This is a genomic window from Dyella soli (assembly GCF_054482295.1).
The window spans coordinates 1,302,700-1,360,370 of record NZ_JBTFFU010000001.1 but is presented as its reverse complement, the minus strand read 5'-3'; the positions used below and the strand labels follow the sequence as shown (position 1 = coordinate 1,360,370).

At 65.4% G+C, this 57,671-nt stretch carries 43 protein-coding genes and 2 tRNA genes (2 of these 45 only partly in view); 25 read left to right on the top strand and 20 right to left on the bottom strand.

Going from position 1 to position 57,671, the window contains the following annotated elements; genetic code table 11:
• From ACXU4B_RS06210 to cgtA, 4 genes are all read left to right on the top strand, one after another.
• A protein-coding gene (locus ACXU4B_RS06210; RefSeq protein ID WP_458910847.1) for a DUF2059 domain-containing protein crosses the window boundary here: on the top strand, positions 1 to 113 show its 3' end. The gene continues 592 nt to the left of window position 1, outside the view; 113 of the gene's 705 nt are visible here — the last part of the coding sequence; its start codon lies off the left edge, out of view; it ends in the stop codon at positions 111 to 113.
• Between the two features lie 97 nt (positions 114 to 210).
• Entirely contained in the window at positions 211 to 525 is a 315-nt protein-coding gene (rplU, locus tag ACXU4B_RS06205; protein WP_038616498.1) for a 50S ribosomal protein L21, read from the top strand.
• A 19-nt stretch (positions 526 to 544) separates the two neighbouring features.
• Positions 545 to 802 (top strand): 50S ribosomal protein L27, encoded by a 258-nt coding sequence (gene rpmA, locus ACXU4B_RS06200; protein WP_131408737.1) that lies wholly within the window; start codon positions 545 to 547, stop codon positions 800 to 802.
• A 155-nt stretch (positions 803 to 957) separates the two neighbouring features.
• Positions 958 to 2,037 carry an Obg family GTPase CgtA gene (gene cgtA / locus ACXU4B_RS06195; protein WP_131408735.1) on the top strand — a complete coding sequence of 360 codons (1,080 nt, stop codon included), beginning with the start codon at positions 958 to 960 and terminating at the stop codon, positions 2,035 to 2,037.
• 322 nt (positions 2,038 to 2,359) lie between these two features.
• Here the strand turns inward: cgtA and rpsT are convergent, their stop codons facing one another.
• Positions 2,360 to 2,623, bottom strand: coding sequence for a 30S ribosomal protein S20 (gene rpsT / locus ACXU4B_RS06190; RefSeq protein ID WP_017460878.1), 264 nt, complete (start codon positions 2,621 to 2,623; stop codon positions 2,360 to 2,362).
• Between the two features lie 268 nt (positions 2,624 to 2,891).
• Between rpsT and murJ the strand changes: the two genes are divergently transcribed.
• From murJ to ACXU4B_RS06140, 10 genes are all read left to right on the top strand, one after another.
• Entirely contained in the window at positions 2,892 to 4,499 is a 1,608-nt protein-coding gene (gene murJ / locus ACXU4B_RS06185; protein WP_131408733.1) for a murein biosynthesis integral membrane protein MurJ, read from the top strand.
• Positions 4,500 to 4,545: 46 nt separating this feature from the next.
• Complete coding sequence (locus tag ACXU4B_RS06180; RefSeq protein WP_131408731.1) at positions 4,546 to 5,499, top strand: bifunctional riboflavin kinase/FAD synthetase; 954 nt, start codon at positions 4,546 to 4,548, stop codon at positions 5,497 to 5,499.
• 111 nt (positions 5,500 to 5,610) lie between these two features.
• Entirely contained in the window at positions 5,611 to 8,478 is a 2,868-nt protein-coding gene (ileS, locus tag ACXU4B_RS06175) for an isoleucine--tRNA ligase (protein WP_131408729.1), read from the top strand.
• A gap of 181 nt (positions 8,479 to 8,659) precedes the next feature.
• On the top strand, positions 8,660 to 9,151 hold the full coding sequence (lspA, locus tag ACXU4B_RS06170) for a signal peptidase II (protein WP_131408727.1): 492 nt from the start codon (positions 8,660 to 8,662) through the stop codon (positions 9,149 to 9,151).
• Between the two features lie 76 nt (positions 9,152 to 9,227).
• A complete protein-coding gene (gene ispH, locus ACXU4B_RS06165) occupies positions 9,228 to 10,187 on the top strand; it encodes a 4-hydroxy-3-methylbut-2-enyl diphosphate reductase (protein WP_131408725.1) in 960 nt (319 codons plus the stop codon).
• A gap of 52 nt (positions 10,188 to 10,239) precedes the next feature.
• Positions 10,240 to 10,315: transfer RNA gene (locus ACXU4B_RS06160), tRNA-Thr, on the top strand.
• 847 nt (positions 10,316 to 11,162) lie between these two features.
• Entirely contained in the window at positions 11,163 to 11,534 is a 372-nt protein-coding gene (locus ACXU4B_RS06155) for a hypothetical protein (RefSeq protein WP_131408723.1), read from the top strand.
• 549 nt (positions 11,535 to 12,083) lie between these two features.
• On the top strand, positions 12,084 to 12,380 hold the full coding sequence (locus ACXU4B_RS06150; protein WP_131408721.1) for a hypothetical protein: 297 nt from the start codon (positions 12,084 to 12,086) through the stop codon (positions 12,378 to 12,380).
• 95 nt (positions 12,381 to 12,475) lie between these two features.
• Positions 12,476 to 12,871: a hypothetical protein gene (locus ACXU4B_RS06145; protein ID WP_131408719.1), complete on the top strand. Its 396-nt coding sequence runs from the start codon at positions 12,476 to 12,478 to the stop codon at positions 12,869 to 12,871.
• A 226-nt stretch (positions 12,872 to 13,097) separates the two neighbouring features.
• Positions 13,098 to 14,240, top strand: coding sequence for a hypothetical protein (locus tag ACXU4B_RS06140; RefSeq protein ID WP_131408717.1), 1,143 nt, complete (start codon positions 13,098 to 13,100; stop codon positions 14,238 to 14,240).
• A gap of 48 nt (positions 14,241 to 14,288) precedes the next feature.
• On the opposite strand, the gene ACXU4B_RS06135 is transcribed toward ACXU4B_RS06140, so the two are convergent.
• Genes ACXU4B_RS06135 through ACXU4B_RS06115 form a run of 5 tightly spaced genes read right to left on the bottom strand, consistent with a single transcriptional unit; the run spans position 14,289 to position 16,589 of the window.
• Positions 14,289 to 14,768, bottom strand: a complete 480-nt coding sequence (locus tag ACXU4B_RS06135) for a hypothetical protein (RefSeq protein ID WP_131408715.1) — start codon at positions 14,766 to 14,768, stop codon at positions 14,289 to 14,291.
• A gap of 2 nt (positions 14,769 to 14,770) precedes the next feature.
• The gene (locus tag ACXU4B_RS06130) at positions 14,771 to 15,268 is read right to left on the bottom strand and encodes a hypothetical protein (protein WP_131408713.1); all 498 of its coding nucleotides are present in this window, start codon (positions 15,266 to 15,268) and stop codon (positions 14,771 to 14,773) included.
• 15 nt (positions 15,269 to 15,283) lie between these two features.
• Positions 15,284 to 15,787 carry an HAD domain-containing protein gene (locus ACXU4B_RS06125; protein WP_131408711.1) on the bottom strand — a complete coding sequence of 168 codons (504 nt, stop codon included), beginning with the start codon at positions 15,785 to 15,787 and terminating at the stop codon, positions 15,284 to 15,286.
• 1 nt (position 15,788) lies between these two features.
• Entirely contained in the window at positions 15,789 to 16,094 is a 306-nt protein-coding gene (locus ACXU4B_RS06120) for a hypothetical protein (RefSeq protein ID WP_131408709.1), read from the bottom strand.
• Positions 16,095 to 16,124: 30 nt separating this feature from the next.
• Positions 16,125 to 16,589 (bottom strand): hypothetical protein, encoded by a 465-nt coding sequence (locus ACXU4B_RS06115; protein ID WP_131408707.1) that lies wholly within the window; start codon positions 16,587 to 16,589, stop codon positions 16,125 to 16,127.
• A gap of 343 nt (positions 16,590 to 16,932) precedes the next feature.
• On the opposite strand from ACXU4B_RS06115, the gene ACXU4B_RS06110 reads away from it, so the two are divergent.
• Complete coding sequence (locus ACXU4B_RS06110; protein WP_165583159.1) at positions 16,933 to 17,751, top strand: hypothetical protein; 819 nt, start codon at positions 16,933 to 16,935, stop codon at positions 17,749 to 17,751.
• Between the two features lie 436 nt (positions 17,752 to 18,187).
• On the opposite strand, the gene ACXU4B_RS06105 is transcribed toward ACXU4B_RS06110, so the two are convergent.
• The 4 genes from ACXU4B_RS06105 to recC are packed head-to-tail and all read right to left on the bottom strand — an operon-like array spanning position 18,188 to position 28,241.
• On the bottom strand, positions 18,188 to 19,147 hold the full coding sequence (locus ACXU4B_RS06105; protein WP_131408703.1) for a substrate binding domain-containing protein: 960 nt from the start codon (positions 19,145 to 19,147) through the stop codon (positions 18,188 to 18,190).
• A complete protein-coding gene (recD, locus tag ACXU4B_RS06100; RefSeq protein ID WP_131408701.1) occupies positions 19,122 to 21,101 on the bottom strand; it encodes an exodeoxyribonuclease V subunit alpha in 1,980 nt (659 codons plus the stop codon). The genes ACXU4B_RS06105 and recD overlap by 26 nt, the downstream gene beginning before the upstream one ends.
• The gene (gene recB / locus ACXU4B_RS06095) at positions 21,091 to 24,756 is read right to left on the bottom strand and encodes an exodeoxyribonuclease V subunit beta (RefSeq protein ID WP_131408699.1); all 3,666 of its coding nucleotides are present in this window, start codon (positions 24,754 to 24,756) and stop codon (positions 21,091 to 21,093) included. The genes recD and recB overlap by 11 nt, the downstream gene beginning before the upstream one ends.
• A complete protein-coding gene (gene recC, locus ACXU4B_RS06090) occupies positions 24,753 to 28,241 on the bottom strand; it encodes an exodeoxyribonuclease V subunit gamma (protein WP_131408697.1) in 3,489 nt (1,162 codons plus the stop codon). Before recC ends, recB begins: the two co-directional genes overlap by 4 nt.
• Positions 28,242 to 28,577: 336 nt before the next feature.
• Between recC and ACXU4B_RS06085 the strand changes: the two genes are divergently transcribed.
• Positions 28,578 to 30,191, top strand: a complete 1,614-nt coding sequence (locus ACXU4B_RS06085) for a SulP family inorganic anion transporter (RefSeq protein ID WP_131408695.1) — start codon at positions 28,578 to 28,580, stop codon at positions 30,189 to 30,191.
• Between the two features lie 96 nt (positions 30,192 to 30,287).
• Here ACXU4B_RS06085 and ACXU4B_RS06080 read toward each other — a convergent pair whose 3' ends face one another.
• The 3 genes from ACXU4B_RS06080 to ACXU4B_RS06070 all read right to left on the bottom strand — a co-directional run bounded on the left by ACXU4B_RS06080 (position 30,288) and on the right by ACXU4B_RS06070 (position 33,470).
• Positions 30,288 to 30,740 carry a hypothetical protein gene (locus ACXU4B_RS06080; RefSeq protein WP_131408692.1) on the bottom strand — a complete coding sequence of 151 codons (453 nt, stop codon included), beginning with the start codon at positions 30,738 to 30,740 and terminating at the stop codon, positions 30,288 to 30,290.
• 238 nt (positions 30,741 to 30,978) lie between these two features.
• The gene (locus tag ACXU4B_RS06075; RefSeq protein ID WP_131408690.1) at positions 30,979 to 33,090 is read right to left on the bottom strand and encodes a TonB-dependent siderophore receptor; all 2,112 of its coding nucleotides are present in this window, start codon (positions 33,088 to 33,090) and stop codon (positions 30,979 to 30,981) included.
• Between the two features lie 305 nt (positions 33,091 to 33,395).
• A tRNA-Val gene (locus tag ACXU4B_RS06070) sits at positions 33,396 to 33,470 on the bottom strand.
• A gap of 131 nt (positions 33,471 to 33,601) precedes the next feature.
• On the opposite strand from ACXU4B_RS06070, the gene ACXU4B_RS06065 reads away from it, so the two are divergent.
• Positions 33,602 to 33,943 (top strand): lipid-A-disaccharide synthase N-terminal domain-containing protein, encoded by a 342-nt coding sequence (locus tag ACXU4B_RS06065; protein WP_131408688.1) that lies wholly within the window; start codon positions 33,602 to 33,604, stop codon positions 33,941 to 33,943.
• A 25-nt stretch (positions 33,944 to 33,968) separates the two neighbouring features.
• On the opposite strand, the gene metH is transcribed toward ACXU4B_RS06065, so the two are convergent.
• From metH to ACXU4B_RS06050, 3 genes are all read right to left on the bottom strand, one after another.
• A complete protein-coding gene (gene metH, locus ACXU4B_RS06060) occupies positions 33,969 to 36,656 on the bottom strand; it encodes a methionine synthase (RefSeq protein WP_131408686.1) in 2,688 nt (895 codons plus the stop codon).
• A gap of 160 nt (positions 36,657 to 36,816) precedes the next feature.
• Positions 36,817 to 37,896, bottom strand: coding sequence for a homocysteine S-methyltransferase family protein (locus ACXU4B_RS06055; protein WP_131408684.1), 1,080 nt, complete (start codon positions 37,894 to 37,896; stop codon positions 36,817 to 36,819).
• Positions 37,897 to 37,910: 14 nt separating this feature from the next.
• Complete coding sequence (locus tag ACXU4B_RS06050) at positions 37,911 to 38,837, bottom strand: ArsR/SmtB family transcription factor (RefSeq protein WP_131408682.1); 927 nt, start codon at positions 38,835 to 38,837, stop codon at positions 37,911 to 37,913.
• Positions 38,838 to 39,066: 229 nt separating this feature from the next.
• Between ACXU4B_RS06050 and ACXU4B_RS06045 the strand changes: the two genes are divergently transcribed.
• Positions 39,067 to 40,227 (top strand): acyl-CoA dehydrogenase family protein, encoded by a 1,161-nt coding sequence (locus ACXU4B_RS06045; protein WP_131408680.1) that lies wholly within the window; start codon positions 39,067 to 39,069, stop codon positions 40,225 to 40,227.
• 133 nt (positions 40,228 to 40,360) lie between these two features.
• Here ACXU4B_RS06045 and ACXU4B_RS06040 read toward each other — a convergent pair whose 3' ends face one another.
• Together ACXU4B_RS06040 and ACXU4B_RS06035 are read right to left on the bottom strand one after the other, a co-directional pair.
• Complete coding sequence (locus tag ACXU4B_RS06040) at positions 40,361 to 43,618, bottom strand: efflux RND transporter permease subunit (RefSeq protein ID WP_131408678.1); 3,258 nt, start codon at positions 43,616 to 43,618, stop codon at positions 40,361 to 40,363.
• 14 nt (positions 43,619 to 43,632) lie between these two features.
• Complete coding sequence (locus tag ACXU4B_RS06035; RefSeq protein ID WP_131408676.1) at positions 43,633 to 44,853, bottom strand: efflux RND transporter periplasmic adaptor subunit; 1,221 nt, start codon at positions 44,851 to 44,853, stop codon at positions 43,633 to 43,635.
• An 815-nt stretch (positions 44,854 to 45,668) separates the two neighbouring features.
• Between ACXU4B_RS06035 and ACXU4B_RS06030 the strand changes: the two genes are divergently transcribed.
• The 3 genes from ACXU4B_RS06030 to ACXU4B_RS06020 all read left to right on the top strand — a co-directional run bounded on the left by ACXU4B_RS06030 (position 45,669) and on the right by ACXU4B_RS06020 (position 52,547).
• Entirely contained in the window at positions 45,669 to 50,603 is a 4,935-nt protein-coding gene (locus ACXU4B_RS06030) for an NAD-glutamate dehydrogenase (protein ID WP_131408674.1), read from the top strand.
• A gap of 135 nt (positions 50,604 to 50,738) precedes the next feature.
• Positions 50,739 to 51,500 carry an NAD kinase gene (locus ACXU4B_RS06025; protein WP_131408672.1) on the top strand — a complete coding sequence of 254 codons (762 nt, stop codon included), beginning with the start codon at positions 50,739 to 50,741 and terminating at the stop codon, positions 51,498 to 51,500.
• Positions 51,501 to 51,617: 117 nt separating this feature from the next.
• Entirely contained in the window at positions 51,618 to 52,547 is a 930-nt protein-coding gene (locus tag ACXU4B_RS06020) for a 5'-nucleotidase (RefSeq protein WP_131408670.1), read from the top strand.
• Positions 52,548 to 52,554: 7 nt separating this feature from the next.
• On the opposite strand, the gene ACXU4B_RS06015 is transcribed toward ACXU4B_RS06020, so the two are convergent.
• On the bottom strand, positions 52,555 to 53,448 hold the full coding sequence (locus tag ACXU4B_RS06015; protein WP_131408668.1) for an aldo/keto reductase: 894 nt from the start codon (positions 53,446 to 53,448) through the stop codon (positions 52,555 to 52,557).
• Between the two features lie 61 nt (positions 53,449 to 53,509).
• Positions 53,510 to 54,385: a DMT family transporter gene (locus ACXU4B_RS06010; RefSeq protein ID WP_131408666.1), complete on the bottom strand. Its 876-nt coding sequence runs from the start codon at positions 54,383 to 54,385 to the stop codon at positions 53,510 to 53,512.
• A 252-nt stretch (positions 54,386 to 54,637) separates the two neighbouring features.
• Here ACXU4B_RS06010 and ACXU4B_RS06005 point away from each other — a divergent pair, with 252 nt between their 5' ends.
• From ACXU4B_RS06005 to ACXU4B_RS05990, 4 genes are all read left to right on the top strand, one after another.
• The gene (locus tag ACXU4B_RS06005; RefSeq protein WP_131408665.1) at positions 54,638 to 55,807 is read left to right on the top strand and encodes an acyl-CoA dehydrogenase family protein; all 1,170 of its coding nucleotides are present in this window, start codon (positions 54,638 to 54,640) and stop codon (positions 55,805 to 55,807) included.
• 76 nt (positions 55,808 to 55,883) lie between these two features.
• Positions 55,884 to 56,426, top strand: coding sequence for a GNAT family N-acetyltransferase (locus ACXU4B_RS06000; RefSeq protein ID WP_131408663.1), 543 nt, complete (start codon positions 55,884 to 55,886; stop codon positions 56,424 to 56,426).
• On the top strand, positions 56,423 to 56,917 hold the full coding sequence (locus tag ACXU4B_RS05995) for a nucleotidyltransferase family protein (protein ID WP_131408661.1): 495 nt from the start codon (positions 56,423 to 56,425) through the stop codon (positions 56,915 to 56,917). Before ACXU4B_RS06000 ends, ACXU4B_RS05995 begins: the two co-directional genes overlap by 4 nt.
• 219 nt (positions 56,918 to 57,136) lie before the next feature.
• Positions 57,137 to 57,671, top strand: partial view of a thiamine pyrophosphate-dependent enzyme gene (locus tag ACXU4B_RS05990; RefSeq protein WP_131408659.1) — the start only. The gene runs 1,733 nt beyond the window's last position; the window shows 535 of its 2,268 coding nt (coding positions 1-535); the start codon lies at positions 57,137 to 57,139; its stop codon lies beyond the right edge, outside the window.

Here is a 57,671-nt window from a genome sequence, read left to right as displayed (position 1 = left end):
AGGCCGCCAGCAAGGCCCCGGCGAAGACCGAGGCCAAGACGGACGCCAAGGCCCCCGCCCAGCCGGCCGCGAACACCCCTGCCGGCGCCAAGCCGGCCCCGACTGGTCAGTAATTGACCAGCCGCCTGGAGGCTCGCTATAATCCGCAGTTCGCCGGTGCCGTTTTCGGTCTGGCGAACCCAAGAGAATAACGACAGAAGGGATATTCCCATGAGTTACGCAGTCATCAAGACCGGCGGCAAGCAGTACCGCGTTCAGCAGGGCGACGTCCTGCGCGTGGAGCTGCTGAACGCCGAAGAAGGCGCCGCCTTCACCTTCGACCAGGTCCTGCTGGTCGGCGCCGGTGAGTCGATCACCGTCGGTGCCCCGATCGTGGCCGGTGCCACCGTCAGCGCCACCGTGCGCAAGCACGGCCGTGCCGACAAGATCCGCATCATCAAGTTCCGTCGCCGCAAGCACCACAAGAAGCAGCAGGGACATCGTCAGCATTTCACCGAAGTCGAGATCACGGGCATCAACGCCTGAGCAACTGGAGCATTGAGTCATGGCACATAAAAAAGGCGTAGGTTCCAGCCGCAACGGTCGCGATTCGAACCCGAAGTACCTCGGCGTGAAGATCTACGGTGGCCAGGCCATCGAAGCCGGCAACATCATCGTGCGTCAGCGCGGCACCAAGTTCCATGCCGGTCAGGGCGTGGGTCTGGGTCGTGATCACACGCTGTTCGCGCTGGTCGACGGTACCGTCGAGTTCAAGGTTCGCGGCGAGAACAACCGTCGCTTCGTCAGCGTCATCAAGGGTTAATTCCCCGCCGATGCTGCAGCGAAGGCCCCGCCTTGGCGGGGCCTTTGTTTTTTTGCGAGAGGGTCAGGGAATGGAGCGGAAATAAGCCGCTCCGGCAATCCCTTATGATGCAGCGAGCTGCACCCGCTCCCCGTAGATCACCCCTGGAACCCCCCATGAAATTTGTCGACGAAGCCATCATCAAGGTCCAGGCCGGTGACGGCGGCAACGGTTGCATCAGCTTCCGTCGCGAAAAATTCATTCCCTTCGGCGGCCCGGACGGCGGTGACGGCGGCAGCGGCGGCTCCGTGTGGCTGGTGGCCGACGAAGGCCTCAATACCCTGATCGACTTCCGCCACCAGCGCATGTTCAAGGCCGAGCGCGGCCAGAACGGCATGGGCAGCCAGATGTACGGCAAGGGCGGTGAGGACACCTTCATCCGCGTGCCCGTGGGCACCGTGGTCACCAACGTCGATACCGACGAAACCATCGGTGACCTCACCCAGCACGGCCAGCGCCTGCTGGTGGCGCAGGGCGGCAAGGGTGGCCTGGGCAACATCCACTTCAAGAGCTCGGTGAACCGTGCGCCGCGCAAGTCCACGCCGGGTACGCCGGGCGACGTGCGCGAGCTGAAGATGGAGCTGAAGCTGCTGGCCGACGTGGGCCTGCTGGGCTTCCCGAATGCAGGCAAGTCCACCTTCATCCGCGCGGTTTCAGCGGCGACCCCGCGTGTGGCCGACTATCCGTTCACCACGCTGCATCCCAACCTGGGCGTGGTCAGCCTGGGCACCGATCAAAGCTTCGTGATTGCCGATATTCCCGGCCTGATCGAAGGCGCGGCGGACGGCGCCGGCCTGGGCATCCAGTTCCTGCGCCATGTGTCGCGCACGCGCCTGCTGCTGCACGTGGTCGATATCGCGCCGATCGACGAATCCGATCCGGTCGAGCAGGTCCATGCCATCGAGCAGGAGCTGGCCAAGTTCGATCCGGAGTTGCTGGAGCGTCCGCGCTGGCTGGTGCTGAACAAGGCCGACGTGTTGCCGGAAGACGAGCGCCAGTCCGTGGCGGCCGAGATCGTCGCGCGCCTGGGCTGGACGCAGCCGTGGTTCCTGGTTTCGGCGATCGCCCGCGAGAACACGCTGCCGGTGTGCCAGCAGGTGTGGCGCTTCCTGGCGGACGAGCACATGGCGCGCGAGGAACGCGACGACATGCTGCCGGGCGATGTGCGCCTGCGTGGGGATGGTGCAGCGGAATAACGCTGCCGTTGCGGCATCGAAATGTGAAAGAAGGCGGCCATGGGCCGCCTTCTTTTTTGCCGCGATCCGGCAGCCCGAAACGTCTGGATTTCCAATTTCGCTCGGGCGCTGGGCAATAAGCGATGTTCGCTCCTGTGCTCGTCATCCCCCCGAAAGAGGGGCAGCGCCTTGGTGGCGCCGTACTAGAGCAAGAGGCACTGGATTCCCGCTTTCGCGGGAATGACGGCTTGGGTGGGCTTGCGCCGGGCCGCCTTTCGTCAGACACAAAAAAGCCGGCTTGCGCCGGCTTTTTCGCCAACCCGATGGTCCCGCAGAAGCTGGCTTACGCCAGCTCGCGGATCTTCGCGTTGAGGCGGCTCTTGTGGCGAGCGGCCTTGTTCTTGTGGATCAGGCCGCGGGCGGCGTAGCGGTCCATGACCGGCTGCGCGGCGGCAAAAGCCTCGACGGCAGCAGCCTTGTCCTTGGCCTCGATGGCCTTGACGACCTTCTTGAGGGCGGTGCGCACCATGGAACGGGCGCTGACGTTGCGCAGGCGGCGCTGCTCGGACTGGCGCGCGCGCTTCTTCGCGGACTTGATGTTGGCCAAGGTAGAACTCCGGAATTGCTGGGTTGGAAAAAGACGGCAATTATGCGGCCAATGCGCCGCAGCGTCAACAGCTTAGCCGTTTGTCAAGGTGTCCCGTCCGCTGCGGCGCCGTCTGTGGGGGGCGTCAGGGGCGAGCGGGGAATCGGCATTATGCCATGTTTGAGCCGTGATCTCGCCCACAAGCGCTGTCACACTATGCGCCGTTCCGGGCAGGGAGTCGGTGTCGACGAGGCCTGGTGTTCACTCAAGCATAGGCGTCGCCAGAGGCATGAAGTCTCCCAGCATGTTCCGTGGGCTGCTGTCGTTCAGCAGCATGACCATGATTTCACGCGTACTCGGTCTGGTCCGGGACATGTCCATCAATGCGACGTTCGGCGCCAACGCGGCCACCGACGCATTCTGGGTGGCGTTCCGCATTCCCAATTTCATGCGTCGCCTGTTTGCCGAGGGTTCGTTCTCCACTGCCTTCGTGCCGGTCTTCACAGAAGTGAAGGAAAAGCGCAGCCACGAGGACCTCAAACAGCTGATGTCGCGGGTATCGGGCACGCTGGGCGGCGTGCTGCTGGTGATCACGGCGCTGGGAGTGATCCTGGCGCCGCAGGTGGCGTCGCTGTTCTCGCAGGGCGCGGCTGATACGCCGGAAAAATTCGCACTGACCACGCAACTGCTGCGGCTGACGTTTCCGTTCCTGCTGTTCGTGTCGTTGACGGCTCTGTCCGGCGGCGCGCTCAACAGTTTCCATCGCTTCGCGCTGCCGGCCCTCACGCCGGTGATTCTCAATCTGTGCATGATTGGCGGCGCGCTGTGGCTGTCGCGCCATCTGAATCCTCCGATCATGGCGATGGGCTGGGCCATCCTGCTCGCCGGCGTGTTGCAGCTGTTGTTCCAGCTGCCGTCGCTGCGCGGGCTGGATCTGCTTGCCATGCCGCGCTGGGGCTGGAGCCATCCCGATGTGCGCCGCATCCTCAAGCTGATGGTGCCGACGCTGTTCGGTTCCTCGGTGGCGCAGATCAACCTGCTGCTGGACACGGTGATCGCGGCCTACCTGATGACCGGATCGCAGAGCTGGCTGTCGCAGGCCGATCGCTTCCTTGAATTGCCGCTGGGCCTGTTCGGCGTCGCGCTGGGTACGGTGATCCTGCCGTCGCTGTCGCGTCATCACGTCACCACCGACCGGGACGGTTTTTCCAGTGCGCTGGACTGGGGTCTGCGCATCACTTTGCTGATCGCGGTGCCGGCCATGTTCGCCCTGATGCTGCTGGCCAAGCCGCTGGTGGCCACGCTGTTCCAGCACGGCCAGTTCACGCCGTTCGACACCCGCATGGCGACGCTGTCGATCACGGCACTGAGCTTCGGCCTGCCGGCGTTCGCCCTGGTCAAGGTGGCGCTGCCCGCTTTCTATGCGCGCCAGGACACCCGGACGCCGGTGCGCGCTGGCGTGGCGTCGCTGGTGGCGAACATGGTGCTCAACGTGGTGTTCGTGGCGCTGTTGTTCGGCCTGTGGGCCACGCCTGCGCAGAAACAGTTGCCTTGGCTGGACGGCCTGGCGGCCGTGCCGGGCCTGCACATGGCGCTGGGCATGGCCAGTGCGCTGGCCAGCTATATCAACCTGGGCTTGCTGTGGCGCTGGCTGCGGCAGGCGGGCGTGTATCAGCGCCAGCCGGGTTGGTCGCGCCACATGCTGCGGCTGGGTCTGGCCTGCGCGGTGATGATCGTCGTCCTGCTGCTGGGCATGTGGATCTGGCCGGACTGGACCGATGCGCCGAAGTGGACCCGCGTATGGCACCTGGCGGTGCTGGTGGCGGCCGGTGGCGGCGCCTATGTCGCGACCCTGTTCGCGGCGGGGTTCCGCCTGCGCGAACTGCACGGCGTGTGAGCCCGGGACGAGGCGGGGCGGGGCGCGCAGCCGCTATACTCGCTCGATGATGAGACTTTCCAGGGATGTCGCCGGCACCTGCCTGGCTCCCGGCGGCAGTGTGGTGGCCGTCGGTGCGTTCGATGGCCTGCATCGGGGTCACCAGGCCTTGCTGACGCAGGTGCGCGAACGAGCAGACGAACTCGGACTGACACCGGTGACGGTGAGCTTCGAGCCGTTGCCGCGGGCGTTCTTTTCCCCCGAGCCGGTGCCGCGCCTGTCCAGCGTGCGCGAGAAACTGCGTGGCTTTGACGCCGCCGGCATGCAGGAAGTGCTGCTGCTTCGGTTCAACGGCGCCTTGACGGCGATGTCGGCGGAGGATTTCGTGCGCCGCGTGCTGGTCGACCGGCTGGCCGCGCGCGAGGTCTGGGTGGGTGGCGATTTCCGCTTTGGCCACAAGCGCGGCGGCGATGTCGCCTTACTGGGCTCGATGGGTGCGACTAATGGCTTCGTGGCCCGCACCATGCCTGCGGTCTCGCTGGACGGCGCGCGGGTCTCGGCCACGCGCGTGCGCATGCTGCTGGCTGCCGGCGAATTTGCCGGGGCGGCACCGTTGCTTGGCCGTCCGTTCGTGATCGAGGGCAAGGTGGAATACGGCCACCAGCTCGGCCGCACCCTGGGTTACCCCACCGCCAACATCCACATGCGTGAACGCACCAGCCCGGTCCACGGCATTTTCGCCGTGCGCGTGGGGCTGGGCGAAAGCGAATGCAGCTGGCCGGGCGTGGCCAGCGTGGGCGTGCGACCGACCGTCAACGAAGTGGCCGAGCCGCTGCTGGAAGTCCATTTGTTCGATTTCGACGGCGATCTGTACGGCCAGCGCATGGCGGTGGAGTTCGTCGCCAAGCTGCGCGACGAGCAGAAATTCGACGGCCTGGACGCATTGACCGCCCAGATGGCGTTCGATGCCCGCCAGGCGCGCGAACTGCTGGGCATGAATCCACGCCTCAGCGAGGCGTAGCCGGGGCAAATCCGGTAACGTTTGCGTTTCCGCCGGCCCGGCGGCAGCGCCGACAGCAAGATCCACGGCGACGCGGTGCGGCGCCACGCACAACCCGACGGCACTCAGGCAATGACCCAGGACTACAAGAACACCATCAACCTGCCGCAGACGGAATTCCCGATGCGGGGCGATCTGCCCAAGCGCGAGCCCAAGTGGCTGGCCGAGTGGGAGCAGGTGGACCGCTATGCGCAGATCCAGCAGCGCGCGGCCGGTCGCGACAAGGTGTTCGTGCTGCACGATGGCCCGCCGTACGCCAACGGCGCGATCCATCTGGGCCATGCGGTCAACAAGGTGCTCAAGGACGTGGTGGTGAAGTCGCGCCTGCTGGCCGGCTACCGCGCGCCGTATGTGCCCGGTTGGGATTGCCATGGCCTGCCGATCGAAGTGGCGGTGGAGAAGAAATTCGGGCGCGTGGGCGACAAGCTCGACGCCGCCGCGTTCCGCCAGAAGTGCCGCGAGTACGCGCAGCAGCAGATCGACCTGCAGCGCACCGACTTCAAGCGACTGGGCGTACTGGGCGACTGGCAGAACCCCTATCGCACGATGGACTACAAGTACGAAGCCGACATGGTGCGCGCGCTGGCGAAGATCGTCGCCAACGGCCATGTCGTGCGCGGCGCCAAGCCGGTGTACTGGTGCTTTGACTGCGGCTCGGCACTGGCCGAAGCGGAGATCGAATACGCCGACAAGGCCTCGCCGGCGGTGGACGTCGCCTATGACGCAGTCGACCCGAAGGCCCTCGCGCAGAAGTTTGCCGTGGACGCGGGCGATGCCATCGTGGCCATTCCGATCTGGACCACCACGCCGTGGACGCTGCCGGAGAGTCTGGCCGTGTCGCTCGGCGGCGAGCTCGAATACGCGCTGATCGAAGCCGCTCCGCGCGACGGCCGGCGCGTGCTGGTGGCGGTCGCCAGTGCGCTGGTGGAAAAGGTGGCGCATCGCTACGGCATCGAAGGCGACGCCAGGGTGCTCGGCCATGTCGCCGGCCAGGCGCTGGAAGGCACGCTGCTGAAGCATCCGTTCTATGCGCGCGAAGTGCCGGTGCTGATCGGCGAGCATGTCTCGGCCGAGGACGGCACCGGCGCCGTGCATACCTCGCCTGACCACGGCGTGGAGGACTTCGTCGTCTCGCGCAAGTACGGCATCGAGACGCTCAACTACACCGAAGCTCGCGGCACCTATCGCGCCGACACGCCGGCCGCACTGGATGGCACCGTCATCGCGGGCCAGCACCTGTGGAAGGCCAACGATGCCATCGTCGAACTGCTGCGTCGGCGCGGCGTGCTGCTCGCCTTCGCCAAAATCGAACACAGCTACCCGCATTGCTGGCGCCACAAGACGCCGGTGATCTTCCGCACCACGCCGCAGTGGTTCATCAGCATGGAGCAGAAGGACCTGCGCCAGACCGCGCTCGATGCGATCAAGCAGGTCCGCTGGGTGCCGGGCTGGGGCGAGGAGCGCATCGCCGGCATGGTGGGCGATCGTCCCGACTGGTGCATCTCGCGCCAGCGTACCTGGGGCGTGCCGATCGCGCTGTTCGTGCACAAGGGCACGCAGGAACCCCACCCGGACAGCGTGGCGCTGCTCGAGCAGGTGGCCAAGCGCATGGAGCAGGGCGGCATCGATGCGTGGTATGCGCTCGACGCGGCTGAATTGCTCGGCGACCAGGCCAAGGACTACGAAAAGGTCCTCGACGTGCTCGACGTGTGGTTCGATTCCGGCGCCAGCCATTTCACCGTGGTCGGCCAGCGCCCCGAGCTGCAGCAGGGCGACGCGGCCACTTACAAGGTGATGTACCTGGAAGGCTCGGACCAGCATCGCGGCTGGTTCCAGTCGTCCCTGCTCACGTCGGCCGCGATGTTCGCGCGCGCGCCGTACCAGGACGTGCTCACCCACGGCTTCACCGTGGACGCGCAGGGCCGCAAGATGTCCAAGTCGATGGGCAACGGCATCGAGCCGCAGGACATCATGAAGACGCTGGGCGCGGACATCCTGCGCCTGTGGATCTGCTCGACCGACTACCGCAACGAGATGTCGCTGTCGGACGAGATCCTCAAGCGCGTGTCCGACACCTACCGTCGCATCCGCAACACTGCGCGCTTCCTGCTGGGCAACCTGGACGGTTTCGATCCGGCCAGGCACCTGGTGCCGGTGGAACAGAGCCTGCTGCTGGACCAGTGGGCCGTGCAACAGGCGTACGACGTGCAGCAGGCGGTGGCGGCGGCTTACGACCGCTACGACTTCCCGGAAATCGTGCAGCGCGTGCAGAACTTCTGCACCAACGAGCTAGGCGCGCTGTACCTCGACATCACCAAGGACCGCCTCTACACGATGCCGACCGACAGCCACGGTCGCCGCAGCGCGCAGAGCGCGATGTACCGCATTGCCGAGGCGCTGGTGCGCTGGCTGGCGCCGGTACTGAGCTTCACCGCCGAGGAGATCTGGCAGAACCTGCCGGGCAAGCGCAGCGAAAGCGTGCTGTTCGAAACCTGGTATGACGGCCTGGCCGCCACGCAGTCGTCCCCCGAACAGCGCCGCTACTGGTCCGACCTGCTGGCCATCCGCGACACCGCCTCGCGCGTGCTCGAGGGCATGCGCAAGAGCGAGCAGATCGGTGCGTCGCTCGAGGCGAAGCTGGCCATCCATGCGGACCCGGCCATCGTGGCGCGTTACCAGCCGGCGGTGTCGGAGCTGCGCTTCTTCTTCATCACTTCGGAACTGCGCCTGGACCTGGCCGGTGGCCAGCCGGCCGATGCCGTGCTGACGGAGCTGGAAGGCGCCGACGTATGGGTCTCGGCCACGGTGAGCGACGCGGCCAAGTGCGTGCGCTGCTGGCACCGTCGCGACGACGTCGGCACGCATGCCGCGCATCCGGAGCTGTGCGATCGCTGCATCAGCAATGTGGAAGGTCCGGGTGAGGATCGTCGCTGGTTCTGACCTCAGTCCAACGCTTCTTCCTCTCCCCGGAGGGGAGAGGACCAAGGTGAGGGGCGGGTGCTCGCGGCAGGGCTTCATTCGAGGCCATATCGCTTGCCCCCACACTCTCGCAAGATTGGCCCCTCACCCCAGCCCTCTCCCCAAAGGGGAGAGGGAGTAAACGCTCGCTAGACCGGTGCCCATGAATCCCAAACCCAACGCCCTTTCCTGGCTCGTGCTCTCCATCGCCGTCATCGTGCTCGACCAGTTGAGCAAGTGGTGGGCCCTCGGCGCCTTGCAGCCCGCCGGCACGCCGCACCCGGTGATTCCCGGCTTCCTCAACTGGACGCTGGCGTTCAACACGGGCGCCGCCTTCAGCTTCCTGGCCAGCAGCGACGGCTGGCAGCGCTGGTTCTTCGTGCTGCTGGCGGTGGTGATCAGCGGCGTGCTGGTCGTCTGGCTTGCCCGCACGGCGCGCGGCGACTGGAAAACGGCGGCACCGCTGGGCCTGATCGTGGGCGGTGCGCTGGGTAACCTCATCGACCGCCTGCACGCATCGCAGGTGACGGACTTCATCCACGTGTATTTCCGCCAGTGGAACTATCCGGTGTTCAATCTCGCCGACTGTGGGATCACCGTGGGTGCCGTCATGCTGCTGGTTTTCGGCATGTTCCAGGGCAAGCCGAAGACCTGAACCCCGGCGTCACGTACGGCCGCGATGGCCATGCGATAATCCAGCCCTGATCGTCGAACCGCCCGCCGGAGTTTCCGTGGACATCCTGCTCGCCAATCCCCGTGGCTTCTGTGCCGGCGTGGATCGCGCCATCGCCATCGTTGAACGCGCGCTCGAATCCTATGGCGCCCCCATCTACGTGCGGCACGAAGTCGTGCACAACCGCTACGTGGTGGACAAGTTGCGCGCCGATGGCGCGGTTTTCGTCGAGGAACTGAGCGAAGTGCCCGACGGCGCCACGGTGATCTTCAGCGCCCACGGCGTTTCCAAGGCGGTGCGCGGGGAAGCCGACCAGCGCGGTCTCAAGGTGTTCGACGCCACCTGTCCGCTGGTGACCAAGGTGCACATGGAAGTCGCGCGGCTGGGTCGCATCGGCCGCAGCGTGGTGCTGATCGGTCACGCCGGCCACCCGGAGGTCGAGGGCACCATGGGGCAGTGGAACCCCGCCAATGCCGGCGAGATCCTGCTGGTCGAATCGGTGGAAGGCGTGGCCGAGCTCGCGCCGGCGTTTCCGCACGACCTCTCCTACGTGACCCAGACCACGCTGTCGGTGGACGACACCAAGGCCATCATCGAGGCATTGCGGGAGAAATTCTCCGATATCGAAGGGCCGCGCAAGGACGATATCTGCTATGCGACGCAGAACCGCCAGGATGCCGTGCGCCGCCTGGCCGACGCCGTGGACCTGATGCTGGTGGTGGGCTCGGTGAACAGCTCCAACTCCAACCGCCTGCGCGAACTGGCGGAAAAGCAGGGCGTGCGCTCCTACCTGATCGATGGCGCCGAGCATATCGAGCGTCGCTGGCTTGACGGAGTGACCCGCATCGGCCTGACCGCCGGTGCATCGGCACCCGAGAAGCTGGTCCGCGACGTGATCGCCCGCCTGCAGTCCTGGGGCGCCGGCGCGGTGCGCGAGCTGGACGGCGAGCCCGAAACGATCACGTTTGCCCTGCCCAAGGAGCTGCGCCTGAGCGGGAATGCTTCGGCGAGCCTCTGATCGCCGACGTCTTGCATGGCCCGCCCCGGCTCCGTAGAATTGGCGGTTCCTCGCCGGAATAGCTCAGTTGGTAGAGCGGCGCATTCGTAATGCGTAGGTCGTAGGTTCGATTCCTATTTCCGGCACCATATTTTTGAAGAAAAACAGCGGTATACGCACACCAGCGTATACCGCTGTTTTTCTTTGTATCCCACTATTTGTCACTGTTCGTGTGGCAAATTTGTGGCGACGCCACGCCGCGTTGCATCGATCGTGTGTTGAACAGTGACGAGTACAGAGATAGATTGATGGCGCGAGTTGGTTGCAATGCCCGGCTAGATGCGAGGCAATTGGCTGGGTGCGAGTCCAACAAGTGTGGTAGGGGAAGCGGAAAAGCCTTGCCCATGAGGAAAGGGGTCGGTAACGGCCCGCCCTAGGCCAGCCAAAACAGGCGGCCGAGGTCTGTGACTCCCAGTAGAGAGCCTGGGTTTACAACGTCACGGCAGGGAGAGCGCAGTCAATGGGGCGTAGCCCCGCAGGGGAAACCCTGTCCGCTGGGGGCTGGCCTGAGCAAAACCTTGGCCCCCGCTCGTTCGAGCAAGGTGGGCTTCCGCAGATCTCAATCCGCCATACCCTTTGGGTGTGGCTGCATGGAGATTTGCATGACTGCCACCGATACCAAGTGCGATGTGCGCGCCCAGCGCTCTGCTGCCCTTGCTTGCGAGATGTTTGACATAGACGACCTCTCCGCCTTGCTGCATCGCCCACAACATACGATCCGCAATGACGCCTCACGGGCGCCCCATCGCCTTCCGCCGCGATGTGTTCTTCCTGGGCAGAGGCGGTTGCTCTGGCGAAAGGATGACGTGATGGCCTGGCTTGCTGCCGCCGTCGTCCCGTCGATGCCTGAGCAGGCGCAATCGCCCCAGCAGTTGCCGCGCCGTCGCGGCCGACCGCCAAAGGCCAATCCGGCCCGTGGCAGGTCGGAGGTTCGCCATGGCTAAGGCCCGGGATGCGCAGATCAAATATCACTCCGGCGGCAGCGCAGGCTTCTTCATGCCGCGGCGTGGCATCGCGGAGTACGACCCGGCTCGACCACTGACACCTTTGGCCCGACTAGTCCGGATCCATCCGCACGATCTCAGTACCCGAAGAAAGGTCGACGGGAAGTCCTGGGATATTCGGATATCGCACGTCATGGGCTCCATGCACATCAGCGAGGCGCAGTGGGTGCGAGCCCGGCGGGAGTTGGAGGCCCACGGCTACTATCGAGCCGAACGGCAACGGCACGAGAACGGCAAGTGGCAGTGGATCCACCACGCATATGAGGATCCGCAACAGCCAGGCCAGACAATCCCCTTAGATTAGGTCGGGGCATCCGCCATCCCCTTAAATCGAGGGGATGGCCAGCCATGGGATGGTGATAGGGGGGGATATATAGAGACACACCTACGGAGACACAGTTACAAGAGCCTCGCTTCGCTTCGATCAGCCCTTCCGTATCTCCGCCAGCCCGAAATTCGGTCGATGTCGTGCGACGGCTCCGCCGTCGTGCGGCATTGACCCACGCGGCGCATCGCGCCGCGTAGCTCTTGGCGAGGCTTTACCTACGGAGCGGAAAATTCACCAGTGGGTGTCGCGTGAGGTAACGCGAGAGCAAACACACGTAAGCGCGTGGGACATTAAGCCGGTACCAAACAGACGCCGACATACGCTGAAGCTACAGAAAATTGGATTTGGCTTGAAATGGATGCGGGGCTGCCGCAAGGTGAAGCCGTAAGACGTGCAGACGGCACGCGGGGAGGCAAAGCACATGAGTCGGTGTTGTTGCAGCTAGAACGAGTGTGGCGGGCTTCCGGCAACGTCGGAGGCTATTCAACAAGTTTGTGCGACATAGCGAGATCTTGGAGGTCCAGCTTGAGTGTTCGACATAAACCGAACGAGTCTATTCGTGGCCTGCGTGAATCCTTGCCAGGTCAGATCTGCGATGCGCTCGGAATCGATGGATATGGTTCCAGGGAGGAAGCTCTTGTCTACGACCTTGCAAAGAAAATAGACCGCCACTGTCAGCGCGTCGCACGGGCTGCAGCGGGCGGATATAACTCGCGCCTGGCTTCTGCCGTGGCGGAGGGGAAAAAAGCTTTGGAGCGAGAACCACAAGCTTTGGCTGCTTTCATTCGATTTTGCGGGAGCGTGATGGGGGCAATGGGTTAGTTGCGGCGGAGCCGTAGCTCAGGCATCACGGTTCCGAAATAGTTGGGCCATCGTTAGCCCAGCGCAATGGCATCACCGAAATAGATGGGGCATTGGTGGCCCAGCGGAGTGACATCACCGAAATAGATGGGCCATCGTTAGCCCAGCGCAGTGGCATCACCGAAATAGGTGGGCCATTGTTGGCCCAGGGGAGTGACATCGCCGAAATGGATGGGCCATCGTTAGCCCAGCGCAATGGCATCGCCGAAATAGGTGGGCCATTGTTGGCCCAGCGCAATGACGTCGTCGAAAAAGATGGGTCATCGTTGGCCCAGCGCAATGACATCGCTGAAAAAGATGGGCCATCGTTAGCCCAGCGCAATGGCATCACCGAAATAGGTGGGCCATTGTTGGCCCAGGGTAATGACATCGCCGAAATAGATGGGCCATCGTTAGCCCAGCGCAATGACGTCGTCGAAAAAAGATGGGTCATCGTTGGCCCAGCGCAATGACATCGCTGAAAAAGATGGGTCATCGCTGGCCCAGCGCAATGACATCGCCGAAATAGATGGGCCATCGTTAGCCAAACGCACCGACATCACCGAAGTAAGTGGGCCACGGTTGACCCAGTCGCTTCCACTTTTTGCGCGAAATGTTTTCGCAGATGATTTGTTCGGTGCCAGATGGAGAGCGTTACTTATGCGAGTTCTATGAGTATAAGTAACGTGGGGAGCGGATATGATTTTCGGCACCAAGTACGCTTCCAGAAAACGAGTCTCGTCCATCGTCAACAGACATGGCCAAACGCGGTACCAGGCAGGAGCTATGACACCGAATCGGACGGCGAAAACAACTGACGACTATCGGCGCCGGGTAGATCAGATCCGCCGTCAGGTGGCTAAACCACTTGGCGTCAAAAACCCACAATTGGTGTCACCTCTGGCGCTCGTTGAGCACTTGATTGATCGTCGGGAGGCAAGTCGGGATCTGGCTACGAAATCGGTCATGTCGACTGGACGGGAGACACTCCGCCGTCTGGAGAAGAAGGCCATTGCGCGCGGTACTTGGCGCCAATACAAGAGCTCGCTCCTGTTCGTGCTCGAAGAAGAGCTTGAGGTGGCGATCGAGGGTGTTGTGGTCGAGGAATTACACGAGGCGATCGCGAGGCTACGAGCAGAGAGCCAATCAGGCTGCCTGAAACAGAGTGATCAGACGTCAGGTCAGAAGGCGAAAGCCTTTCCTGCCGCAGATTTCGAGATCGTAGCTAACTATCTGGAATCGCGTATTGGCGGCAAACATGGTCACCGACATGCCAACGCGTTGCTGACCTTCTTGAGGGCTAATCGACTGGTAGGACTGCGCCCTGCCGAGTGGAAGTCGGCAGGTCTTGTCGACTTTCGTGGGAGTCTTGCTCTCAGGGTCGGTAATGCGAAGCACACCAACGGCCGAGCCAACGGATCGCACCGTCATCTGCTGGTGGATCGACTGTCGCCGGAGCAGGTTGGCCACCTGGACGAGATGCTGCACATGCTCGTGAACTTTGAGAGCGATCCTGAGTATGACTTCGATCGCCATATGCACCAGCTTCGCCTGTATATGGGCAAGGTGGTGCGGCGCTGCCTTGGCAAGCGCAAGCGCTACCCATCCATGTATAGCTCTCGACACCAGTTTGTCGCCAATGCGAAGTCTGGATCACGCGCACAAGAGGAAATCGCTGCCTTGGTGGGCCATGGCAGCAATGCGACGGCAAGCCAGCACTATGGCCGTACGGCCGCAGGTGAGGGCGACGTGGGCGTCACTGCCGTGGCCAGCGAAGTGGCCACAGTTCGGCATAGCCGCAAAGCCGCCGGCCATCAGCCGGCACGGCGCATGGCTCGTTGAGCACAAAGCTAAAATTGAATTGCGGGGCGCGCACGCCGCGCCCCATGCTCAAATGCCCCAGAGGCTCAGACAAGCGGACCGCAGGGCGTGCGCATCGACAAGTGCATGGTGACGACGCACCTGCTCTTCGGGATGGCTTCCCCACCATCGGACCATAGGTTCACGCATGTCTTCGAAAAATTGCCAGCGTAAGTCCGCCGGGACCGGCTCGTCGGGCTTGGACGTTTGAAAGCCATTGATGACGTATTGGCACAAGGCGCGATCGGCGCCGAAGTCGTAGCAAATCCGGGGGCGCTCCACGCTGGCTAGGAACTCACGAAGCCGGCGCGTCATCAACGCGTCGCTCATGGCCGAGGGGCCTCGATCGAGCAGCGGATAAACCACGGTCGTCACCCATGGCGTCGGGTCGACCGGCAAGGGGTCGCGCTCGGCGTAGAAAACGTGCTGGCGATCCGTGCTGACAAGAGCCAGCGAAACCAATTCGGAGGCGAGTACGTCCGCCCATTCGCAATCTAAGAACAGATCCACGGCTACGTCCTCCCTGCCCGGTTGCGATCCGTCCACGCCAGCCAGCCTGCACGATGGGCGTAGGCGTCGTGCAAAGCGTGATGCCACGGATGGGCTGGGTGCTCGTGGTAGCGAGCCACCGCTTTGTCGTATACGGTCGTATCAATCAGCGGGCGAAGGTCATAGGGGAGCGGGTTCACATTGGCCGGCATTGCGCCGCCCATGGCCGTCTTTAAAAGATCGCGGTCGATGGGCGAATCGCAGGCAAGCTGCACGCGACGCGGCAACACCTGAAACCAGGCGTGCAGTCGCTGACCAAGTTCCGGCGTGATGCAAAGCGCCACAGGGTCATTGCCCAGATGTGGGAGCACGTTGGCCACCACAAAATGGTTGCACCAAGTGCGCGAGAAGTCGGTGCGCTCCAGGTAGAGCGAGCGCTGAGCATCCTCGGTGACCATGCCAATGCTCACCAGGTCGCGCCGGTGTTCGTCGGTGTATTCGGTATCGAGAAAGACCAACATAGCGGCGCAGGTCTGTCAGCGATTCTTGGACATGTGGGCCAATCGCTGCTCCAGCGTCATTCGGACATCGGGTTCGCTCAACCCAAGGATTGGGTTGCACGTAATGAGGTGACGCTTGGCTTGTGTTGGCCAGCCTTCGGCATCGTCATCGATCGCCAGCCAGTCTTCAGGCATGCGGTGGCGGACGTCTTTGATGATCTGCTGGTACCGGGTTGACTGATTCAGCCACCAATAGAGCAGTTCATCGTCCTCGGTCATTTTGCTGTGCCATGTCGCGGCAATGACCCGACTTCGCAACCCTTCAGGTAGTCGATCTGCGGCGTATTGGAAGCCTTTGACCCTTACCCAGCTTGTCGACAACACAATCTTGAAGTCGGGGTAGGGCGCCAAGATGCTTTCGAGTCTCGAGGCGTACTCGAATAGCGTGCCCATGCCGCGGAGAACGGCTCGGTTGCGATGGTCGAGATAGACGTCGTAGTGGTGAAGGACGCCATCAAAATCGAGGTAGAGGATCACCACGTCAGAATCCCTGCCGGCTCAAATTGGGGTGTTCATCAGCTGGAATATGCCGAGAGCGTTGCTCAGCGATTTCAATGATTTCATCTGCCATTGCATCCGTTCCGTCCGCGTAGATCCTTAACTCGCTGCGCTTTTCCTTCACATCAGTAATGGTCAAGGTGAGTCCTGTGGCGCGGATGTGCTCAAGCAGCGCTTTGCTGAAATCGTCGAGCAGTGGAGTCCAGCTGTCCGGGCAAGCAAATGCAAAGTCGTCGCCGTAAAGCTCGGGGTAGGCCGCACAAAGGTGCTTGGTGTTTTCCTCATCCATAGAGCCTCCTGCTCCGAAATGAAGGTGGACTCAGGTCGAGGAGCGCCGTAACTCCTGTGACATGGCCGTGGCAGGCAGTCGCACGGCCAACAGCCTCACCGCCCAAATCCAAAGCAGCAATCCGAATCCGTAAAGCGGCAGCAGGAACAGGCCATAGAAAAGCAGCTTGAACGCTTCGACCTTTTGCTGTGACACCAGACGACAGCTTTGTTCGACGGTTTCAGTCGTGCGGCCCGGGCTGCGGACGGCATAGAGCACATGTCGCTTGGCACTGCCGAAGAATCGAGGAAATCTGACTTCTGCGAAGAAGAAAGTTTGGGTCTCGCGATTCCGGAGTAGGGAGTCCAAGACGGGTAACGTCATCACGCCCTCGCAGTAGCCGTCGCTTCCGCTTTCGGTGTTGAAGCGCAGATACGAGTAATGCCTGGCTCCGTTCTGGTTTTCCTCAATAGAGCCCCAGCTAGCCAGATGACCGGTGATTGTGCGCAGTGCCATTTCACGCCCCTTATTCACAGCTGTCCCATTAGTTCGCGATCACTGGCGTGGTCGCGTGAGTTCCCTGGTGCGAGCCAGGTGATCGACAACTTATCACCATTAATACAATCAAAACAATCATTGATACTGGTGGGTTGCGGGTTAGTTCAGGCAGACGAAGATGAGGGAAGGGATTACACTGATGGTATTGATGGCTTTGAGGTCGTTTATGGGAGGCGCAGGCAGCGGACATGGCGAAGCATCTGCGGCCGGGGCTGACTCGGGTCTTCCGCCCCTGACGCTTCGTTCGCGACCCGACCATCTATTAGTGGTCGTCTCAGGGCGCCCGTCTCGGTCCGGACACTTGCCACTCCAGGTGGCCATTCCCCAAGAGCTCCTCGGCCGCCTGCGGTTCGAAACCATTGGCAGCACTAATCAGGTCCTTATCGCTCTTGTTCGCCAAGCCATTGCCTGGCTGGATGCCGACGACCTGACGTTGCTCGCCAATGTCCACGACGGGCCTGCCCCGGCGTCGCTAGTAGCCTCCAGAGCAATCCCAGATCATCTCGCCGGGCAGGCGAAGCAGGACTTCATCCAGTCCCTGGATGACCTTTGGCCCAATGCCCGCCTGAGCTCGGTGCCACGAGACGGGCATTTGCTTGCCATCCAGATGGAGCGACAACCCAGAGCAGACGCTCAGCTCACTCAGATATCCATTCCCAAGGAAGTCCTGACACGCCTGCAGCGCGATGGTGTTGGTGCAGTCAGTCAGTTGGTAATCTCGCTGGCCCGCTACGCCATTCGTCGCTTGGACAACGAGAAGCTTTCTCTGGACGTCGGAGCAGCATCGGCATCTCAAGCCATCTCAGCTGGTGAGCCAAATGCGAATCAACCTATTGGCAGCTTTGACGGAGCTCCCCAAGAGCCGATGAGTCTTACAGTCGCGGCTTTGATGAAAGCGCTCTCAAAGCTCCCCAAGGACGCGTATGTTGCATTCGCTGAGCGTGACAGACGATGGTGGCATATAGAGCACGTGGAGATCGTTAGCGATCATGCGTACCAACACCCCTCGAGTCATCAGAGAATTCCCCCAGAACAGGGTGGGGCTATTGTGTTGCTCAGGGGAAGCCCATCTGACGTCTACGAATTTGACGGCGGTGAGTTTGACGATCTTGGGGATTAGGTCGGGCTGGCGAAAGTACCGAACTAGCTGGCAAGAAGAGCTGATGGTGACGGGTGTTGTAGAAAAAGCCGAGACTTAAGCCCATTGGCAAACGTCCGATCTAGTGGCCAAAAGATCGAAGATGGTGAGCAAAAAAAGCTGATGGCGATGGTGTTGGTTGTAGACCAGCCAATATAGGCTGGGGCGAAAGCCAGCGGCGTGGCGTGCTGTGTGCTCCGTGAGAAGGACGGATCGCCTTAGGGATCCGCCTGCGAAATGCCGTTCGCATTGGGTCGAAAGCGGGCATAAAAATGGTGGTGTTACCTGCTATCAACATTTAGGACAACACGTGAGAGGAAGCCCCGCAGCGCCACCAGCCCACCTAGCCTGAAAGTTCGGGCTTCAGCTCAGTGACCCTGGTCCTTCTATAGCTCACACATCACTCGATAGGTGTGGCTTACTGAACCGCTGCCGGGACATGCTCCGCAAGAAAGTCAACGAACGCGCTTACTGCCGGAAGCCGCCCTCGGCGAGACGGTATCAGCACACTCATCGTTGCCAGGCCTGCCAGCCAATGGGGCAATACACGCACCAATTGACCTTGCGTCACTTCAGCGGTGCCCACGAAGCCAGGTAACGCGACAATTCCCAAGCCGGCGCACGCGGCAGCTTTGAGCGTCGCCATATCGTCACTCACAAGACTCGGCGCAAATGGGAGCGCGACGACCTCTGCGCCGGGACGTGCATCGCGCAGTCGCCATGCGTAGCTCTCCAGTCCAACGCCGAGCGCGATACCGTCATGCGCCGATAACTCATCAGGTTTGCTGGGCGTGCCGTTACGGGCTGGGTAGGAAGGCCCTGCGAACAGATGCCACGGGATGCGAGCGATGGCGCGTCGAACCAATGACGAATCTGGAAGCGGATCGGTGTGTGCCCGCAGGCAAAGATCGAAACCTTCCTGGACCAGGTCAACGAAGCGATTCGTCGCGTGCTGCACGATTCGCACTCGCGGATAAGTCGCCATCAAGCGGGGAATCAGGTCAGCCAGCGCCAACCGCGCAAAGGACACCGAGCAGGTGAAGCGAATGGTGCCGCATGGCTCGGCCGTGCGGCGCCGCACGACACTCTCGGCAGCGTCGGTCTCGACAAGCATGGCCAAAGCGTGGCGATGAAACTCTGCGCCGATCTCCTTCACGACGAACCGCAGCGACGAGCGCTGAATCAGTCGAGGCTTCGTCATTTGTTCGCGCGCGGGCGCAGCGGGTGACGCTGCGAACACGCCCCTCGTTCCCGGCATCCGCATGGCCCTGGTGGGTTCGGGTGGCGTGATCACCCAGGCGCTGGCCGTGGGCAACCATTGCTCCTGAATTTGCGCTGCGAATGCGTACGGGTTAACCCGGCACGCGCCAATGCTCATGCAATCCCGAGTGCCGATGCACGGGCTGCTCGATCGCCTGCCCGATGAGGGGCCAGCTGCCGTGCAGGCTGAACCAGCGGCGTGCGCGCGTGATGCCCGTGTACAGCAGCTCCCGCGTCAGCACGGCGCTGGGCTCGTCGGGCAGCACCAGGGCGCCATGCTCGAACTCGGAACCCTGCGACTTGTGCACGGTCATCGCGTAGACCGTTTCCCGCTCGCCCAGGCGCGACGGAAGCACGAAGCGGATACGCGGACCGGACTCGCCGGTCTCGCCGGCCACTTCGAATGCCACGCGTAGCTGCAGCTCGCCGTTGTCGTCCGGCACCCGCAAGGCAACGCCGACGTCGCCGTTCATGAGGCCGAGCTGGTAATCGTTGCGCGTCACCAGCACCGGACGGCCTTCATACCATTCGCGGCTCGCGTCGATGAGTTCGGCCCGATGCAGGATGGCCGTGATCTGCGCGTTGAGTCCTTCCGTGCCCCACGCGCCGCGCCGTAACGGGCACAGCAGCTGGAAGCGACTGAATGCCTGCAGCACACCATGCGCCCAGTGCGCGTACGTCGCCGCGTCCGCATGGGCTGCCGGACGCTCGCGTCGCAGCGCCTGCAGATAATGGCGATAGCCACAGGGCGCAGCGCCATCGGCGCGTGGTGCGAAACGATCGGCGCCGCCATCGAGCACGAGCTCGGCCAGGCGGTCGCGCCCGGCACCGGCATCCACCCAGGCGATGTCCGTGCGCGACTCGCCCAGCAGCCGATGCACCTGGGGGCCGTTTCCCGCGTTGACGCATTGGGCGAGCATGCCAATGCCGCTGCCGGCGCCGAACCGGTGGCTGTGGCGCAGCATGGCCACCTGTTGATCCAGCGCCAGCGCATCGTCACGCACCCAGGCGTCGACCTGGTCACCGGTGGTGGTACGCAGCCACTGGGCGGTGTCTGCGCTGTAATGCCCGGCTTCGGCACGTCGACACAGGTCGCCCAGCACGGCACCGGCTTCGACCGACGAAAGCTGGTCCTTGTCACCCAGCAGGATCAGTCGTGCATCGTCGGGCAGGGCGGCGAGCACGGCCGACATCATTTCCAGGTCGATCATCGATGCTTCGTCGATGACCAGCACATCGAGGTGCAGCGGGTTGCCGCTGTCGTGACGGAAGCGACGCGTATCCGGTCGCGCGCCGAGCAGGCGGTGCAGGGTGTCGACCTGGCCCGGGATGCTTGCGCGCACGTCGTGCTCGACATCGAGATGCGCGATCTGCGTGCTGATGGACGCCTGCAGGCGGGCAGCCGCCTTGCCGGTGGGCGCCGCCAGGCGGATGCGCAGCGGGCGCGGCGAGTCGTTTCGCTGCAGCGTCTGCAGCAGGCCGAGCAGGCGCACGACGGTGGTGGTCTTGCCGGTGCCCGGACCTCCGGTGATGACGGTGAACGCGCCGCGTGCGGCCAGGGCGCAGGCGATGCGTTGCCAGTCGGGTGCGTCGGTGTCAGTGGCCGGGAACAACCTCGCCAGCTGCTCCGCCAGTCGTGCCGGGGTCCGCGCGGTCGATGCCAGGCGCTGGCCGATGGCCTGGGCGACGCGTTGTTCGTGGTTCCAGTAACGACGCAGGTAAAGGCGGCTGCCATCGAGCACCAGTGGCGAGCCGCTGGATACTTGATTGGCGGCCATGGCCACCAGGATCGACGCGTCCAGCGAAGTGGGATCGGCCGCAGCCGCAGCGATCAGTGCCTGCCAGTTCGAAGGCCAGGCGAATTCCTCCGCCAGTTGTCTCCAGATGGTCAGGTCCAGGCACAGGTGCCCATCGGCCTGCTGACGGCTGACCAGGGCACCGAGCAGGGGCAGCACGGCAGGAGCCGTGGGGTCCTGCGCTGCAAGGAAGCGCGCGAAGGCCACGTCCAGCGCGCGCAGCATGCCGCGCTCGGTCGCCTGTGCCAGCAGGTCGAGCCTGGGGTCATGCCGCATGCGCGCGTCCTCCCGTGGCGAACAGCTGGTCCATTGCCTCGATCAGTGCCCGCGGCAGGCGTTCCTGGTGCACGCCGTGGCCGCTGCCGTCGACGCCGCGCAGGTACAGATAGGCGACGCCGCCCATGTGGCGTTCGTAGTCGTAGCCGGGCAGGCGCGCGCGCAACTGGCGATGCAGGGCCAACGTGTAGATGGCGTACTGCAGGTCGTAGCGCTCGCGCAGGATCGATTCGCGCATGGCGGTGGGCGTGTAAGCGCCGGCATCGGTACCCAGCCGGTTCGATTTGTAGTCGATCACGTAGTAGCGGCCCTGGTGTTCGACCACCAGGTCGATGAAGCCCTTGAGCAGTCCGTTGATGCGTTCGGCTAGCAAAGCCACGCGCGGTTGCGCATCGAGCGAGTGCGCCGTGACCAGTCGGTCGAGTGCCAGCGTGTCGACGTGGCTGGCTTCGAACCAGAACTCCATTTCGGCGTAGTAGCCGTCCATCCCGGCGAGGCTGGCCGAGGTGCCGTCGGGCAACACCAGCGGCGTGCGCAGCAGGGCGGGCAGCCATCGCGACAGTAGTGGGACATCGGCTTGCCAGCCGCGCCGCTGGCAGCGGCGGGCGATTTCCTTTTCCAGTCCGCTGGCGTCGGCGGCGACGGCAGCGAAGCCCTCGTCGGCGGCCCATTCGAGCAGGTCATGCAGGAAGGTGCCCGCCTCGGCGCCGGCATGGAACGCATGCATGCCCAGCGGCGCAGCCTGCATCGGCTCGGCTGGCGCCACTTGTTCGCTGCCCAGTTCGATCAACACGTCCTGCGCGGCGGTCTCCGGTGCGACCACGCGCGCGGGATCCGCCTCGGCATATTTCAGCGAGCTGTAGCTGGCGACCCACCAGCGCTCCGGCGCAGCGCCCTGGTTGGTGCGCGCCTCCCACAACGGCGTGATTTCGCCGTGGGCGGGCCGGGTCGGGTGGGCTTGCACCGGCTGCAGCACCTGTATGGAAATGTCCGGATGGTCGCCACGCAGGTCCTCGAGCCGGCGCATGAGATCACCCGGTTCGATCGCTTCGCCACCGGAAAGCACATGGCCAAAGGCGGACTTGTGCAGGGAAGGTATCTTGCTGTTGCCGGTGCGATAGCAGGCGATGCCCAGCCAGCACGCGTAGCGGGCGCGGGTAAGCGCGACGTAGAGCAGGCGCAGGTCTTCCTGCAGGCGTTCGCGATCGGCCAGCGCACGGGCCGCATCGTCCGCGCGCAAGTCCATCTGTGGCTCGCCTTCGGCGTCATGCCACAGAAAACTGTCGTCGCGCTTCACCTCGCGGGCGGAGCAGATGAAGGGCAGCAGGACCAACGGGTATTCCAGGCCCTTGGACTTGTGGATGGTGATGACCTTGACCAGCGCGGCCTCGCTCTCGAGCCGCACGATCTGGTCCTCGGCGGCCTCCGCGTGCGGATCGTTGGCGGCAGCCATCTGCGCGGTGAGATGGCGGATCAGCGCATGTTCGCCGTCCAGGCTGGTCGCGGCGTGCTGCAGCAGTTCCGCCACGTGCAGCAGGTTGGTCAGCGCGCGCTCGCCATCCAGGCGCGCCAGGAGGCGGGCGGGCAGGTCGAAGGCGTGCAGGAAATCGTGCAGCATGGCCAGCACGCCATGGCGACGCCAGCTCTCATGCAGCTGGCGGAAACGTTCGCCGCAGGCCTCCCAGTGCTGCTCGTCGGTGTTGAGGCGGTCCAGTTCCGCATCGCTCTGCCCGAGCGTCGGCGTGGCCAGGGCGGCGCGCATGGCGCGATCGGAAGCGGGCTCCGCACAAGCCTGCAACCAGCGCAGCAAGTCGGCAGCCTCGGCCGAGCCGTAGACGGAATCGCGGTCGGAGAGATAGACGCTCTTGAGTCCCAGCCGCTGCATCTCGCCGCGTACGCGGGCAGCTTCGGTGCCGTTGCGCACCAGGATGGCGATATCGCCCGGCTGCAGCGGCGTGATGTTGCCATCCGGGGCGCGGAAGCCACAACGTCCCTGCTGCGCCGCGGTCAGCAGCATCGCCAGATACGCCGCAGCCTGTCGGGCCATCAGCTCGACATGGGCGCCGCCGCTGATCGCTTCCGGGCCAACTTGCACCGCCAGTTGCATCGGCGGCAGCGGCTCGTGGTCAAGCACCAGCTGGTCATTGCGACCGCGGGCCGACACCGGATGGTACGGCAGCGCCTGCGGTCCCTTGCCGAAGGCAAACGCGCCCTCGGCGTGGATGTCGGCGTGTTCGAAAATGCGGTTGACCGCGCCGACCAGTTCGCGGGTGGAGCGGTAGTTGGTATCGAGCGTCCAGGTGGGCTGCTGTGCCGTCGCCCGGGCGCGCAGGTAGGTATGGATGTCCGCGCCACGGAAACCGTAGATCGCCTGCTTGGGGTCGCCGATCAGCAGCAGGCCGGTGCCGCCGCGACCGGCGTAGATGCGCCGGAAGATGCGCCACTGCAGCGGGTCGGTGTCCTGGAACTCATCGATCAGCGCGATCGGGTATTGCCGGGCGATGGTATCGGCCAGGCGCGTACCGGCATGACCATGCAGCGAGCCATCCAGGCGCTTGAGCATGTCATCGAAGCCGAACTGCGCGCGACGCTGCTTGGTCTGCGCCAGTCGCTGCGCCACCCAGGTGGTGGCGTGGGCGAGCACCGATGCTTCCAGCGGGGCCAGCCTCGACTGTGCCGCCACGCAGTCCTCGATGGCCGCGAAGGCGGCATGGTCGAGCGGCGCAGCCTGTTTGTTGCGGGCCGCGGTCAGCGCGGTCTGGGTGTAGCGCGCCAAGGTCTCGCCCGCATCCACGCGGCCTTGCGACCAATCACGCAGCAGGGCCAGCTCGCCGACCACTTTCTCGCGCTTCATCTTGGTGCCGTTGAGGGCACCGGCGGCGAGGGCTTCGGCAAACATCGCTTCGATGTGGTCCACGTCGTCGAGCCATTGCTGCCGCGCGATGGTCTCGGCGGTGCGTGCCCGTTCCACTTGGCGGTTGAACGCATCCAGCACCTGGTTCGGTTCCGGCAGTGGCTTGCCGTCCAGGCGCAGGCTCTCCACGGGCTGGCGCAACAGCGGCCGCAAGGCTTTCTGCAGCAGCGACGGGCTGCTCCACCAGCGCTCCACCAGTGCGGCGCCGTCGCGGTCCAGCGGGAAGAAGTGGCTGCGCCAATAGTCACGCACGGTTTCGGCGAGCAGCTCGCTTTCGTCGGTGGCGGTGTCCTGTACGAACGGATAACCGCTGTCGAAGGCGTGCTGGCCGAGCATGCGCTGGCACCATGCGTGGATGGTGTGGATGGCGGCCTCGTCCATCCACTGCGAGGCCAGCTCAAGGCGACGGGCGGCGAGTGCGCGCGCATCGTCGTCGGGATAGGCCGCGATCAGCTCGCGCAGGAAATCGTCGGCGGCGTGCCCCTGCCGGAAGGCTTCCGCGGCCTCGCCCAGACGCTCGCGAATGCGCTCGCGCAGCTCGGCGGTGGCGGCCTTGGTGAACGTGAGTACCAGGATCTGCGCCGGCAGCAGCGGCTCCGCGTCGGTGCGGCCGTGGCCAAGCACCAGGCGCAGATAGAGTGCGGCGATGGTCCAGGTCTTGCCCGTGCCTGCGCTCGCCTCGATGAGCTGGATGTCGTACAGCGGCAGCTGCAGCGGCTGGAGGGTGGCGCTGGCGCTCATGCCTCGTCTCCCGCAGCAGCCACGTCCAGCAGGGGCCGGTAGAGCCGGAGCCAATCTTCGAAACCGGCCGCCTGCATGCGGGCGAAGCTCGGCCAGGCGCGGGCGAGGCAGGGGTCTTCTTCCACTTCGCCCGGGGCCGCGCCGAAGCCGCTGCCTTCGTAGGCGAGTTGCGCCTGCTTGCCGGCCTTGTCTTCGTCCTTGGCGTTCTGCAGCCAGGCGAAGGCGGTCTTGCGGGCGATCGGCAGCGGCGCGCGCATGCCGTCGCTCAGCGCGGCCAGCAAGTCATCGGCCCACGCAGTGGCTTCGGCCGCATCGAGGACACGCAGCACCACCTGCGCGTCCCTGCCGATCACGCGCGTCTGCAGGCGCAGCCCCTGCGCGTGGGCCAGCAGGTGGATCACCCAGGCGCTGATCAACTTGTCGTGGCGGATGCTGCCGTTTTTCTGCAGAAGCCTGCCCGCGGCAAGTTCCAGGCGGACGAAGGACGCGTCGCTGGCCGTGCGCAGATCGGTCAGCCAGTCCTCGATGCGCACGCCGTGCGCGGCGTACTGCAGCTCGATCTTGTCGGCGGCAAGCGGCCATCGATGGCAGGCGGCGAGCCAGCGCCTGGCCAGCTCCAGGCCTTCGCGCGCCAGCGTGTCGCGCAGCAAGTCACCGAAGCCACCCGGTGGCAGCACGCCTTGCTCGCCGAGCTGTCGCGTGGCGATGTCGGCGGCGTCGCTCGCTTCGGTCGCGTTGACCGCGGCGCGCACAACCGTGGCGGTGGCGAGGTGATGTTCCAGCGCATCGAGACCGAACGGTTCGTCGTTGGCGGCGCCTTCGTCCAGTCCGGCGAAATGCACCTTGAGGCGATGGTTGAAGAAGTAGCGCACGGGCCGGCTCAGGAAGCTTTGAAGCTGCCCGAGGCCGAGCGCAGCGTCGGGCTCCCACGACGCCAGCACGTGGCCGGTGGCTGGCTCGGCGCGCGCGTCGTGCGCCTGCCGCCACTCGCGTGCATAAGTGAAGATGCGCGCATCGGCGTCGGCGCTGAAGTAGCGGCGGCTGAAAGGCTGCAGGGGATGCTCCGTGGTCATGGCATCGAGCAAGGCCTTGCCGGCCGTCGTGTCGTCCGCGCCGTCGCCCTGCCGGTGCCAGCCGGAGGCGATGTAGTCGCGCAGTTGGCCGACGAGGACGGAGGGCGGCAGCACGCTGTTGTCGCGCACATGGCGCCCGACCCAGCTGATGTAGAGCGCGTCGCGGGCGGAGATCAGGGCTTCGAGGAACAGGTAGCGATCGTCTTCGAGCCGGGAACGGTCGCCGGGGCGCGCATGGCCGGGCTGTGCCATCAGGTCGAAATCGACCGGTGCCTGGCGGCGCGGATAATCGCCATCGTTCATGCCAAGCAGGCACACCACGCGGAACGGAATGGCGCGCATCGGCATCAGGGTGCCGAAGCTCACCGCGCCGCCCATGAAACGTTGCGACAGGCGACTCTCGTCGATCGCCTTCAGCCAATGCTCGCGCACGATGCCCAGCGGCACCGGCTGGGCGAATGCTGCCTCGGCGCAGGCGTCCTGCCAGGCGTCCAGGGCATCGCCCAGGCGCGCCAGCCGATCGCCATCGCCGGCGTCTTCCGCCGCGAAGAAGTCGCTCAGCAGTGCCTGCAGCCGCTCATGCCACTGTGCCGGCGTACCCGGCTCGCGCAGCAACTGCCAGTACCGCTCAAGCTGATCGAACAGTTCGGTGAGCGGGCCGACCATGGCGGCATCGAGCCCGCCCACTTCGTCATAGGGCGCGATGCCCTGCCAGGTGGGTCCTTCGCCCACGGCATAACCCAGCAGCATGCGTTGCAGTCCGAAGCGCCAGCTGTTCTGTTCGATGCCCGGCAGGTCCAGGCTCTGCTTCTGCCTGCCGTCGAGCCCCCAGCGGATGCCGGCCCCCTCGATCCAGCGTCGCAGGGTGGGCAGGCCGCCCTCGTCGATCGCGAAGCGTGCGCGCAAGGCCGGGACGTCGAGCAAGTCCAGCAGGTCGCTGACCGCAAAGCGCGACTCGGGCAGCGAGAGCAGGTGCTCCAGCGCCACCATCAGCGGCACTGCGCCACGCGTGGGCTGGTCAGCCACGGAGTAGGGCAGGTGGCGCGGATCGTCCGCTGGCACGCGGCCAAACACCGCCTGCACGTGCGGCGCATAAGTCTGGATGTCGGGCACCATCACGATCACGTCGCGCGGCGACAGCGGCGTGCCGCGCCGCTGGGCTTCCTCGAACATGGCCAGCAGCTGGTCGTGCAGGATTTCCACCTCCCGCTGCGGACTGTGCGCCAGGTGGAAGCGCAGCGAGGCATCACCCGCCTGCCATGGCTTGCGCTGCGACGGCGTGGCCGGCAAGGGTTCCAGGTCGAGGATGGCCTGCTGGATCTGGCGCAGCAGGGTGCTGCCGTCGGCATCGGTGAACAGGTCGATGCTGCGGTTCCACGCGGCAAAGTGCTGGCGATAGCCTTCCGGCCGGTCAAAGGCGTCGAGCAGCCGGATGTAGTCGCGGCCCTGTCGTCCCCACGCGGCCAGCAGCGGATTGGCGTGCAGGTGCAGGTCCTGGTAGCGCGGCTCGCTGGGCAGGCCCGGCTTGCCCGGCTGGCGGCGCTGGCTGGCCTTGAGCAGCTCGCGATCCTCGATGATGTCGGCCCAGTAGTGGCGACAGGGATTGGCCACCAGCAGCAACACCTGGCTGAAGCGCGCCAGCGCGGTGAGTGCCTCCAGCGTCTGTTGCGGCAGGGAAGAAATGCCGAACACCACGATGCGTCGCGGCAGCGCGGCGGGGCGCGCGGTCAGCTGGCCAATGCGGTCGAGGAACGCCTGATGCACGGCGGCGCGATGGTTGTGCCGCTCGCTGCCCACGTCGGCCAGCAGCAGCTGCCACAGGCGCGCCTGCCAGCGCTGGTCGGCGGCCAGCGGCGGGTGGCGTCCGCGCAGTTCGTCGCGCAGGCGGTAATGACCGTCTTCCCAGTCGGCCAGCCAGTCGGCGCGGTAGACCTGGTACTGGTCGAACAGGTCGGCCACGCGTTCGGCCAGCTGGAAGCGCTTGCGCTCGTCGGGGTCGTCGCGGAGAAAATCGCGCAGCGGTGCGAAATCCGGCTCGTGCAGGTGCTCGGGCAGCAGGCGCAGCAGGCGCCAGCTCAGCCGCGACTTGTCGAACGGCGAGGTGGTGGGCACGGCCTCGCGCCCCAGCACGCTGCGATAGGCCGCCCACAGGAAGCGGCCGGGCAGCTGCACGTCGATGGCCGCGCTGATGCCGAGGCCGCCTTCGCTGGCGGGGCGCGCCAGCGCCCACTTCAGCCACTGCGCGATGCCGTTGCTGTGCACCAGCATCAGCTCGTCCTCGAGAGGGCGCAACGGTGCACGGGCTAGCCATGCGGCCAGCAGGTCGCGCAGGTCTTCCATGCGGTTGCCATGAATGACCATCAGGCCCGGCTCGATCGGGGCCTCCAGCGGAAGATCGAAGGTATCGGTCACGGTGGGCAACGGGCGGCTTCGCTCATGGGGGCATTCTCGCCGAGAGGGCGCTGGAAGTCCCGCATCCTGCCGCCCGGCGCGCTCAGATCATGAGAAGGCACGGGCTTCGAGGCCGCGGCCGTGACGGGCCGGCGCGTCAGGAGGCGGCGATGTGTTGCGTCGCGGCACGCTCGCCGTCGATACTCGGCGATACATGCCCCGCGGATGGACCATTCATCCGTTTGGACGGCCAAACGAAACGGAGTGCCGCCTTGATCGACCGAGCCTGCAACGCGATGCCGCCTGTGCCGCGGTTGCCGGGTCCTGCTGCGGCACAAGCCGCGGTGTGGTGCTGACGTGGGCGCGAACTCCAGGCAGCACTGGTTTGCACCGGGCGACCTCAACGGCTTTCTCGGGCTCGTGGTCGACAACCTGTCGATCATGGCCTTTCTCGCCACGGCCCTGATCGGGATCTTCGGCTTTCCCGCGGACATCGTCTTCCTGCGCATGTTTCCCGGCACGACGTTCGGCGTCCTGCTGGGCAATCTTGCGTATACGGCGATGGCGCGGCGCCTGGCGCGTCAGGCCGGCCGGCCGGATGTCACCGCCATGCCGCTGGGCCTGGATGCCCCCACCAGCATCGGCATGGCGCTGCTGGTGCTGGGCCCGTCCTTTGTCCATTTCAGGCAGGGCGGCCTCGACGAACACGCCGCTGCCGTGGCGACCTGGCAGCTTGGCATGGCCTCGCTGGTCATCATGGGCGTGCTGAAGTTCGTGCTGTCGTTCTTCGGTGCGTTCGTGCAGCGGCATGTGCCGCGCGCGGGCCTGCTCGGTTCCATCGCCGGCATTGCCCTGATGTTGATGGGCTTCCTGCCGCTGGTGGAAATCCTCAAGGTGCCGGAGGTGGGCTTTGCCGGCCTCGGCGTGGTGCTGTATGCGCTGGTGGCGCGTGCGCGCATGCCGTGGCGGCTGCCCGGCGTGCTGGTCGCGTTCGTGGTGGGCGCCTTGCTCTACTACACGCTGGGCCCGCTCGGCTGGCTGGGCCACGGGTACCAGCCGCCGGTGGCCTGGCAGTGGCGCTTCGCATTGCCGTGGCCGACCCTGCAGTGGATCGACGGGCTCGCCACGGCGGTGCCCTATCTGCCGCTGATCCTCCCGTTTGGCCTGCTGATGGTGGTGGGCGGCATCAACGTGACGGAAAGCGCGCGGGCAGCCGGTGACGACTACCCGACCCGCGACATCCTGCTGGTGGAGGCACTCGCCACGCTGGTGGCCGGCTTCTGCGGCGGCGTGGCGCAGACCACGCCGTATATCGGCCAGCCTTCCTACAAGGCCATGGGCGCGCGCAGCGGCTATACCTTGCTCACGGGCCTGGTGATCGGCCTGGGTGGCGTGTTCGGCTATCTGTCGAATCTGGTCGAACTGGTGCCACTGTCGGTGCTCGCGCCGATCCTGGTGTTCGTCGCCATCGGCATCACCGTGCAGGCCTTCGAGGCCACGCCGACGCGCTACGCGGGTGCAGTCGTCTTCAGCTTCTTTCCGGCGATCGCGCGGATGCTCACGATCAAGCTGAGCGATCCTTCCTATGTCTCGCCCGAGCGCTTCGCCGCGCTGTTTGGCGACCGCACCCATGGCATCTCCGAGCTGGCGGTGATCACCGTGCTGGGCAACGGCTTCATCATCACCGCGATGATCTGGGCCAGTTTCGTGGTGGCGTTGATCGACGGAAGGCCATGGCGTGCGGTGTGGATCCTGCTGCTCGGTGGCGCGCTGAGCCTGTTCGGCATCATTCATTCCGTGCAGATCTCTGGCGGCGTCTACCTGCCCTGGATGCTCGACGCCGCCCTGCGTCCGCTGGCCTGGCAGTTCAGCGGCGCGTACCTGGCACTGGCGACCGTGCTGGCGATGCTGTCACTGGGGGGGCGTGCGTCACGCGCATCGGGTGCCGCGGCCTCTGCGGATCTGCGCTGAGCGGCCTTGCGGGTGGCGGATCCGCCGCATGGCGTCGCGAACCGCGGCCATGAAGTGGTCACCGGCGCTGCGCAAGGCGAGCGCCGCGCGGCGGCTTCAGCCGCGCGCCCGTTCGCGTGCCGGATCGGCACCGACAGAGTCTGCCTCGGCGCTGTCCATGGAGCGGTTGGCCCGTTCGAGGGCATGGCATGCCGATTCGGCGGCATAGCGCATGAGGTAGGCCAGGTGCGCGCGGTACTGCGAGCCGATACCGTGCGCGCGGATCATGCCTGCTGCTTCGGCGAGGCATTCCAGGTCGCTGTAGGCGCGGTCCAGGTCGTTGCTGCTCGCACATTGCACGAAGGTGTTGGCGTCGGCCTGATCGTGCGAGCGTGCGCTCACTACTTCCTCGACCAGGCGCGCGCCCTGGCGCGCGGCGAACACCAACACGTCCGCCGCGGCTCGCGACAGCTCGCTGTCGGACACGGCGCGATCGGTGAGCTCGACCAGGCCGCGCGCAACGACGAGCAACTGGGTGACTGCAGTGGCCGCAGCATCGGGCTGACTCATGGTCCCGGTCCCCCCGGAGTAATGGATCGGCTATTGTCCACGCCTCGACGCCCTTTGGGTATCGGAATAATGGGAAGGCGGGCACGGCGCGCCCTGCCGACCCGGTTCCCGAAGGCCCAAAGCCCGCGTGGCCAGGGGCTGCGGCGGGCCGGTGCGGGGGGCGTGGCGAGCGGGATGGGCGTCTGGACACCCGGATGGCTGGGCCTGGCCTTTCGTCGATGGTGGCCGCGGGTGCGGCTTACCAGCGGTAGCGCGCCGACACGGTGATCTCGCGCGGATAGCCGTAGTAGCACCAGATGCTGCTGTTGCATGCGCTGACGTATTCGCGGTCAAACAGGTTGGCCGCGGTGATCTGGAAGCGCCAGTTCTCCAGGTCATAGTGCGCGTTGGCGTCATACAGCACATAGCCGCCGGTGCGGAACTGGTTGATCGCATCGCCGTAATGCGCGCCGATGTAACGCACGCCGCCGCCGAAGCCGAGGCCGGCCAGCATGCCCTGGTGCACGCCGTAGTCGGCCGAGAGGGATGCCTGCTGTTTGGGTACCAGCGCGACCTGCTTGCCCAGCGTGGCGTCGTTGGCGTGGGTGACCTTGGCATCGGTATAGGCATAGGCCGCGGTCATGCCCAGGCTGTCGGTAATGGCGACGTTGGCTTCCAGCTCCGCGCCTCGCGTGCGGGTCTGGCCTTGCTGCAGCGAAAAGAACAGGTGGTCCGGGTCCACTGTCAGCGCATTCTTCTGGGTGAGCTGGTAAACCGCCGCGGTGATCAGCGAACGGCCGTCCGGCGTCTGGTACTTCAGGCCACCTTCGTACTGGTCGCCCGTGGTGGGCTTGAACGGGCTGCCATCGAACGTCTGCCCCACGGTCGTCTTGAACGAATGCGAGTAGGCGACGTAGGGCACCAGGCCGATATCGGTCGTGTAATTGATGCCCAGTCGGCCCGAGAACGCGCTGTCGTCCTGCTTGCGGTGCGTGCCGGCAATGAGGTCGTCGACGTGGTTGGTCACCCAGTCCTGGCGACCGCTGGCGACGATGCCCCAGTGGCCCCAGCTGACCTGGTCCTGCACATAGGCGCCCAGCTGCTCGAGCAGGCTGTTGGTGTGGAACGTATAGGGCGCCGGTGCGATGGGTGCGCCGTAGACCGGATCGAAGATGTCGATCGGCGGCGCGCTGCCGAAGCCCGACTTGTAGTCGTTGCGGCTGTGCAGGTAGTCCACGCCCATCAGTACGGTGTGCTGCACGTCGCCCTGCGCAAACTTCGCCTCGGCCTGGTTGTCCACGGCAAACACGTGGGCCTGGTCGACCAGCGGATAGTTGTAGCGGTTGAGCGTGCGCAGGTCGTCCTGCAGGCCAAGGCTGCCGATCGAGCGATGGTCCACGGTGACGTTCTGTACACGCAGGTCCTGGCGGATCGACCAGACCTCGTCGAAACGGTGGGTGAACTGGTAGCCGATGGATTCATCGGTCTTGCGGTAATGGTCGTAGCCCGGCTCGCCGGGATTCACGTCGCGTGGGATCTGGCCGTTCGGATTGGGGTAGAGCGTGCCCTGCGACGGCAGGAAGCCAGCCACGCCGTCGGACAGGCTGCGCTGGTAGCGTGCCAGCACCGTCAGCGCCGTATCGTCGCTCGGCTTCCAGGTGAGGCTGGGCGCGAAGTAGTAGCGATCGTCCTGCGAATGCTTGATGTTGGAATCGCCATTGCGCGCCAGGGCCACCAGGCGCCACAGCCACTTGCCATCAGCGTCGAGCTGGCCGCCCGTATCTCCGGCAAGCTGGCGCTGGCCAAAGCTGCCCACGGTGGCTTCGATCTCGTGCGGCGCCTCCAGGCTCGGACGCTTGCTCATCATGTCGACCATGCCGCCGGGCGGAAGCTGGCCGTACATGGCCGAGGAGGGGCCCTTGTTCACTTCGACGCGCTCGAGGCCGTAGGTCTCGATGCGCGAATCAGCCGTCCAGTCACCGTTGGGCAGCGCCAGGCCATCGAGGAACTTGGCCGGGTCGTAACCTCGCACGAGAATCCAGTCGCTGCGTGGATCGGCGCCGTAGCTGCCACCCACCGCGCCGGCGAGGTAGCGCACCGCCTCATCCAGGCCCTGCACGCCATAGGCATGCATGCGATCAGGCGTGATGGTGCTCACCGACTGAGGAATCTCCACCGTCGGCGTCTCGGTCTTGGTGGTCGAATAGACCACGTTCACCGTTGCCAGCGAGACGCTTTGCTTGCCGTCCTTGTCATGGGAGTCGGTCTGGCCTGATGCCGCCGCATCGGCCTGGTCGGCAGCCAGGGCCGGGTGGGCCAGGGCGAGCGAGATCGCAACCAGAAGCGCGCTTCTGGAGAAGTGGGCAGACATGCTTGGCAGCCTTGTGCTGAAAGGAAGTGCCGTGGCCCGAGGGGCCATGCCGCGATCGCGGCGGGCAGACTCAAATGATAGTGATTCTTATTACCACGTCAAGCGGGGGCACATGCTGGCGGAACGGGCTGCGCTTGTCCGGCCTCGGTGCGGGAGCGCGATAGCGAATCCGACCAGTGGCCAGTCGCGGGCAGGCGTGCACCGCATCGCCTGATCGCTCGGCGACGTCTCCGCTTGCGCGAGCCGCATGACGCGCGCAACGAAAAAGGCCACCCTTGCGAGGTGGCCTTTTCGTCGAATCGAGATGGTGGGCGGTACAAGGATCGAACTTGTGACACCTGCCGTGTGAAGGCAGTGCTCTACCGCTGAGCTAACCGCCCGCCGAGAGCGCGCTAATATACGGGGGACGTGGCGACGGGTCAAGACTTGGACCGGTGGTCGACGCGCGGCCGTGCAGTTGGCTGAAAGGTTGATGGGTACAATAGCCCGCTTTCCCCGCGGCGCCTGGCCCATGGACTTCCTGCAGCACGAACTCACCCACATCCTCGAATCCCTGCAACGGTTCGAATTCACCCCGTGGAAGATCGTAGGCTTCCTCGGCTCGGTGATGTTCACGAGTCGCTGGTTTGTGCAGCTCTATTACACCCGCAAGCTGAAGCGGGTGGTGATGCCTCTGTCGTTCTGGTGGTTGTCGGTGATTGGCAGCGCCTTGCTGCTGTCCTATTTCATTTTCGGCAAGAACGACTCGGTCGGCATTCTTTCCAACTTTTTCCCATCGTTTGTGTCGGTCTACAACCTGGTCGTGCACATGCGCGAAGTGAAGCGCCGTTCGCTGGTCGAAAGCGAAGTGTGACGGCCGAGGCGCCGCTCGCGGCGCCTCAGTCGGGGTCGTAGTCGAGGTTGGGAGCCAGCCAGCGTTCGGCTTCATCGCGCGTCCAGCCCTTGCGCCTGGCATAGTCGTCGACCTGTTCGCGGGTGATGCGCCCGACCACGAAGTACTGGCTGTCCGGGTGTGAGAAGTACCAGCCGGAGACCGCGGCGGTCGGATACATGGCGAAGCCTTCGGTGAGTTCGATGCCCGTGTTTTGCGTGGCATCGAGCAACTGGAACAGCGTGCGCTTCTCGGTATGGTCGGGGCAGGCCGGATAGCCGGGGGCAGGGCGGATGCCGCGATACTTTTCGCTGATCAGTTCTTCGTTGTCGAGTGTTTCGTCGGGCACATAGCCCCAGTACTCGCGACGCACGCGTTCATGCATGCGCTCGGCGAACGCTTCGGCGAGGCGGTCAGCCAGCGCCTTGAGCAGGATCGCCGAATAATCGTCATGCGCGGCTTCGAAGCGCTTCACATGCTCCTCGATGCCGATGCCGGCAGTGACGGTGAAGCCGCCGATCCAGTCCTGCTTGCCTGCCTCCCTGGGCGCGACGAAATCGGCCAGCGAGAAATCCGGTCGCTCGACCGGCTTGTCCACTTGCTGGCGCAGGTGATGCAGCGTTGCGAGCTTCGCGCCGTCGGCGCCATATACTTCGGTGTCGTCGCCCGCCTGGGCGGCAGGCCAGAAGCCAATCACGCCACGCGCCGTCAGCCAGCGCTCGGCGACAATCCGGTCCAGCATGGACTGGGCATCGCGAAAGAGTTCGCTGGCCTGGGCGCCAACGATGTCGTCGGTGAGGATCGCCGGATAGCGTCCGGCCAGTTCCCAGGCATTGAAGAACGGCGTCCAGTCGATATACGGGCGCAGGGTGGCGAGGTCGTAATGGTCGAAGACGGTGATGCCGGGCTGGCGCGGCGTCGGCGGTGTGTAGTTGGCCCAGTCACAGGTGAAGCGCTGCGAACGCGCCTTCTCCAGCGACACCAGCTGCTTGCCGGGACCGCGATTGCGATGGCGTTCGCGCACCTCGGCATACTCGGCCCGCACCTTGGCCATGAAGTTGTCGACCAGCTCCTTGCTGACCAGCGACTGCGCCACGCCGACCGCGCGCGAGGCGTCCTTCACCCATACGGTGGGTGACTTGTAATGCGGTTCGATCTTCAGCGCCGTGTGCGCGCGGGAGGTCGTGGCGCCGCCGATCAGCAAGGGGATATGGAAATCCTGGCGCTGCATCTCGCGGGCAACCTGGCTCATTTCTTCCAGCGAGGGCGTGATCAGGCCCGACAGGCCGATGATGTCGGCGTTGTGCTCGCGCGCGGTGTCCAGGATCTTCTGCGCCGGCACCATCACGCCGAGGTCGATCACCTCGAAGTTGTTGCAGCGGAGCACCACGCCGACGATATTCTTGCCGATGTCGTGCACGTCGCCCTTCACCGTCGCCATCACGATGGTGCCGTTGTTCTTGCCCATGTCGCCCGTGCGCAGCTTCTCCGCCTCGATATAGGGCAGCAGGTAGGCCACGGCCTTCTTCATCACGCGTGCCGACTTCACCACCTGCGGCAGGAACATCTTGCCGGCGCCGAACAGGTCGCCGACCACGTTCATGCCGTCCATCAGCGGCCCTTCGATCACGTCGAGCGGGCGCGCGGAAAGCTGGCGCGCTTCCTCGGTGTCCTCGTTCACCCACTGGTCGATGCCGTGCACCAGTGCATGGCTGAGCCGGTCGCGTACCGGCTTCTCGCGCCAGGCCAGGTTCTCGACCACCACCTCACCCTTTTTCGCCTTGAACTTCTCGGCGATCTCCAGCAGGCGTTCGGTGGCGTCGGGGCGGCGATTGAGCACGACGTCTTCGACGCGCTCGCGCAATTCCTCCGGCACGTCGTCATAGATCATCAGCGCGCCGGCGTTGACGATGCCCATGTCCATGCCGGCCTTGATGGCGTGGTACAGGAACACCGAATGGATCGCCTCGCGCACCGTGTTGTTGCCGCGGAACGAGAAGGACACGTTCGACACGCCGCCGGACACGTGGGTATCGGGAAAACGGCGCTTGATTTCGCGCGTGGCCTCGATGAAGTCGACCGCGTAGTTGTTGTGTTCGTCGATGCCGGTGGCGATGGCAAAGATGTTCGGGTCGAAGATGATGTCTTCCGGCGGGAAGTCGAGCCGGGTGGTGAGCAGTTCGTAGGCGCGCGAGCAGATCTCCACCTTGCGCTCGCAGGTGTCGGCCTGGCCCTGCTCGTCGAAGGCCATCACCACCACCGCGGCGCCGTATTGCTGCACCTTGCGCGCGTGCTCGAGGAAGACTTCCTCGCCTTCCTTCATCGAGATGGAGTTGACGATGCCCTTGCCCTGCAGGCAGCGCAGGCCGGCCTCGATCACGCTCCACTTGGACGAGTCGACCATCACCGGCACGCGGGCAATGTCGGGTTCGGCGGCGATCAGATTCAGGTAGCGCGTCATCGCCGCTTCCGAATCGATCAGGCCCTCGTCCATGTTGACGTCGATGATCTGCGCACCGTTGGCCACCTGCTGGCGCGCCACGTCGACGGCTTCCTCGTAGCGATCTTCCTTGATCAGCTTCTTGAACTGCGCCGAGCCTGTGACATTGGTGCGTTCGCCCACGTTGACGAACAGCAGGTCGGGAGTGATGACCAGCGGTTCGAGGCCGGCGAGTCGGGTGTAGCGAGGCATCATGCGTTGTCCTCCTCTCCCCACAGGGGAGAGGATTGAGGTGAGGAGGCGGGGCTTGCGATGGCGTCCAAAAGCGCGAGCGTGGGGCCAGCCTGGCCCCTCAGCCCAGCCATCTCTCCCACAAGGGGGCTAGCTTCGGGTCGCCCGGCGGGGAGAGGGCGCACTACGCAGCCTCCTGCGATACCGAAGGAAGTGCGCGTGGCGCGATATGGTTTACCGCTTCGGCGATGGCCTTGATATGCGCCGGCGTGGTTCCGCAGCAGCCGCCGACGAGGTTCAGCAGGCCGTCGCGGGCAAAGCCGCCGATCACCGAGGCCATCTGCTCGGGGGTTTCGTCGTACTCGCCGAACGCATTGGGCAAGCCCGCATTGGGATGCGTGCTGACGAAGCAGTTGGCCGTGTTGGCCAGTACCTGCACATGCGGACGCAGGTCCGCCGCGCCCAGCGCGCAATTGAGGCCCACCGAGATCGGCCGCGCATGCCGCACCGAGTAGTAGAACGCCTCGGCCGTCTGGCCCGAGAGCGTGCGGCCGGAGCGGTCGGTGATGGTGCCGGAGATCATCACCGGCAGGCGCGCGCCGCGCTGGTGGAACAGTTCGCTCAGCGCGAACAGCGCGGCCTTGGCATTGAGCGTGTCGAAGATGGTCTCGACCATGATCAGGTCGGCCCCGCCATCGATCAGGCCGCTCGCCGCTTCGGTGTAGTTGCTGACCAGTTCCTCGAACGTGACGTTGCGGAAGCCAGGGTCGTTGACGTCCGGCGACAGCGACGCGGTGCGGCTGGTCGGCCCCAGCACGCCGATGACGAAGCGTGGTCGCCCTGGCGTTTTCGCTTCCATCGCGTCGCAGGCGACGCGCGCCAGGCGGGCGCCTTCGCGGTTCAGCTCGTAGGCGAGGTGTTCAAGGTGGTAGTCGGCCTGGCTGATGCGGGTGGAATTGAAGGTGTTGGTTTCCACCAGGTCGGCGCCGGCCTCGAGATAAGCCTCGTGCACGCCGCGGATGATCTCCGGATTGGTCAGCGTGAGCAGGTCGTTGTTGCCCTTGAGATCGCAGCTTCCCGGATGGTCGTGCGCATGCGAGCTGTCGTGGCCGTCCACGAAGCGGTCGCCGCGGAACGCCGTTTCATCCAGCTGGTGGCCTTGCAGCATGGTGCCCATGCCGCCGTCGATGATGAGGATGCGTTCGCGCAGCAGCCGCTCCAATAGGGCGACGCGTTCGGGATGCAGCCAGGGGAGCGTGCTCATGGGGAAAGTCTCCTTCAGGGCTTGCGGGCGAGCAGGCTGATCACTTCGAAGTGGGGTGCCTTGCGCTCGCGGCTGAGCCGGGTACAGCTCATCACGTCCAGCCCGGCCGCCTTGGCGAAGCCGTCCAGCTGATCGGACGAGAAGCCGAGGTTGCGGTGGTCGAACGGTTCCACCACGGCGCGGTGGTCGTGCTTGCCCAGCGTCACGGCGAGAAGGCGGCCGCCGCTGCGCAGCAGGCTCGCCGCCTGCGCCACGGCCTTGGCGGGGTGCTCGGCATAGGTGAGGGCGTGCAGCATCAGCACAAGGTCGAAGCGGCGGTCGCCGAGATCGAGCGCGTGCATGTCGCCCTGGCGCACATCCACGTTCGCAAACGGCCGGAGGCGTTGCGCGGCGGCTTCCACCACGCGTTCGCTGCTGTCCACGCAGACGATCGAACGCGCATGCGGGGCCAGCAGTTCGGCGGTGATGCCGTCACCGGAGGCGATGTCCAGCACGTCGCCGGTCTCCAGCAGCTGCAACAGCGAGCGGGCGAGCGTCTCCCAGGTGCGGCCGGGCGAGTAGTGGCGCTCCATGTCGCCGGCCACGGTGTCGGCCCAGCCTTCCTCGCGGGCGCGCTGGGCCAGCACGCCGGGCAGGCGGGCGGCGTCTTCGCGCAGCAGGGCGTCATCGATGCTGTCGCGCAGGGACCTGAGCAGGGTCTGCTGGTGGTCGTCCGATTCATTGTTGGCGCGGTAATAGGCGGAAACGCCGGCGCGACGATCGCGCACCAGTTCGGCTTCCTTGAGCTTGGCCAGATGGGTGGATACGCGCGGCTGCGCCAGATGCAGCACGGCGGCCAGTTCGGCCACGGTGAGCTCTTCGCGTTCGAGCAGCGCCAGCAGACGCACGCGTGTGGGGTCCGCCAACAGTCGCAGTACGCTGGAGGCGGTGGCCAGATCCATCGTGCATCCTTATATCGCGATATAGAGATGCATAAGGCTAGGCCTACCCTCAGGCAACGTCAAGTTACGAGGAATGTAGGGGTGAGGCGTGAGAAGTCAGGTCGAGCCGTCTCTCACACCTCGCCCCTCACGCCTCACGCCTCGCGCCTGGCCTTTGCTGCGCCCGCACACCGGCGGACACGCGCGCCGGGCTAAAATAGCCGGCTTCCTCCTCCCCCTTGGAGCCGTCATGGATTTCCGCTTTACCGAAGACCAGCTGTCGATTCAGGCCATTGCCCGCGATTTTGCGCAGAAGCGCATCGCGCCCGTGGCAGCCGAGCTGGATGAGAAGGGGGAGTTCCCGCTGGACAACATCCGCGAGATGGGCCAGCTGGGCCTGATGGGTGTCGAGGTGCCGACCGAGTATGGCGGCGCGGGCATGGACCCGATTGCCTATGTGCTGGCGATGATCGAGATCGCCGCGGCCGATGCCGCCACCGCGACCATCATGTCGGTCAACAATTCGTTGTTCTGCACCGGCATCCTCAAGCACGGCACGGAAGAGCAGAAGCAGAAGTTCGTGCGCGCGATCGCACAGGGCGAGGCGATCGGCGCGTATGCGCTGACCGAGCCGCAGTCCGGCTCCGACGCCTCGGCCATGCATACCCGTGCGACCCGGAACGCCAACGGCGACTGGGTGATCAACGGCAAGAAGAGCTGGATCACCTCCGGCATGGTCGCGCGCTACATCATCCTGTTTGCCATCACCACGCCGGGCATCGGTGCCAAGGGCGTGTCCGCCTTCGTCATCGACACGCAGTTGCCGGGCTTCCACGCCGGCAAGAGCGAGCCCAAGCTGGGCATTCGCGCATCGGCCACCTGCGAAATCGAATTCACCGACTACGTGTGCCCGAAGGAAAACCTGCTGGGTGAGGAAGGCAAGGGCTTTGCGATGGGCATGAGCCTGCTCGACGCGGGTCGCATCGGCATTGCCTCGCAGGCCGTGGGCATTGCGCGCGCCGCCTACGAGGCTTCGGTGCAGTGGTCCCGCGACCGCAAGGCCTTCGGCCAGCCGATCGGCACGTTCCAGATGACCCAGGCGAAAATCGCGGACATGAAGTGCAAGCTCGACGCCGCGATGCTGCTGACGCTGCGCGCGGCCTGGACCAAGGGTGAGGTGGAGAAGCACGGAGGTCGTTTCGGCACCGAGGCTTCCATGGCCAAGCTGACGGCGTCGGAAGCCGCCATGTGGATCTCGCACCAGGCCGTACAGATCCACGGCGGCATGGGTTACTCCAGGGAGATGCCGCTGGAGCGCTACTTCCGCGACGCCAAGATCACCGAGATCTACGAAGGCACCAGCGAGATCCAGCGCATCGTGATCGCGCGTGCCGAAACCGGCCTGCGCTGAGCCCGCATGCCCGGTCGCCTGAGCGCGACCGGGCAAGGCCACCCGGCGACGACGGAGGTCGCGCCAGCGGAGATGAAAAAACCCCGGTCTCGCGACCGGGGCTTTTTGTTTTGCGACGGCGAGGCGGGCTCGGTTACGAGCCGCGACGCGGGTCGGAGTCGAACGGCTGCATGTTGCCCGGCGCCCCCGCTTCCGGCGGGTTGCCGCCCGGGTTGTCGGTCGCGATGCCGCCGTGGGCCTGGCGAATCTTGTGCGACGTCTCGTCCAGCTTGTCGCCCAGCAGGCGGCGCACCGTCACGTAGAACACCGGGATCAGCAACAGGCCCAGGAAGGTGGCGAACAGCATGCCGCCAATCACGCCGGTACCGATGGAGTGGCGGGAGTTGGCGCCGGCGCCGGTGGAGATCGCCAGCGGGAACACGCCCAGGATGAAGGCCATCGAGGTCATCAGGATCGGGCGCAGTCGCTGGCGGGAAGCGGTGACCACCGATTCGAACAGAGGGTGGCCCTGTTGCTGGTGCTCCACTGCGAACTCCACGATCAGGATCGCGTTCTTCGCCGCCAGGCCGATCACCGTGATCAGGCCGATCTTGAAGTACATGTCGTTCGGCAGGCCGCGCAGCATCGAGAACACGACGGTGCCCAGCAGGCCGAGCGGAACCACCAGCAGCACGGCGACCGGGATCGACCAGCTCTCGTACAGTGCGGCAAGGCACAGGAACACGATCAGGATCGACAGCACCATCAGCAGCGTGGCCGAGTTGCCCGCCAGGATTTCCTGGTACGACTGGCCGGTCCAGTCAGCGCCGAAACCCTTGGGCAGGTCGTGGTCGACGATGCCCTGCAGGGCTGACATGGCCTGGCCGGTCGAGTAACCGGGCGCCTCGTTGCCCACGATTTCCACTGCCGCGTAGCCGTTGTAGCGGGTCAGCGCAGGGGAGCCCGTATTCCACTTGCTGGTCACCACGCTGGAGAGCGGGATCATGTTGTACGGGTTGATGGTGGATGCACTGCTGGAACCACTCGACAGGCTGCTCGGCGTGTAGACGTGCTGCAGCGCTTCGGGGCCCATGCGGTAGGGCTGGTCGGCCTGCAGGTAGACGCGCTTCACGCGGCCGCCGTAGACAAAGTCGTTGACGTAGACCGGCGCCAGCGTCAGCTGGATGGCCGTATACACGTCGCTGACCGAGAGGCCCATCGACTGGGCCTGCACGCGGTCCACCTTCAGGTTCCACTGCGGGGCGTCGGGCAGCGAGTTGGGACGCACGCCGAACAGCGCGTGGTTGTCCTTGGCCTTGCCGATCGTCATGCCCATCGCCTGCATCAGTTCCTCGTGCGACTGGCCGGCGCGGGCCTGCAGGTACATGTCGATGCCGCCGAACTGGCTGAGGCCGCGGATCGTCGGCAGGTTCACCACGAAGATCTGCGCATCGCGGATCCCGTGCAGCAGCCCGTTCGCCTGCATGATCAGCTCGTCGGCGGTGATGGCGCGTTCCTTCCAGTCCTTGAGCTTGATGAAGGCCATGCCCGTGCTTTCGCTGGAACCGATGAAGCTGAAGCCGCTGATCTGGTAGATGCCGACGATGTCATCGTTGAGCGGACTCTGCTTGAAGCGCTCGCGCATCTCGGTCATCACTTCCTGCGTGCGATGCAGGGTGGCGCCCGGTGGCAGGTTCACGATGGCCAGGGCGAAGCCCTGGTCCTCGCTGGGCACGAAGCTGGTCGGCAGCCGCGTGTAGAGCAGGCCGGCCAGTGCAGCGACCAGGGCAAACACCATCATCCAGCGCGGCGCGTGGCGTGCCGCGCTGCCGATGTGCCCGCTGTAGGTATGCGTCACCCAGTCGAACACGCGGTTGAACGAGCGGTAGATGATGTTCTTCTTGTGCTCGTGCGTCGGCTTGAGGATGGTGGCGCACAGCGCCGGCGTGAACGACAGCGCAAGGAACGCCGAAAAGCCCATCGACACCGCGATGGTCAGCGCGAACTGCTTGTAGATCACGCCCGACGCGCCAGGCTGCAGCGCCGACGGCACGAACACCGCCGCCAGCACCACGGTGATGGCGACCACCGCGCCGGTGATCTGGCCCATCGCCTTGCGGGTGGCTTCCTTCGGCGACAGGCCTTCCTCGGTCATGATGCGTTCGACGTTCTCGATCACCACGATCGCGTCGTCCACCACGATGCCGATGGCCAGCACCATGCCGAACAGGGTCAGCTGGTTGATGGTGAAGCCCAGGCCGACCAGGCCGATGAAGGTGCCGAGCAGGGCGACCGGAATCACCAGGGTGGGGATGATGGTGGCGCGGAAGTTCTGCAGGAAGATCAGCATCACCAGGAAGACCAGGATCACGGCCTCCACCAGCGTGTGCACCACTTCCTCGATCGAGATCTTCACGAACGGCGTGGTGTCGTACGGAGCAAACCAGGTCACGCCCTCCGGGAAGTCCTTGGCCAGCTCGGCCATCTTGGCCTTCACGGCGTCGGCAACGTCCAGCGCGTTGGCGCCCGGCAGCAACTGCACGCCCAGGCCACCGACCTGCTGGCCATTCCAGGTCGCGGCCAGGCCGTAACTCTGCGGACCGAAGGTGATGCGGGCCACATCGCTGAGCTTCACCACGGTGCCGTCGCTGTTGGCGCGCAGGATGATGTTGCCGAATTCCTCGGGCGAGGAGAAACGGCCTTCGGCGGACACGGTGGCGGTGAAACCCTGGTCGGTCGGCGACGGATCGGCGCCGAGCGAGCCGGCGGCAAACTGCACGTTCTGCGTGGCCACCGCGGAAAACACAGAGGTGGCCGACAAGCCATAACCCTGCAGCTTGTCCGGGTTGATCCAGACGCGCACCGCGTACTCGGCGCCGATCAGTCGCGTGCTGCCCACGCCGGGAATACGGCCGACCTGGTCTGCGACCTGCGAGGCGATGATGTCGGCCAGGCGGCCGCCGTCGATCTGCGGGTTGGTCGACACCAGCGACACGAACATCAGGAAGTCGGGGTTGCTCTTGGCCACCACCACGCCCTGCTGGGTCACTGCGGTAGGCAGGCGCGGCTGGGCCAGCTGCACCTTGTTCTGCACCTGCACCTGGGCGATGTCCGGGTTGGTGCCGGTCTCGAAGGTGAGGGTGATGGTGGAGGAGCCGTTGGCGCTGGACGACGAACTGAAGTACAGCAGGTGGTCGATGCCGGTGAGCTGCTGCTCGATCACCTGGGTGACGTTCTTCTCCATGGTGTCGGCGTTGGCGCCGGGGTAGGTCGCCGACACCACCACCTGTGGCGGGGCGATATTGGGGTACGACTCGATGCCCATGTTCAGCACCGAGATGATGCCGACCAGGCTGATCAGGATGGCGACCACCCAGGCGAAAATCGGGCGGTCAATAAAGAAACTCGGCATGTCGGTCGGCTCCCTTACTGCTTGCCGGCGGCAGGCTTGGTGTTACCGGCCGATGCCTGCTGGCCCTGGTCACCGGCCTTCTGGTCCGGCTGCCACGGGGTCGCCTTGGCGGGTGCGCCAGGCTGCACCGCCTGCAGGCCCGAGACGATGACCTGATCGCCGGCCGTCAGGCCGCTGGTGACGATCCAGCTGCTGGCGTGCATGTTGTCGGCAGTGACGTTCTTGCGGGCGACCTTGCCGTCCTGGCCGACGACCAGCGCGTACGCGCCCGCGACATCGCGCAGGATGCCCTGCTGCGGAATCAGGAACACGCCCTGCTGCTCGCCGAGGTTGGCGGTGATGGTGACGTAGGTGCCCGGCAGCAGTCGGTGCTGCGGATTGGGCAGCCGCGCGCGCAGGTTCACCGCCCCGGTGGTCGGATCCACGGTGGCGCCGGAGAAATCCAGCGCGCCGGGCTGGTCGTACTTGCTGCCGTCCGGCAAGGTCACCTGCAAGGTGGTCTTGTTCTGCTCGGACAGCACGATCTTGCCCGCCGTCTGCGCGGCCCGCAGGCGGTCGAGGTCGGCGGAGCTGACGGTGAAGTTGACGTACAGCGGATCGAGCTGGTCGACCGTGGTCAGCAGGGTCGAACTGGCGCCGGTATCCGCATTGCCGTTGCCGACGATGGCGCCCTCGGTCAGCTGCTGCTGGCCGGCGCGGCCGTCGATCGGCGAGGTCACGCGGGTGAAGCCCAGGTTGATGCGGGCGCTTTCCACCGCGGCCTGCGCCTGCCGCACCGAGGCCGAGCTGGTGCGCTCGTTGGCCTCGGCGGTGTCCAGGTCGGACTGCGAGACATAGCCCTGCGGCCGCAGCTGGCGGAATCGCTCGGCGGTCTTGTGGAAGTTCACGTAGGCGGCCTGCGCCGAGGCGAGGTTGGCCTGGTTGGAGTTGAGCGTCGCCTGGTACACGGCGGGGTCGATTTCGAACAGCACCTGGCCCTGCTTGACGTCGGTGCCTTCCTGGTAGACCCGCTTGAGCAGCACGCCCGACACACGGGCGCGCACGTCGGCGCTGCGAAAGGCCGACAAGCGACCCACCAAGTCCTTGGTCAGCGGCGTGCTCTGCGGCTGTGCCCTGATCACGCCGACTTCCTGCGGCGGCATTTGCTGCTGGCCTTGCTCCTTGCCCTTGCTGCAGGCGGCCAGTGAGAGCAGGCCAAGGCACAACAGGAGTGTGCGCAATGACGTGGACTTCATGTGGACTCCATTCTTTATTGATGTGGTCGGGGAATACAGCGCGTCGATGCCTGTCCGGGCGGCGACGAGGGGTCGAACCAAGGTCGAGCACCACGTTGTCCCGCGTGCTCTCGGGTCCCGGGGGAGGGGGAGGAGAGGCGGGCTGTCAGGGCTCATCCAACTACAGACAAGCGTGGACTATACCGTACAGTTTAAAATTTGTTGAGCCGTTGACTTGCCTCGCAAGGACTGCACAAGCGGCCAGGGACCGGGCCCACGTTCGGTGCGCCCTGGGGTGGAAGGCGCTCCCGGGCTCCGTTTTGACCCTGGGATGTCAATTTTGACTTACATCTGTGAAGGACGGGTGTCGGTGATCATTGGGGCATGGACCGATAGCGATTCGGATTTTGGCACCCCCGGGGCAGACCGGCCTGTGCCAGTGGTCCTCTATGCCGGCGCCGGCGGTGGTCGAGGGCCGCCCTGTTGTCGGCCACGCGCGCCGATCGACGACGGTTGTTGCGCCGCAACGATGCTCCCGCCTCACGGTCGTGACATACGCGCAGGTATTGCTGCCGCGTCGTCATCGGGCTCGACCGCGTTGATCAAGGCAACGCGTGGCCGCAATGGGATTTTCCTCGCGTGGCATGCACGGCGCGCATGCTTCGACGTCGCTTCGATGTGCATCGCCGGAGTCACCAGCGTGTCTTGCTGCACCGGCGTTATGACCTGCTTGCAGCTGAAGGCATCGGGTCGGGGCGGTGGATATGGCATGACGCGAGGCGTATCCTTTTAGAGCTTTTTTTGCCTCATTCCGTCTCCACTGAATAGTAGATGCCATGAACGCGATTCGTGCGACTAGCAACAGCTCCTTCCCCTCTGTTGTTTTCGAAGAACTGAAGCAAAGCGGATTTCCCACCCAGCGCCTTGATGAGGCGCAATTTTTTATCAACGCTTTCTTCGCGCGCATCGCGGATGGCGACCTGGAGCTGCACACCGTTCCTGAATGGGCCGCGCTGATCGCCGGCCTGCTGCAGTACATGCAGCGGCGCCAGCCGGGTCGCGCCACGGTGCGCGTGATGAACCCAGAGGGTGGCCACGCGGGTCGCAGCTACATCCAGGTCATGACGGACGACATGCCGTTCCTGGTCGACACCGTCACCATGGTCGCGGCCGAACACCTGCAGATCCACGCCGTGATCCACCCGGTGGTCGAAGTGACGCGTGACACGGCGGGCCAGCTGGTCAAGCTGGGCACCGAAGGTGGCCAGCCCGAATCGGTCATGCACTTCGAGGTCGATCGCGTGGCCGGCGACGCCGAACTGGCAGCGCTCAAGGCCAGGCTCGAGGGCGCGCTGGAAGACGTGCGCATCGCCGTCAGCGACTGGATGAAGATGCGCGACAAGGCGCTGACCATCGCCGACGAGCTGCCGTCGCGCCAGCTGCCGCTGGATGCCGCCGCGGTGAAGGAGGCTTCGGAGTTCCTGCGTTGGCTGGCCGACGACAATTTCACCTTCCTCGGCTATCGCGAATACGAAGTGGCCGAAGCCGACGGCGAGGAAGTGCTGCGCGCCGATGAAAGCTCGGGCATGGGCATCCTGCACAAGAGCGAGCGTTCGCTGGCGCCGCGTTCGCTGCGCACCATGGTGGCGAGCGAGCTGCCCCAGTCGGGTTCCACCGACGCCATCATCCTGACCAAGACGAACGCGCGTTCGCACGCGCATCGCCACGGATACATGGATTACGTGGGCGTGCTCAAGTTCGACGCCAACGGCAAGCCGACCGCCGAACAGCGCTTCCTCGGCCTGTTCACCTCCAGCGCCTACATGTCGCGGCCGCAGAACGTGCCGCTGGTGCGGCAGAAGTTCGAGTACGTGATGGATCGCTCCGGCCTCAAGCGCGATTCGCACTCGGGCAAGGCGCTGCGCCACATCCTCGAGATCCTGCCGCGCGACGAGTTGTTCCAGGCCAGCGAGGATGAGCTGTACAGCATCGCGATGGGCGTGCTCGAACTGCGCCAGCGTGCCCGCACGCGCCTGTTTATCCGCCGCGACCGCTACGGCCGCTTCGTCACGTGCACGGTGTTCGTGCCGCGCGACCGCTTCAACACCTCGGTGCGCGAGCGCATCGAGGCCCTGCTGCGCGACGCCATGCGCGGCGAGCACCTCGACTCGTCCGTGCTGATGGGCGAGGCGGCACTGGTCCGGCTGCACGTGGTCGTGCGTCCGAAGATCGGCGATCGCGTGCAGTACGACGTGGCCGAACTCGAGAAGGGCGTGGCCGCCATCGTGCGCAACTGGCAGGACGACCTGCGCGACGCGCTGGTGGCCAAGCTGGGCGACCACGATGGCGTGGTGCTGGCCAATCGCTATGCCAAGGCCATGCCCGCCGGCTACGTGGAAGACGTGGCGCCGGCTGCCGCGGCCGAGGACGTGCGCCAGTTGTCGTTGCTGAAGGGCGACGATGCAGTGCGCATGTCGTTCTATCACCCGGCTGCCCGCCCGGACGAGCTGCGTTTCAAGGTTTACCGCAGCGGCGGTGACATCGCCCTGTCCGAGGTGCTGCCGCAGCTGGAGAACCTGGGCCTGCGCGTGCTCACGGAGCACCTCTACGACATCCATGTCGACGGCCATATGCTGTACATCCAGGACTTCGAGGTGCAGACCGCCGGCAGCCTCGCCTTCAGCGTGGAACAGGTCGGCATGCTGTTCGAAGACGCCTTCGAGCAGATCTGGCGCGGCAACGCCGAGAACGACGGCTTCAACCGCCTGGTGCTCGGTGCCAAGCTCAACTGGCGCCAGATCGCCATGTTGCGCGGCTACTGCAAATACCTGCTGCAGACCGGCGTGGCGTTCTCGCAGAGCTACATGGAAGACGCCTTCAACCGCTACCCGGCCATCGCCGGACTGCTGGTCGAGCTGTTTCTGGCCAAGTTCGACCCGCGCCGCGAAATGTTGTCGGCCGACGAGCTGAAGAAAGCCGGCGCCGCGTTGACCGGCGAGATGCAGGCCTTGATTCCCGAGTCGGTGCGCGCCGCGCATCCGGGCCTGATCGACGGCCTCGTGGCCGCGCTGTCCAAGCCGCGCGACGAGCAGGTCGCGGTGGTGGAAGAGGCGATCGGCACGCTGCTGGAAACCGTCTCCAGCCTGGACGACGACCGCATCCTGCGCAGCTTCATGGCGCTGATGCGCTCCACGCTGCGTACCAGCTTCTTCCAGCAGTGGCAGGGCGCCTACCGCAGCTACATCAGCTACAAGTTCGATTCGCACCGGGTGCCCGACCTGCCCAAGCCGGTGCCGTACCGCGAGATCTTCGTCAGCGCGCCGCGCGTGGAAGGCATCCACCTGCGCTTCGGCTCGGTGGCGCGCGGTGGCCTGCGCTGGTCCGACCGTCGCGAGGATTTCCGCACGGAAGTGCTGGGCCTGGTGAAGGCGCAGATGGTGAAGAACACCGTGATCGTGCCGGTGGGCTCGAAGGGCGGCTTCTTCGTCAAGCGTCCGCCGGTGAACGGTGACCGCGACGCGCAGCTGGCCGAGGGCATCGCCTGCTATCGCATGTTCATCAGCGGCCTGCTCGACATCACCGACAACCTGGTCGAAGGCAACGTGGTGCCGCCGCACGACGTGGTGCGCCACGACCACGACGACCCGTACCTGGTGGTGGCTGCCGACAAGGGCACCGCGACGTTCTCCGACATCGCCAATGCCATCTCGGTCGAGCATGGCTTCTGGCTGGGCGACGCGTTCGCTTCCGGCGGTTCCAATGGCTATGACCACAAGGGCATGGGCATCACGGCCAAGGGTGCGTGGGAGTCGGTCAAGCGCCACTTCCGTGCGCTGGGCCGCGACAGCCAGACGCAGGACTTCAGCTGCGTCGGCATCGGCGACATGTCCGGCGACGTGTTCGGCAACGGCATGCTGTTGTCGCGCCACATCCGCCTGCTGGCCGCGTTCGACCACCGCCACATCTTCCTCGATCCGAATCCGGACACCGCCCGTTCGTTCGCCGAGCGCGAGCGCATGTTCAAGCTGCCGCGTTCGAGCTGGGACGATTACGACAAGTCGCTGATCTCGGCCGGTGGCGGCGTGTATCCGCGCAGCCTCAAGTCGATCCCGGTCTCGCCGGAAGTGCGCGCGGTGCTGGGCCTCAAGCCCGAGGTGACGCAGCTGGCGCCCAGCGACCTGCTCAGCGCCATCCTCAAGGCGCCAGTGGACCTGCTGTGGAACGGCGGCATCGGCACCTACGTCAAGGCCGGCAGCGAAACGCATGCCGATGTCGGCGACCGCGCCAACAACGCGCTGCGCGTCAACGGCGGCGAGCTGCGCTGCAAGGTGGTGGGCGAGGGCGGCAACCTGGGCTTCACCCAGAAGGGCCGCATCGAGGCGGCCCAGCACGGCGTGCTGCTCAACACCGACTTCATCGACAACTCCGCCGGCGTGGACACCTCGGACCATGAGGTGAACATCAAGATCCTGCTCGGCGACGCGGTGCAGCGCAACGAGCTGACCACGGATCAGCGCAACACGCTGCTCGCCAGCATGACCGACGAGGTCGGCCAGCTGGTGCTGTGGGACAACTACCGCCAGAACCAGGCCATCACCCTGATGGAGCACCAGTCGGTGCAGCGCATCGGCTCGATGGCGCACTTCATCCGCATGCTGGAATCGGAAGGCCTGCTCGACCGCCAGGTGGAAAACCTGCCGGGCGAAACCGAGCTGATCGAGCGCAAGACGCGTGGCATCGGCATGACGCGTCCGGAACTGTCGGTGCTGCTGTCGTACGACAAGATCAAGCTGTACCAGCAGCTGCTCGACTCGGACGTGCCGGAAGATCCGTACCTGTCCAAGGAACTGGTGCGCTACTTCCCCGAGCCGTTGCACGACAAGTACGCCGAGCACATGCAGCGCCATCGCCTGAAGCGCGAGATCATCGCCACCGCGGTGACCAACTCCACCATCAACCGCATGGGCGCCACCTTCATGATGCGCATGCAGGAAGACACCGGGCAGGGTCCGGCGGCGATTGCCAAGGCCTATACCGCGGCGCGCGAGATCCTCGGCGCCCGTGACCTGTGGGCCGAGGTCGAGGCGCTGGACAGCAAGGTGGCCGAGAACACGCAGATCGACGCCATCCTGCAGATCTGGTCGCTGCTGCGCCACATGACCCGCTGGCTGCTCAATCGCCCGGGTGGCACGCTGGACATCAACGCCAACGTCGAGCGCTACCAGGGCGGCGTGACCGCGCTGCATGCCGCGTTGCCGGCCGCGCTCACCGAGACGGGCAAGGCCGACTTCGCCACCAGCCAGGAAAAGTGGGAAGGCCTGGGCCTGCCCTCGGAGCTGTCACTGCGCCTGGCGCGCATCCCTGAGCTGCGCGCGATGCTCGACATCGTCGAGGTCGCCCAGCAGAGCGGCCAGGCCATCGACAAGGTAGCCGGCGTGTTCTACGAACTGGGCGAGGCGCTGGACCTGGAATGGCTGCGCAGCCAGATCGAGGCCCTGCCGGTCGAAGGTGCCTGGCATGCGCAGGCGCGCGGTTCGCTGCTGGACGAGCTCAACCACCAGCATCGCGCGCTGGCCCTGCAGGTGCTTACGCTGACCGGCGGCGCCAGGGACATCTCGCCGGTGCAGGCGTGGCTGCAGCGTGACGACGCCACCCTCAAGTACACGCGCAACATGCTGGCGGAAATCCTCACCCAGAACGCGGACTACCCGATCGCCTCGGTCGCGGTCCGTCGCCTGGCCCAGCTGGCGCAGGTGCCGGTGAACCAGTAAGGGCTCTCGCCCGCGCCGGTACGTTGGCGCGGGCGACCAAAGGCAAGGCAGAAGGGCGCGGACCGGCAACGGTCTTGCGCCCTTCGTCCATCTAAGTTCAACTGAGGGTCTCGCCACCTGATCGATGTCCGGCCTATGCGCTTCGCCTTCGTCGCCAGTGACACCAACGTCGCCCAGCAGGCCCGGCGCAAGTTCATCGATCGCTATGGCGATGTGCCGCCCGAGCAGTCCGATGTGATCGTCGCGCTCGGCGGCGACGGTTTCATGCTGCGCACCCTGCACACCTATCGCGCCCTGCCGGCACCGGTCTATGGCATGAAACTGGGCCGCGTCGGCTTTTTGATGAACAAGTACCGGCTGGATGAGCTGGACGACCGCATCACGCGCGCCCACGCGGCGCTGCTGTATCCGCTGGAGATGCGCACCACCGACGCTGATGGGCAGGTCCATCACGCGCTGGCGTTCAACGAGGTTTCGCTGCTGCGCCAGAGCAACCAGGCGGCCCACCTCGAAGTGAAGCTCAACGACACGGTGAAGCTGGCCACCCTGGTCTGCGATGGCATCCTGGTGTCCACCCCGGCCGGTTCCACGGCGTACAACCTGTCGGCGCACGGTCCGATCCTGCCGCTTGACGCCAATGTGCTGGCGTTGACGCCGATCAGCCCATTCCGCCCGCGCCGTTGGCGCGGCGCGATCCTGCCGCACCGCACCCTGGTCACGTTGCGCGTGCTCGACCCGGGCAAGCGACCGGTCAGTGCCACCGCGGATTTCCATGAAGTGCGCGACGTGCGCGAAGTCGCGATCCGCCAGTCGGCCGGGCAGGGCGTGCGCCTGTTGTTCGACCCCGAGCACAATCTGGAACAGCGCATCCTCGACGAGCAGTTCGCACCGGATTGAAAGGCAGAAGTGAGTGCAGGGGGGGGTGCGCAACGAGAGAAAACGCCGGACGTGTTCTCTCTCTCGCTTCTCGCTCCCCGGCACTCAATCCTCGCCTTTTGCGCTAGATTGAGCGCCATGAGCCGCCGCACTGAAGACGCCCACGATCCCGCTGCCGCCGGTGACAACCGCCTGGTGGTGGCCATTTCCTCGCGTGCCCTGTTCGACCTGGGCGACAGCCATGCTTTGTTCGAGCGCGACGGGCTGGACGCCTATCGGTCGTTCCAGATCGACCACGAGAACGAGATCCTCAAGCCGGGCGTGGCGTTTCCGCTGGTGCAGAAGCTGCTGGGACTCAACCGGCTGGCCGGCGACGTGCCGCCGGTGGAAGTGATCCTGCTGTCGCGCAATTCCGGCGACACCGGCTTGCGCATCTTCAACGCCATCCAGCATTACGGGCTGGAGATCAGCCGCGCGGCGTTCACCAGCGGCGCGCCCACCTCCGACTACATCGGCCCGTTCAAGGCCGACCTGTTCCTGTCGGCCAACGCCGAGGACGTGGGCCGCGCCCTGGCGGCCGGCGTGGCTGCGGCCACCATCCTGCCGTCGACGGCACCACCGCGTGCCACGGAGCAGTTGCGCATCGCCTTCGACGGCGACGCCGTGATCTTCGGCGACGAGGGCGAGCGCGTGTCGCGCGAGGAAGGCCTCGAAGCATTCCACCGCAGCGAACAGGAACTCGCCGCCGAGCCATTGTCGGTGGGGCCGTTCCGCGGTTTCCTCACGGCCGTGCATCGCCTGCAGGCCGCGTTCCCGGCGGAAGATTCGCCGATCCGCACCGCCCTGGTGACCGCACGCTCCGCACCGGCGCACAAGCGCGTGATCCTCACCCTACGCCGCTGGGGCGTGCGCATCGACGAGGCGCTGTTCCTGGGCGGGCGCGACAAGGGGCCATTCCTGGATGCCTTCGGCGCTGACATCTTCTTCGACGATTCACCGGCCAACGTGGAATCGGCTCGCAAGCACGTGGCCACCGGGCATGTGCCGCACGGCGTGAGCAACCGCTAGCGACCCCTCAGGGCACCGGATGCCCCTTGCCTGCGGTCCAGATGGCGTACCAGTCCTCGGCGTCGAGCGACACCTGGAGCGCGGCGACGGCATCGCGCAGGCCTTCGATGCGCCCCGTGCCGGTGATCGGATGCGGGCGCGACGGATGGCGCAGGATCCAGGCGAAGGCCAGCGTGGTCAGGCTGATGCCGTAACGCGCGGCCATGGTGGTCATTTCGGCGCGCACGCGCACGGCCTGTTCGTCGTCGCCGTTGAACAGGCGGCCACCTGCCAGCGGCGACCAGATCATCGGGCGCAGGCCCAGTTGCTGCGCCTGGTCCAGCGTGCCGTCGTCCAGCGCGTGCAGGTGCAGCGGTGACAGCTCCAGCTGGTTGGTCAGCAAGCGATGCTGCTGGTGCAGCAGGGCGAACTGGCTGGCACTGTGGTTGGACACGCCCCAGTGCGCGACCTTGCCTTCGGCGGTGAGCGCGGTGAAGGTCTCGGCCAGCGCCGCTGCATCCATCAGGTAGTCGGGGCGGTGGATCAGCACCAGTTCGAGGCGTTCGGTGTGCAGGTTGCGCAGCGACTGCTCGACCTGGGCGCGCACATAGGCCGCGGACGTGTCGTAATGATTCACCCGGTACGGGCGTTCCGCCGAGCGCAGGCGAATGCCGCACTTGGTCACCAGTTGCATGTGCTCGCGCAACGAGGGCGCCGCCTTGAGTGCCGCGCCGAACGCGGCCTCGGCGCGATAGCCGCCGTAGATGTCCGCGTGATCGAACGAGGTGATGCCAAGCTGCAGCGCTTGTTCGATCCAGCGCACGCGTTCGGCCACGCCGAGGTTCCAGTCGGTGATGCGCCACAGGCCGGCGACGATGGGCGAGAGTTCGAGGGCGTGGTGGTTGGCGGACGGCTGCGGCATGGCGGCATTCAAGCGAAAGAAGGGCGCCAGTGTGCCAACCGGTGCGCGTACGTGCCAGCGATCAGACCATCTTGGTGCGCTTCCACCAGTTCGTGACCTGCTCTTCGCGCACCAGGGTGAACAGGCCCGAGCCGAGGATCAGTGCGATGCCGATCAGCATCGGCCAGTCGAGTCGATCGCCGAACAGCCAGTAGCCGAAGCCGATCGCCCACAGCATCTGGCTGTATTGGGTCGGTGCCACGCGGTTGGCGGGTGCGTGATGCGTGGCCAGCATCAGCAGCACGCCGGCCAGCCCGGCCAGCAGGCCGTAACCGGCCAGCAGGAACCATTGGTGCAGCTCCGGCCAGACGAAGGCCGGCAGCATCAGCAGGCCGCCGCTGAGCAGCGGACCGATGACGCCCGCGCCATACAGGCTGATGCGCTTCTCGTGCGGCCCGGCCATGCGCAGGGCCACCACGGAAACCGCGCCGGAGAGGCCGCAGGACATGGCGGCGAGGTGTCCCGCGCCGAGCACACGAAAGCCGGGGCGCAATACCACCAGCACGCCGACAAAGCCCACGATCACCGCCGACCAGCGGCGCCAGCCCACGTGTTCCTTGAGGAACACCACCGACAGCAGGGTGACGAAGATGGGCAGCAGGAAGATGAGCGCGAACGCTTCGGCCATGGGCAGGGCGGTGAACGCGATCACCGCCGAGATATTGCAGATCGCGCCGGTGATGGCGCGGATCCACCACAGGTGCGGCTTGCGCGCACGGAACACCTCGACGTAGCGATCGCCCGCGTGCCGGATGAAGGGCAGGGCGGCGAGCATCAGCACGGCGCCGAAGAACACCGCTTCGTAGGCCGGCAACGAGCCGCGCAGCGACTTCACGAAGGCATCGCTGATCGCGTAGGCCGCGTAGCAGGCGAAGCCGAGGAGAACACCTTTGAACATGGATGGTCCGGCTGGGGAATGCGTGCCCGTCATCCCGGCCCTGGCCGGACGCGCCACCCGGCCGCCGGGCGGGCGGTGCACGCACGTGGCGGATAGTGGGGAGGCTGCGTCCCAGCGATCACTGCGACGACGGTGGGGTGCATGGTCCCACAGCGCGCCCCGGCCGCCTACCCGGCCGCTGTTGCACCCGGTCATGACCGGGCCGGGCAGGCCGGCTAGAATGGTGGTTTGCCCCAGTCACGGAACCGAAGCATGTCCGCACGCCTGAATCCGCTTGATCTCTACGACGTTCGCTCGCTGCTTTCCGACGAAGAGCGCATGGTGCAGGACTCCGTCGGTCGCTTCGTCGATGAGAAGGTGCTGCCGATCATCGGCGACTGCTTCGACCAGGGCCGCTTTCCGAAGGAACTGGTTTCCGAGATCGCTGGCTTGGGCCTGCTTGGCGCCACGCTGCCCGAGGAATACGGCTGCGCCGGCATGAATGGCGTCAGCTATGGCCTGATCTGCCAGGAGCTGGAGCGCGGCGATTCGGGCCTGCGCAGCTTTGCCTCCGTGCAGAGCTCGCTGTGCATGTACCCGATCTATGCGTACGGCACCGAGGAGCAGAAAAAGCATTACCTGCCGAAGATGGCTGCCGGCGAAGTCATCGGCTGCTTCGGCCTGACCGAACCGCACGGCGGCTCGGACCCGGCCAACATGAAGACCCACGCCCGCAAGGATGGCGGTGACTGGGTCATCAATGGCGCCAAGATGTGGATCACCAACGGCAACCTCGCGCACATCGCCATCGTGTGGGCACAGACCGAGGACGGCATCCAGGGCTTCATCGTGCCCACCGACACCAAGGGCTTCACGGCGCAGGAAGTGCACAAGAAGATGAGCCTGCGCGCGTCGGTCACTTCCGCGCTGTTCTTCGACAACGTGCGCGTGCCGGAAGCCAACCGCCTGCCGAACGTGAAGGGCCTGAAGGGGCCGCTCGGCTGCCTCACCCAGGCGCGCTACGGCATCACCTGGGGCCCGATCGGCGCCGCCCAGGCCTGCCTGAAGGAAGTGCTCGACTACACCCAGGAGCGCGTGCTGTTTGGTCGTCCGCTGGCTTCCAACCAGGCCGTGCAGCTGAAGATGGCCGAGATGGCCCGCCGCATCACCATGGCGCAACTGCTCTCGCTGCAGCTGGGTCGCCTCAAGGACGCGGGCAAGATGCAGCCCACCCAGGTATCGCTGGCCAAGTGGAACAACTGCCGCATGGCGATCGACATCGCGCGCGAATGCCGCGACATCCTCGGCGGCGCCGGCATCACCACCGAGCATGTGGCGATCCGCCATGCGCTCAACCTGGAATCGGTCATCACCTATGAAGGCACCGAGACGGTGCACCAGCTGGTGGTGGGCCGCGAGCTGACGGGCATCAACGCGTTCTGAGCGGAAGGGTTGGTCGTCCCGGCGCATACCGGGACGACGACGAGCGTCCGCCAACGTAGTTGAGAGGTTGCACGGCATGAGCTGGCAAGACATCCGCATCGAAACCGATCGCCTGATCCTGCGCCCGCCACGCGGGGAGGATTTCGACGCCTGGGCCGCCAACATGGCCCATCCGGAATCGGCCCGCTTCGTCGGCGGCGTGCAGCCCCGCGCGGCGGCATGGCGCGGTTTTCTCACCATGGTCGGCGCCTGGGCCATCCAGGGTTTCGGCATGTTCTCGGTGATCGAGAAAAGCAGCGGCCGCTGGATCGGTCGCATGGGTCCCTGGCAGCCGGAAGGCTGGCCCGGCACCGAAGTGGGCTGGGGACTGGTGCGTGACGCCTGGGGCAAGGGCTATGCGCAGGAAGGCGCCAGCGTGAGCATCGACTGGGCGATCGACCAGCTTGGCTGGACCGACATCATCCACTGCATCGACCCGGCCAACGTCCCTTCGCAGGCACTGGCGCAGCGGCTGGGTTCGCGTTGCCGGGGGCCGGGCAAGTTGCCCGCACCGTTCGAGGACCTGCCCATGGAAATCTGGGGCCAGACCCGCGACGAATGGCGACGCCGGCGCGCATGAGCCACGTAACGCCTGCGCTGTACGCCACCCTGGCCGAGATCGTGCCGGAACTGCACGTGCACTGCGTCGACCCGTGGTGCCTGATCGGCAGTGCCGCGGCGCTGCTGGTCGGGGCCGAGGTCAGCGTGGCCGATGTGGACGTGCTGGTCTCGCGCGACGACGCGCAACGGCTGATGGCGCTGTGGGCCCCGCGGCGCGAAGCGATGCACGAGCTCGCCGGTGCGGATCGTTTCCGCTCGCACTTCGCACGATTCCGCTTCCCGGGCTTGCCGGTGGAAGTGATGGGCGGGCTGGAGCTCCATGATGGCGACGCCTGGCAGCCGGTGAAGGCAGGGCGCCTGACCCTGGTCGGCCTGAATGGCCTCGCCGTGCCGGTGCCGTCGGTGGCGGATCAGATTCGCATTCTTGAAAGCTTTGGACGCGACAAGGACCTGCGCCGCGCCGCATCGCTGCGAACCCTGACCTCCTCTCCCCGCCGGGGAGAGGACTGAGGTGAGGGGTGGGTGCTCGCCATGACGTGTTTACGAAGCCGGCTTCGATGTTGCCTGGCCGCAAGATGGGTCCCTCACCCTGGCCCTCTCTCCCGCGGGGAAGACCTTCGGGTCGCCCGCAGGGGAGCGGGAATGTACGCTCCGTACTGGCGCGTTCGTGACACCCGATTCGATAATCCCCCGATTGCCGCCACCGCGGCCGTTCGTTGACGAGACATCATGACTGCCATCCCGTATTCCCTCACGGCACGCCACAAAGGCTTCAACCGCGCCGAGATCGTCGACCAGAACTTCATCGAGTTCGTCAGGCTGTGGCAGGGCGAGGTCCATGCACCGCACGGCAATCATTCGCCGGTGCTGCCGGGCAGCACGCTCGATGCGCAGGGCTTTCGCGAACTGCTCGAATCGCAGCTGATCAGCCGCCACCTCGACCTGATGGCGCGCGTGCTGCGCGTGCAGAACAAGGTGTTCTACACCATCGGTTCCAGCGGCCATGAAGGAAATGCGATGGTGGCGCGGCTTACCCGCCACACCGATCCGGCCTTCCTGCATTACCGCTCCGGCGGCTTCATGGCCGAGCGCTTCCGCAAGCTGCCGGGCATGGATCCGGTGATGGATTCGGCGCTTTCGTTCGCGGCCAGCATGGAAGACCCGGCCTCGGGCGGCCGCCACAAGGTGTGGGGCAGCAAGCCGCTGTGGGTGCTGCCGCAGACTTCGACCATCGCTTCGCACCTGCCCAAGGCGCTGGGTACGG

What these genes read in the sequence shown, in the direction of transcription:
- rplU (WP_038616498.1), top strand. Translation starts at nt 211, where the DNA reads ATGAGTTACGCAGTCATCAAGACCGGCGGCAAGCAGTACCGCGTTCAG.
- rpmA (WP_131408737.1), top strand. Translation starts at nt 545, where the DNA reads ATGGCACATAAAAAAGGCGTAGGTTCCAGCCGCAACGGTCGCGATTCG.
- cgtA (WP_131408735.1), top strand. Translation starts at nt 958, where the DNA reads ATGAAATTTGTCGACGAAGCCATCATCAAGGTCCAGGCCGGTGACGGC.
- murJ (WP_131408733.1), top strand. Translation starts at nt 2,892, where the DNA reads ATGAAGTCTCCCAGCATGTTCCGTGGGCTGCTGTCGTTCAGCAGCATG.
- ACXU4B_RS06180 (WP_131408731.1), top strand. Translation starts at nt 4,546, where the DNA reads ATGATGAGACTTTCCAGGGATGTCGCCGGCACCTGCCTGGCTCCCGGC.
- ileS (WP_131408729.1), top strand. Translation starts at nt 5,611, where the DNA reads ATGACCCAGGACTACAAGAACACCATCAACCTGCCGCAGACGGAATTC.
- lspA (WP_131408727.1), top strand. Translation starts at nt 8,660, where the DNA reads ATGAATCCCAAACCCAACGCCCTTTCCTGGCTCGTGCTCTCCATCGCC.
- ACXU4B_RS06155 (WP_131408723.1), top strand. Translation starts at nt 11,163, where the DNA reads ATGGCTAAGGCCCGGGATGCGCAGATCAAATATCACTCCGGCGGCAGC.
- ACXU4B_RS06140 (WP_131408717.1), top strand. Translation starts at nt 13,098, where the DNA reads ATGATTTTCGGCACCAAGTACGCTTCCAGAAAACGAGTCTCGTCCATC.
- ACXU4B_RS06130 (WP_131408713.1), bottom strand. Translation starts at nt 15,268, where the DNA reads ATGTTGGTCTTTCTCGATACCGAATACACCGACGAACACCGGCGCGAC.
- ACXU4B_RS06120 (WP_131408709.1), bottom strand. Translation starts at nt 16,094, where the DNA reads ATGGATGAGGAAAACACCAAGCACCTTTGTGCGGCCTACCCCGAGCTT.
- ACXU4B_RS06115 (WP_131408707.1), bottom strand. Translation starts at nt 16,589, where the DNA reads ATGGCACTGCGCACAATCACCGGTCATCTGGCTAGCTGGGGCTCTATT.
- ACXU4B_RS06105 (WP_131408703.1), bottom strand. Translation starts at nt 19,147, where the DNA reads ATGAGCATTGGCGCGTGCCGGGTTAACCCGTACGCATTCGCAGCGCAA.
- recD (WP_131408701.1), bottom strand. Translation starts at nt 21,101, where the DNA reads ATGCGGCATGACCCCAGGCTCGACCTGCTGGCACAGGCGACCGAGCGC.
- recB (WP_131408699.1), bottom strand. Translation starts at nt 24,756, where the DNA reads ATGAGCGCCAGCGCCACCCTCCAGCCGCTGCAGCTGCCGCTGTACGAC.
- ACXU4B_RS06080 (WP_131408692.1), bottom strand. Translation starts at nt 30,740, where the DNA reads ATGAGTCAGCCCGATGCTGCGGCCACTGCAGTCACCCAGTTGCTCGTC.
- ACXU4B_RS06075 (WP_131408690.1), bottom strand. Translation starts at nt 33,090, where the DNA reads ATGTCTGCCCACTTCTCCAGAAGCGCGCTTCTGGTTGCGATCTCGCTC.
- ACXU4B_RS06065 (WP_131408688.1), top strand. Translation starts at nt 33,602, where the DNA reads ATGGACTTCCTGCAGCACGAACTCACCCACATCCTCGAATCCCTGCAA.
- metH (WP_131408686.1), bottom strand. Translation starts at nt 36,656, where the DNA reads ATGATGCCTCGCTACACCCGACTCGCCGGCCTCGAACCGCTGGTCATC.
- ACXU4B_RS06055 (WP_131408684.1), bottom strand. Translation starts at nt 37,896, where the DNA reads ATGAGCACGCTCCCCTGGCTGCATCCCGAACGCGTCGCCCTATTGGAG.
- ACXU4B_RS06050 (WP_131408682.1), bottom strand. Translation starts at nt 38,837, where the DNA reads ATGGATCTGGCCACCGCCTCCAGCGTACTGCGACTGTTGGCGGACCCC.
- ACXU4B_RS06045 (WP_131408680.1), top strand. Translation starts at nt 39,067, where the DNA reads ATGGATTTCCGCTTTACCGAAGACCAGCTGTCGATTCAGGCCATTGCC.
- ACXU4B_RS06040 (WP_131408678.1), bottom strand. Translation starts at nt 43,618, where the DNA reads ATGCCGAGTTTCTTTATTGACCGCCCGATTTTCGCCTGGGTGGTCGCC.
- ACXU4B_RS06035 (WP_131408676.1), bottom strand. Translation starts at nt 44,853, where the DNA reads ATGAAGTCCACGTCATTGCGCACACTCCTGTTGTGCCTTGGCCTGCTC.
- ACXU4B_RS06030 (WP_131408674.1), top strand. Translation starts at nt 45,669, where the DNA reads ATGAACGCGATTCGTGCGACTAGCAACAGCTCCTTCCCCTCTGTTGTT.
- ACXU4B_RS06025 (WP_131408672.1), top strand. Translation starts at nt 50,739, where the DNA reads ATGCGCTTCGCCTTCGTCGCCAGTGACACCAACGTCGCCCAGCAGGCC.
- ACXU4B_RS06020 (WP_131408670.1), top strand. Translation starts at nt 51,618, where the DNA reads ATGAGCCGCCGCACTGAAGACGCCCACGATCCCGCTGCCGCCGGTGAC.
- ACXU4B_RS06015 (WP_131408668.1), bottom strand. Translation starts at nt 53,448, where the DNA reads ATGCCGCAGCCGTCCGCCAACCACCACGCCCTCGAACTCTCGCCCATC.
- ACXU4B_RS06010 (WP_131408666.1), bottom strand. Translation starts at nt 54,385, where the DNA reads ATGTTCAAAGGTGTTCTCCTCGGCTTCGCCTGCTACGCGGCCTACGCG.
- ACXU4B_RS06005 (WP_131408665.1), top strand. Translation starts at nt 54,638, where the DNA reads ATGTCCGCACGCCTGAATCCGCTTGATCTCTACGACGTTCGCTCGCTG.
- ACXU4B_RS06000 (WP_131408663.1), top strand. Translation starts at nt 55,884, where the DNA reads ATGAGCTGGCAAGACATCCGCATCGAAACCGATCGCCTGATCCTGCGC.
- ACXU4B_RS05995 (WP_131408661.1), top strand. Translation starts at nt 56,423, where the DNA reads ATGAGCCACGTAACGCCTGCGCTGTACGCCACCCTGGCCGAGATCGTG.